This is a genomic window from Azospirillum sp. UENF 312511 (assembly GCF_058780635.1).
In genome coordinates this window covers 57,672-115,342 of sequence record NZ_JBSNCG010000006.1, presented here as the reverse complement: position 1 = coordinate 115,342, position 57,671 = coordinate 57,672, and the positions used below count along the sequence as shown (strand labels likewise).

The 57,671-nt window shown below is 64.6% G+C and carries 41 protein-coding genes and 6 pseudogenes (2 of these 47 cut by a window edge); 21 read left to right on the top strand and 26 right to left on the bottom strand.

Annotated elements, in window-relative coordinates:
- Together ACWPN7_RS34255 and ACWPN7_RS34250 are read right to left on the bottom strand one after the other, a co-directional pair.
- Positions 1-1,988, bottom strand: the beginning of a protein-coding gene (locus ACWPN7_RS34255) for a glycosyltransferase (RefSeq protein WP_459197922.1). The gene continues 2,155 nt to the left of window position 1, outside the view; only the first 1,988 of its 4,143 coding nucleotides appear in the window; its start codon is at positions 1,986-1,988; its stop codon lies beyond the left edge, outside the window.
- Between the two features lie 204 nt (positions 1,989-2,192).
- On the bottom strand, positions 2,193-3,161 hold the full coding sequence (locus ACWPN7_RS34250; protein WP_103040882.1) for a calcium-binding protein: 969 nt from the start codon (positions 3,159-3,161) through the stop codon (positions 2,193-2,195).
- 660 nt (positions 3,162-3,821) lie between these two features.
- On the opposite strand from ACWPN7_RS34250, the gene galE (ACWPN7_RS34245) reads away from it, so the two are divergent.
- Positions 3,822-4,820, top strand: a complete 999-nt coding sequence (gene galE, locus ACWPN7_RS34245) for a UDP-glucose 4-epimerase GalE (RefSeq protein ID WP_103040883.1) — start codon at positions 3,822-3,824, stop codon at positions 4,818-4,820.
- Between the two features lie 203 nt (positions 4,821-5,023).
- Here galE (ACWPN7_RS34245) and ACWPN7_RS34240 read toward each other — a convergent pair whose 3' ends face one another.
- Positions 5,024-5,959, bottom strand: coding sequence for a replication protein RepA (locus ACWPN7_RS34240; protein WP_040138461.1), 936 nt, complete (start codon positions 5,957-5,959; stop codon positions 5,024-5,026).
- A gap of 578 nt (positions 5,960-6,537) precedes the next feature.
- Between ACWPN7_RS34240 and cysD the strand changes: the two genes are divergently transcribed.
- A complete protein-coding gene (cysD, locus tag ACWPN7_RS34235; protein ID WP_459197931.1) occupies positions 6,538-7,431 on the top strand; it encodes a sulfate adenylyltransferase subunit CysD in 894 nt (297 codons plus the stop codon).
- Complete coding sequence (gene cysN, locus ACWPN7_RS34230; RefSeq protein WP_459197923.1) at positions 7,431-9,329, top strand: sulfate adenylyltransferase subunit CysN; 1,899 nt, start codon at positions 7,431-7,433, stop codon at positions 9,327-9,329. The genes cysD and cysN overlap by 1 nt, the downstream gene beginning before the upstream one ends.
- 83 nt (positions 9,330-9,412) lie before the next feature.
- On the opposite strand, the gene ACWPN7_RS34225 is transcribed toward cysN, so the two are convergent.
- From ACWPN7_RS34225 to ACWPN7_RS34200, 6 genes are all read right to left on the bottom strand, one after another.
- A complete protein-coding gene (locus ACWPN7_RS34225) occupies positions 9,413-11,269 on the bottom strand; it encodes a glycosyltransferase (RefSeq protein WP_459197924.1) in 1,857 nt (618 codons plus the stop codon).
- Positions 11,270-11,279: 10 nt separating this feature from the next.
- Complete coding sequence (locus ACWPN7_RS34220; protein WP_103040887.1) at positions 11,280-12,722, bottom strand: mannose-1-phosphate guanylyltransferase/mannose-6-phosphate isomerase; 1,443 nt, start codon at positions 12,720-12,722, stop codon at positions 11,280-11,282.
- Between the two features lie 140 nt (positions 12,723-12,862).
- Positions 12,863-13,948, bottom strand: coding sequence for a GDP-mannose 4,6-dehydratase (gene gmd, locus ACWPN7_RS34215; protein ID WP_103040888.1), 1,086 nt, complete (start codon positions 13,946-13,948; stop codon positions 12,863-12,865).
- 44 nt (positions 13,949-13,992) lie between these two features.
- On the bottom strand, positions 13,993-14,952 hold the full coding sequence (locus ACWPN7_RS34210; RefSeq protein WP_103040889.1) for a UDP-glucuronic acid decarboxylase family protein: 960 nt from the start codon (positions 14,950-14,952) through the stop codon (positions 13,993-13,995).
- Positions 14,953-15,235: 283 nt separating this feature from the next.
- Positions 15,236-15,535: a hypothetical protein gene (locus ACWPN7_RS34205; protein ID WP_459197925.1), complete on the bottom strand. Its 300-nt coding sequence runs from the start codon at positions 15,533-15,535 to the stop codon at positions 15,236-15,238.
- The gene (locus ACWPN7_RS34200; protein WP_459197926.1) at positions 15,525-17,015 is read right to left on the bottom strand and encodes a glycosyltransferase; all 1,491 of its coding nucleotides are present in this window, start codon (positions 17,013-17,015) and stop codon (positions 15,525-15,527) included. Before ACWPN7_RS34200 ends, ACWPN7_RS34205 begins: the two co-directional genes overlap by 11 nt.
- Positions 17,016-17,329: 314 nt before the next feature.
- Here ACWPN7_RS34200 and ACWPN7_RS34195 point away from each other — a divergent pair, with 314 nt between their 5' ends.
- From ACWPN7_RS34195 to ACWPN7_RS34185, 3 genes are all read left to right on the top strand, one after another.
- On the top strand, positions 17,330-19,126 hold the full coding sequence (locus ACWPN7_RS34195) for a class I SAM-dependent methyltransferase (protein ID WP_459197927.1): 1,797 nt from the start codon (positions 17,330-17,332) through the stop codon (positions 19,124-19,126).
- Complete coding sequence (locus tag ACWPN7_RS34190; protein ID WP_459197928.1) at positions 19,126-20,169, top strand: rhamnan synthesis F family protein; 1,044 nt, start codon at positions 19,126-19,128, stop codon at positions 20,167-20,169. Before ACWPN7_RS34195 ends, ACWPN7_RS34190 begins: the two co-directional genes overlap by 1 nt.
- A gap of 118 nt (positions 20,170-20,287) precedes the next feature.
- On the top strand, positions 20,288-20,851 hold the full coding sequence (locus ACWPN7_RS34185) for a D-sedoheptulose-7-phosphate isomerase (RefSeq protein ID WP_103040893.1): 564 nt from the start codon (positions 20,288-20,290) through the stop codon (positions 20,849-20,851).
- A gap of 100 nt (positions 20,852-20,951) precedes the next feature.
- On the opposite strand, the gene ACWPN7_RS34180 is transcribed toward ACWPN7_RS34185, so the two are convergent.
- A complete protein-coding gene (locus tag ACWPN7_RS34180; RefSeq protein ID WP_459197929.1) occupies positions 20,952-22,634 on the bottom strand; it encodes a glycosyltransferase family 4 protein in 1,683 nt (560 codons plus the stop codon).
- Between the two features lie 408 nt (positions 22,635-23,042).
- Between ACWPN7_RS34180 and ACWPN7_RS34175 the strand changes: the two genes are divergently transcribed.
- A protein-coding gene (locus ACWPN7_RS34175) for an IS3 family transposase (RefSeq protein ID WP_492273762.1) occupies positions 23,043-24,214 on the top strand; the annotation gives its coding sequence in 2 pieces (ribosomal slippage) (positions 23,043-23,328 and positions 23,328-24,214; 1,173 coding nt in all).
- A 136-nt stretch (positions 24,215-24,350) separates the two neighbouring features.
- On the opposite strand, the gene ACWPN7_RS34170 is transcribed toward ACWPN7_RS34175, so the two are convergent.
- Positions 24,351-24,767, bottom strand: coding sequence for a hypothetical protein (locus ACWPN7_RS34170; RefSeq protein WP_492273761.1), 417 nt, complete (start codon positions 24,765-24,767; stop codon positions 24,351-24,353).
- On the opposite strand from ACWPN7_RS34170, the gene ACWPN7_RS34165 reads away from it, so the two are divergent.
- The 3 genes from ACWPN7_RS34165 to ACWPN7_RS34155 are packed head-to-tail and all read left to right on the top strand — an operon-like array spanning position 24,748 to position 27,442.
- On the top strand, positions 24,748-25,479 hold the full coding sequence (locus ACWPN7_RS34165) for a cytidylyltransferase domain-containing protein (protein ID WP_459198226.1): 732 nt from the start codon (positions 24,748-24,750) through the stop codon (positions 25,477-25,479). The two genes, ACWPN7_RS34170 and ACWPN7_RS34165, sit on opposite strands and share 20 nt — an antisense overlap.
- A complete protein-coding gene (locus tag ACWPN7_RS34160; RefSeq protein WP_459198225.1) occupies positions 25,476-26,465 on the top strand; it encodes a Gfo/Idh/MocA family oxidoreductase in 990 nt (329 codons plus the stop codon). Before ACWPN7_RS34165 ends, ACWPN7_RS34160 begins: the two co-directional genes overlap by 4 nt.
- A gap of 8 nt (positions 26,466-26,473) precedes the next feature.
- Entirely contained in the window at positions 26,474-27,442 is a 969-nt protein-coding gene (locus tag ACWPN7_RS34155; protein ID WP_459198224.1) for a hypothetical protein, read from the top strand.
- Here the strand turns inward: ACWPN7_RS34155 and ACWPN7_RS34150 are convergent.
- The 9 genes from ACWPN7_RS34150 to asnB all read right to left on the bottom strand — a co-directional run bounded on the left by ACWPN7_RS34150 (position 27,432) and on the right by asnB (position 38,836).
- The gene (locus ACWPN7_RS34150) at positions 27,432-28,553 is read right to left on the bottom strand and encodes a hypothetical protein (RefSeq protein ID WP_492273760.1); all 1,122 of its coding nucleotides are present in this window, start codon (positions 28,551-28,553) and stop codon (positions 27,432-27,434) included. The two genes, ACWPN7_RS34155 and ACWPN7_RS34150, sit on opposite strands and share 11 nt — an antisense overlap.
- A gap of 273 nt (positions 28,554-28,826) precedes the next feature.
- Positions 28,827-29,855, bottom strand: a complete 1,029-nt coding sequence (galE, locus tag ACWPN7_RS34145; RefSeq protein WP_459198222.1) for a UDP-glucose 4-epimerase GalE — start codon at positions 29,853-29,855, stop codon at positions 28,827-28,829.
- A complete protein-coding gene (locus ACWPN7_RS34140) occupies positions 29,852-30,556 on the bottom strand; it encodes a cytidylyltransferase domain-containing protein (protein WP_459198221.1) in 705 nt (234 codons plus the stop codon). The genes galE (ACWPN7_RS34145) and ACWPN7_RS34140 overlap by 4 nt, the downstream gene beginning before the upstream one ends.
- Positions 30,553-31,953, bottom strand: a complete 1,401-nt coding sequence (locus ACWPN7_RS34135; protein ID WP_492273759.1) for a glycosyltransferase — start codon at positions 31,951-31,953, stop codon at positions 30,553-30,555. The genes ACWPN7_RS34140 and ACWPN7_RS34135 overlap by 4 nt, the downstream gene beginning before the upstream one ends.
- Positions 31,954-32,057: 104 nt before the next feature.
- On the bottom strand, positions 32,058-34,400 hold the full coding sequence (locus ACWPN7_RS34130; RefSeq protein WP_459198219.1) for a DegT/DnrJ/EryC1/StrS family aminotransferase: 2,343 nt from the start codon (positions 34,398-34,400) through the stop codon (positions 32,058-32,060).
- 55 nt (positions 34,401-34,455) lie between these two features.
- Positions 34,456-35,481 carry a GNAT family N-acetyltransferase gene (locus ACWPN7_RS34125; protein ID WP_459198218.1) on the bottom strand — a complete coding sequence of 342 codons (1,026 nt, stop codon included), beginning with the start codon at positions 35,479-35,481 and terminating at the stop codon, positions 34,456-34,458.
- 11 nt (positions 35,482-35,492) lie between these two features.
- Positions 35,493-36,230 carry a class I SAM-dependent methyltransferase gene (locus ACWPN7_RS34120; RefSeq protein ID WP_492273758.1) on the bottom strand — a complete coding sequence of 246 codons (738 nt, stop codon included), beginning with the start codon at positions 36,228-36,230 and terminating at the stop codon, positions 35,493-35,495.
- Between the two features lie 52 nt (positions 36,231-36,282).
- Entirely contained in the window at positions 36,283-36,981 is a 699-nt protein-coding gene (locus ACWPN7_RS34115; protein ID WP_459198216.1) for an N-acetylneuraminate synthase family protein, read from the bottom strand.
- Positions 36,965-38,836, bottom strand: coding sequence for an asparagine synthase (glutamine-hydrolyzing) (asnB, locus tag ACWPN7_RS34110; RefSeq protein ID WP_459198215.1), 1,872 nt, complete (start codon positions 38,834-38,836; stop codon positions 36,965-36,967). Before asnB ends, ACWPN7_RS34115 begins: the two co-directional genes overlap by 17 nt.
- A gap of 342 nt (positions 38,837-39,178) precedes the next feature.
- Between asnB and ACWPN7_RS34105 the strand changes: the two genes are divergently transcribed.
- From ACWPN7_RS34105 to ACWPN7_RS34080, 6 genes and pseudogenes are all read left to right on the top strand, one after another.
- Positions 39,179-40,468: a glycosyltransferase gene (locus ACWPN7_RS34105; RefSeq protein WP_459198214.1), complete on the top strand. Its 1,290-nt coding sequence runs from the start codon at positions 39,179-39,181 to the stop codon at positions 40,466-40,468.
- A gap of 164 nt (positions 40,469-40,632) precedes the next feature.
- Positions 40,633-41,856: a tetratricopeptide repeat protein gene (locus tag ACWPN7_RS34100; protein ID WP_459198213.1), complete on the top strand. Its 1,224-nt coding sequence runs from the start codon at positions 40,633-40,635 to the stop codon at positions 41,854-41,856.
- Positions 41,857-41,905: 49 nt separating this feature from the next.
- The gene (locus ACWPN7_RS34095) at positions 41,906-42,592 is read left to right on the top strand and encodes a hypothetical protein (protein WP_492273757.1); all 687 of its coding nucleotides are present in this window, start codon (positions 41,906-41,908) and stop codon (positions 42,590-42,592) included.
- Between the two features lie 251 nt (positions 42,593-42,843).
- On the top strand, positions 42,844-43,596 hold the full coding sequence (locus ACWPN7_RS34090; protein WP_459198211.1) for a hypothetical protein: 753 nt from the start codon (positions 42,844-42,846) through the stop codon (positions 43,594-43,596).
- Between the two features lie 61 nt (positions 43,597-43,657).
- Positions 43,658-44,815: pseudogene (locus ACWPN7_RS34085) on the top strand (IS3 family transposase).
- A gap of 631 nt (positions 44,816-45,446) precedes the next feature.
- Positions 45,447-46,721, top strand: coding sequence for a bifunctional glycosyltransferase/class I SAM-dependent methyltransferase (locus tag ACWPN7_RS34080; protein ID WP_492273756.1), 1,275 nt, complete (start codon positions 45,447-45,449; stop codon positions 46,719-46,721).
- 315 nt (positions 46,722-47,036) lie between these two features.
- On the opposite strand, the gene ACWPN7_RS34075 is transcribed toward ACWPN7_RS34080, so the two are convergent.
- A protein-coding gene (locus tag ACWPN7_RS34075) for an IS630 family transposase (RefSeq protein WP_492273753.1) occupies positions 47,037-48,103 on the bottom strand; the annotation gives its coding sequence in 2 pieces (ribosomal slippage) (positions 47,037-47,615 and positions 47,618-48,103; 1,065 coding nt in all).
- 162 nt (positions 48,104-48,265) lie between these two features.
- Between ACWPN7_RS34075 and ACWPN7_RS34070 the strand changes: the two are divergent.
- Both ACWPN7_RS34070 and ACWPN7_RS34065 read left to right on the top strand, forming a co-directional pair.
- Positions 48,266-48,589 (top strand): annotated as a pseudogene (locus ACWPN7_RS34070) (integrase core domain-containing protein); the annotation flags it as partial.
- A gap of 37 nt (positions 48,590-48,626) precedes the next feature.
- Positions 48,627-49,124 (top strand): annotated as a pseudogene (locus tag ACWPN7_RS34065) (integrase core domain-containing protein); the annotation flags it as partial.
- 247 nt (positions 49,125-49,371) lie between these two features.
- Here the strand turns inward: ACWPN7_RS34065 and ACWPN7_RS34060 are convergent.
- A complete protein-coding gene (locus ACWPN7_RS34060; protein ID WP_459198167.1) occupies positions 49,372-50,964 on the bottom strand; it encodes a hypothetical protein in 1,593 nt (530 codons plus the stop codon).
- 723 nt (positions 50,965-51,687) lie between these two features.
- Between ACWPN7_RS34060 and ACWPN7_RS34055 the strand changes: the two genes are divergently transcribed.
- Positions 51,688-52,182: a lysozyme family protein gene (locus ACWPN7_RS34055; RefSeq protein ID WP_459198168.1), complete on the top strand. Its 495-nt coding sequence runs from the start codon at positions 51,688-51,690 to the stop codon at positions 52,180-52,182.
- A gap of 246 nt (positions 52,183-52,428) precedes the next feature.
- Here ACWPN7_RS34055 and ACWPN7_RS34050 read toward each other — a convergent pair.
- From ACWPN7_RS34050 to ACWPN7_RS34040, 3 pseudogenes are all read right to left on the bottom strand, one after another.
- Positions 52,429-52,569 (bottom strand): annotated as a pseudogene (locus ACWPN7_RS34050) (IS5/IS1182 family transposase); the annotation flags it as partial.
- A 496-nt stretch (positions 52,570-53,065) separates the two neighbouring features.
- Positions 53,066-54,214: pseudogene (locus ACWPN7_RS34045) on the bottom strand (recombinase family protein); the annotation flags it as partial.
- A gap of 349 nt (positions 54,215-54,563) precedes the next feature.
- Positions 54,564-55,231: pseudogene (locus ACWPN7_RS34040) on the bottom strand (IS5 family transposase); the annotation flags it as partial.
- Between the two features lie 251 nt (positions 55,232-55,482).
- Here ACWPN7_RS34040 and ACWPN7_RS34035 point away from each other — a divergent pair.
- Positions 55,483-56,343, top strand: coding sequence for an ABC transporter permease (locus ACWPN7_RS34035; protein ID WP_200475616.1), 861 nt, complete (start codon positions 55,483-55,485; stop codon positions 56,341-56,343).
- Positions 56,344-56,357: 14 nt separating this feature from the next.
- A complete protein-coding gene (locus tag ACWPN7_RS34030; protein ID WP_459198169.1) occupies positions 56,358-57,185 on the top strand; it encodes an ABC transporter ATP-binding protein in 828 nt (275 codons plus the stop codon).
- A 22-nt stretch (positions 57,186-57,207) separates the two neighbouring features.
- On the opposite strand, the gene ACWPN7_RS34025 is transcribed toward ACWPN7_RS34030, so the two are convergent.
- Positions 57,208-57,671: the 3' portion of a nucleotide sugar dehydrogenase gene (locus ACWPN7_RS34025; protein WP_459198170.1), read on the bottom strand. It continues 829 nt past the right edge of the window; only the last 464 of its 1,293 coding nucleotides appear in the window; its start codon lies beyond the right edge, outside the window; it ends in the stop codon at positions 57,208-57,210.

Sequence of the window (57,671 nt, the reverse complement as noted above, 5' to 3'; positions counted from 1 at the left end):
AGGTCGAGCCCGCGACGCGCTCCGGCCAGCGGGTCCCGCTTCAGGAAATCGCCGACCAGCGCGTCGTAGCCGGGGTGCAGGCGGTTGAGGACCCGGATGTTGCGCCAGGTCAGAACCCGCTTGTGGCGGCCGAAGGACCGCCCGCCGACATGGGCGACGAAGGCGTCCGCCGCCGCCACGTGGCGCCAGCCGAGACGGTGCGCGCGCAGGCAGAAGTCGTTCTCTTCGCCATAACCGCGCCCGAACAGCACTTCCTCGAAGGGACCGGTCTCGGTCAGACAATCTCGCCGGATGTAGGTGCAGAAGGCGACCGCCGTCGGCAGATCGATCACCCGCCCGTTGTTCGCACGGGCTGCCGCGTCGTGAAGGGCGGCGGTCTCCTCGGGACCGGGCGGCGCATCGTCCTCTTCGTCGCCGCCGGGATAGCTGAGAATGGTGGCGTCGTTGGAGAAGGGCGTAACCGTGCCGATGTCGGGCGCGGAATAGGCGGCCGCCCGCAGCCGTGTCAGCCAGTCCCCGGCGACCAGCGTGTCGGCGTTCAGCAAAACGACGTCGCGGTCCGGATGCAGCTGGAATCCCCGGTTCACCGTGGCCGGAAAGCCGAGGTTGCGCGCGTTGGACAGCAGCGTGATCCGCCCCTGCTCGGCGAGCGCCCGGAGATCCTCGACCAGCGCCGGTTCGGGGCTGGCGTCCTCGATCACCACGACGTCGCAGGGCAGGCAGGCCACGCTTTCCAGGACCGCCTGCAAGCAGGCCATCGTTTCGGCCCGCCCGGCATAGACCGGGATAAGGATGTCGATCGCCCCGGCTGGAACGATAGGGGTTGGAACGATGGAAACCGTGCCGTCACGGCGGGGGCGCGGCCCGATGGGCATCGGCACGGTCTGGAGACGACCCTCCGTCCAGCGCAGGGGGCTGCCGGTCAGCGGCGTGTCCTCGGGCCCGGCGGTGACGGTCAGCAAACCGGGGGCCAGGCCGCTGTCCATGAGGTCGATGGAAAAAGCCTGCCGCCCCTCGTCCAGCCCCAGGCTCCGGGCCTCCGCAAGACGCTGGTCGGGAGCCCGCTGGATCGAGCGCCCCTGCGCGTCGGTGATGCGCAGCGTGGCCGAAGCCTGCGGGTTGCCGGGCAACCACGCCCAGCCGTAAAGCCGGCCCCCGTCCACGTCCACGGCCCCTTCCGCCTCCAGGCGGCGCGGTAGGCGCAGCGGCGTGCCGAACAGCGGCACCCCGTCGAGAGTCATGCCCAGATCCGGGGCGCCGGCCAGCCGTCCGGCCTCCGCGTCCAGGGTGACGGAGAAGCGGACGAGAGAGTCGTCGTCCCGGCCGTCCGTTTCCGCAGCATCGGCGAAACGCGCCAGAAACGCGCCGAGCGGTGCCGTCAGAAGGGTCCGTCGCTCGGCATCGGTTCCCGAGGCTCCCGGAACGCCGATCCACACGACGCCGTCCCTCGTCCCGGCAGGCCGGCGGATGGCCCCGGCAAGGCGTGTTCCCAGGTCCACCGCCACCCAGCCGGGCCGCTCCGTCGCTTCGACGACCGCCCCGGCCAGATTGGCCAGATGGGGCGTTGCCGACACCGGATAGTCGGCAAGCAGCCGCGCCAGCAGGTCGACCGTCCGTGCATCGCCGTCGAGCAGCAGGAGTTGGGCGAGCGCCACGCCGGGCATGGCGAGCGGCGTGATGGCAAGCAGCCTTTCCAGGATGGGGCGGGCCGCGTCGCGCCGGCCGGCGGCGACCAGCAGGGTGCCGTGGAAGGCGGCCAGGGAATGGTCGTTGGGATCCAGCCGGGCCGCCCGTTCGCTCCAGCGCAGGGCGGTGGGAATGTCCCCACGCGCGGCGGCGCAACGGGCCAGTGCGATGACGGCACGGAGGTGCTCGTCCTTGATGCCCAGAAGTTGATGAGCCAGGGCTTCCGCATCGTCCAGGCGGGCCTCGGCCAGCATCGCGTCCAGACGATCGCCCGCGGTGGTCAGCCAAGCTGTGCGTGTCATGGGGCAACAAACCGCGATGTGATCAACCCGATGGCGTCGGCAGCGAAAAGCCAGGCGGCGCCCCAGCCTTCCGGCATGGCGCATCGACGCCGGCTGGAAACGGACTATAGATCGGACAGGAATGGTGCGTGTAAATTTTCGCACCAATAAAATTGGGCCTGCCGAACGTTCGACAGGCCCAACTAAGGCTCCCAGCAGAGGCTGTTAGCCGATCACGATCGAGCCGTTCAGCGTGTTCTTGTCGGTCACACCGGAGATCAGGATGGTGGTGTTGTCCTGGCCCAGGGTGATCACGACGCCGTTCGCGGTGTTGACGGCGCTGTTCAGCAGGCTGCCGACCGTCAGGCCGGAGTAGCCGGAGATGGCCAGAGTGTCCGTGCCGGCCTTGAAATCGCCGATGACGGACTTGCCGCCGCCGTAGACGCTGCTGAACACGAACATGTCCCGGCCTTCGCCGCCGAGCAGAGCGTTGGTGCCCTTGCCCGCGAAGATGACGTCGTTGCCGGCGCCGCCGTCCGCCATGAAGGTCGCGTCCGACGCGCTGCTGCCGATGATGAAGTCGTCACCGGAGCTGCCGACGATCGTGGTGTTGCCGCCGAGACCGGCGAGCATGCCGCCCGGATTGATGGCCAGGATCAGGTTGTTGCCACCGGCGGCGATAACGGTGTCGTTGGTCCCCGAGGCGACGATGGCGTTGTTGCCGCCGAAGGCCGCGACGATGTTGTTGCCGTGGCCCGAGGTGATCGTGTTGTTGCCGGACGCGGCGATGACGGTGTCGTCGCCCGAGCCTGCATAGATCTGGTAGGAACCGCCCACCTCGGCCGCGGTGCCGAGGAGCTGCCCGCCGGCGCCGCCGATCACGGTGCCCGAACCGGTGCCGGTGGTGATCGTCGTGAGATAGGCGTCGTTCGACGCGATGAGCTGGTTGACGCCACTGCCGCCCACGACGGTCGCGGCCGTCACGGCCGTCACAACGACGCCGCCGTTGTCGGGCGCGCCGTCCAGCGTGATGATGCCGTCCGTGCCATCATTCGTCACGATCTTCCCCATCTCGAGCGTGCTGGTGTTGACCAGCGTCGCGTTGGAGAGAACCGCGCCAACGACCGTCGAGGTGACGCCGACACTCGTCGGATTGGAGAAGTTGCCGCCGTCGATCGAGCCCGTAATCGCCATTGTCATGCCCCCGCAATGATTTAGTCCCTAAGGTCTATGCGGGTAGATACCTCACTCTATTAGGTATCGCAAGCGCAAAGTGGTTAAGCCGGGGGACCTAATCCATTGTGTTACATTCACGTAACGCAATGCACAAAAGGCGGGAAAAACCTTGCAACCCATTGAGTTGAAACGTTTTATTTTTCCGGGCCATAGGGAGGCGGTGGGGAGGGAGCGACTCTCGTCGTTTTGTGCGTAGATGCGGAATACTTGGGGAGTCAAAGTAAATATTCGGAATGAATCGTCAGATCATCAATTATTACGGGAGTATCCCAAAACGTTTTTGGAACAATATGTCGTTTTAATTGTGAAAAATTTCGCTATACCGAAAATTATTATAGCATTTATTTCTTTATGGAAGAACAACCCGGCGCGCAGAGGAGGGGGGAACTTAAACCGGGGATCAATAGGGGGTTGCAGCATGGTGGCAGGGGCTGCTACTGGCTGGAAAGGGGAAAACGCCCGCGTTTCATTTGTCACAAGTGGTACCCCCCTTGATCTTCGCGGAAGGTCCTAACCGGTTATTTCCAGCTCACGCCACCCAATGACCGGATCAGGAGGGCCGACGCCCCGTTCTAAAATCCGCCTAGGCATCGTGGACTGACTGGAGAGGTTAAGGGCATGAGCGGACAAACGACCGTCCTGGTCACCGGGGGAGCCGGATACATCGGCGCGCACGCCGTTCTGGCGCTGGGCGAAGCGGGTTACCAAGCCGTTGTCATCGATGATCTGTCCACCGGCCGGCGCGAGGCGGTGCCGGCGGATGTGCCCTTCGTCCATGGCAACGTGGGTGACCCGGCTTGCTTGGCCGATGTAATCAGTCAGCATGGCATCCGTACGGTGATGCATTTTGCCGGTTCCATCGTCGTGCCTGAATCCGTGCAGGCACCGCTCGATTACTACCGTAACAATACATTGAACAGCCACACCCTGATCGAAGCCTGCGTCCGGGCGGGCGTGGAGCGCTTCATCTTCTCGTCGACGGCTGCCGTTTACGGCATTCCGGATGTTCTGCCGATCGACGAGCAGTCGCCGACCGCTCCGATCAACCCTTATGGCCGTTCCAAGCTGATGACGGAATGGATGTTGCGCGATGGCGCCGCGGCCTATGGCCTGCGCTTCATCGCCCTGCGCTATTTCAATGTCGCCGGAGCCGATCCAAAGGGCCGGGCGGGGCAATGCTCCAAGGCCGCCACGCATCTCATCAAGATCGCCTGCGAGGCTGCGGTCGGCCGTCGTGAGGAAATCATGCTGTTCGGCGACGATTATCCAACGCGGGACGGCACCTGCATCCGTGATTACGTCCATGTGTCCGATCTCGCCGATGCCCACATCGCGGCGCTCCGCCATCTCGAACGCGGCGGCGAGAGCGGCATCTTCAACTGCGGTTATGGCTACGGCTATTCGGTGCGTGAAGTGTTGGACACGGTGGAGCGGTTCGCCGGCAAGCCGTTGTCGGTGAAGGTGGTCGGTCGCCGTGCCGGCGACCCGCCGGAACTGATCGCCGTTCAGAAGCGGATCGTCAGCGAGCTCGGTTGGTCGCCGCGTCACGACAACCTCGACACCATCGTGTCCTCGGCCCTCGCTTGGGAGCGCAAGCTGGTGGGCGTGACCGTCTGATCTGGTCCGCCTTCTCCGCTTTTGGAATGTTGTCGGGAGAGAGGGGGGTTGGAGTCTTGTCGCCCAGGCCCGGCCCCGTCAACTTTCGGGGAGCGCAAGTCCCATGAATCGGGTTTTGCGCTCGTTCCCGAAACGGTGGGGATGAGCGCATCGGTGCTGCCCGCTTGCCGTTGCACGCGCCTGGAGGGCCGCGATGGCGGCTCTTACCGGCTCAGCTGTTGGGCCTTGCGTTCCGGAATGGGGGGAGGCGAGGGATGGAGAAGCAACCCATGCTCCTCCACATCCACGCGGGCGTCCGGGTAGACGGCAAGAGCCAGTTGCAGCGCTTCCACGAACCGCTTGCGGAAATCGCGCAGACGGGAATAGCCGGCGCCGAACTGCTCGAACACGGCGGGCCAGGTGATGGTCGTCGGCCTGCTCAGGACATGCAGCCGGTAGGCCAGCCAGATATAGATGTCGATGCTGGAGCTGTTGTTCTGGATGTGCCGCAGTGCCGGTTCCCAGATCGGGACGGGATGGGCTTTCAATTCGCGGAAGAACGCTTCGGAGAGCAGGACCCGATCTTCCCACAGGGTGCCCTGCTGGGAATCCGCGGTCGAGAAATGGATACCGCCCTTGACGATGGAATCCTTTTCGAAACCCAGGCTGTTGGCGTCTTCCCAGGCAAAGGTCAGGTTGCAGGCGGCAATGCGGGATGCCTGTTCGCGGATGTCGCGGTAGGTCTGGCCCCCGACCGACAAGCCCATGCGGTCGAGCCATTCGTGCATGCTGCGGCCGAGTTCGACCTCGCGGCTGTCGGTTTGCAGGGCGCGGGTCTGCAGATAGAGAAGAATCATCCGGGCCCGGCTGCCGTAAGGAACCCCGTAGAGTTTGAAGCCACCACCACGCACCGGCAATCGACCGGGTTCGATCAGAAGACGTATCTTGTGACCTCGCCGTTCCCAAGGCTGTTCATCGGGAAGCCGCCGGTGAGGAAGCGCCGTCAACGCGAACCCGGAATAGGTGATTCCAAGTTCTTGTCGTTCTTCTTCCAGCACAGCCGTAGCTATGTCGATTAGCTGAAGTCGCTTGGGCTCGCTCTGGAGAGCTTTGGCCTGTTCACGTCCCACTTGGGTGATCAGGTGGTGCAACTGGCCCATCGCTGGCTTCGCTCATGGCTCGTTTCGGGTTCATTTGACCCTGTCCGATGTATCACGGTTTTTTCGGGGCTGCAATTTGGAGTCTTGTCGCGCGAACTATTTGTAAGGCTAATAGAGTTTATCTAATTGTTTGTGCGACAAGACTCCAGGTGCGAATCACGATTCGCGCGACTAGACTCCAAAATTCGCGCGACAACACTCCAGGGGATGGCTTGCGCCTTCTGTGGACGCTTATCGGACCGCGACAAGACTCCAACTCTATATTTTCGAGTCGGCCCCGAGTCGTTGACGAATCGGGAATGCAGTGTTTTTCCGGAGTCGGCGCTGGTCATCCGGGTGTGATTCGGCTCCAGCCCCGAAGGGGACGGGGCGGGTATAGCGGGGCACGGTCGAGGGGCGCGACAAAACTCCAAGCCTGGACATGGCGGTGAAACGGGGAGCGGTGCAGGCTGGACGGCAAAGGCGGCTGTCCGGTTATGTCTTTCTTCCCTGACCATTCGTTGTACGATTGTCGCTTGGTCTCAACGTCGCAACAGGGTGTCGCCCCGATGGGTTTTTCTTCGTCGCTTGCCGGCCGGTTGACCAACCTGCAGAGGCTGGAAGCCGAGAGTATTCACATCATGCGCGAGGTCGTGGCCCAGTGCGACAGGCCGGTCATGCTCTATTCGATCGGCAAGGACAGCTCGGTGATGCTGCATCTGGCGATGAAGGCGTTCTATCCGTCGAAGCCGCCATTTCCGTTGCTTCATGTCGACACGGCATGGAAGTTCCGCGAAATGATCGCGTTCCGCGACCAGAGGGTCATGGAGTTGGGGCTGGACCTGATCGTCCACATCAACCAGGACGGTGTGCGTGAGGGGATCGGGCCGTTCACCCACGGCTCCACCGTGCACACCGACGTGATGAAGACACAGGCCCTGAAGCAGGCGCTCGACCGGCATGGCTTCAACGCGGCCTTCGGCGGGGCCCGCCGCGACGAGGAGACGTCCCGCGCCAAGGAACGCATTTTCTCCTTTCGCACCGCCAATCATCACTGGGATCCCAGGAACCAGCGCCCGGAATTGTGGTGCCTCTACAACGGCCGTGTCTGCAAAGGGGAGAGCATGCGGGTCTTTCCCCTGTCCAACTGGACGGAACTCGACATCTGGCTGTACATCCACAAGGAAAAGATACCCGTGGTGCCGTTGTATCTCGCGCGCTCCCGCCCCGTGGTCGAGCGTGACGGCATGCTCGTCATGGTGGACGACGACCGCATGCCGCTGCGTCCGGGAGAGACACCGGAGATGCGCTGGATACGTTTCCGCACACTGGGCTGCTACCCGCTCACCGGCGCCGTCGAGAGCCGTGCCGAAACCCTGCCGGAAATCATCGATGAAATGCTGCGCACGACCACCTCGGAGCGCCAGGGCCGGCTGATCGATCAGGATGCCGGGGCGTCCATGGAGATCAAGAAGCAGGAAGGCTATTTCTGATGCCGGATCGTCATGACGCCGCCGCCACGGTCGATGCCTGCCTGCGGGAGCAGGAGGGCAAGGAACTTCTGCGCTTTCTGACTTGCGGTTCGGTCGATGACGGCAAGTCCACCCTGATCGGCCGCCTGCTCTACGACAGCAAGCGGCTGTGCGAGGATCATCTGGCCAGCCTCGAGCGGGATTCCCGGCGCTATGGGACGACCGGAACCGGCCAGCTGGACTTGGCGCTTCTGGTGGACGGTCTGGCCGCGGAGCGCGAGCAGGGCATCACCATCGACGTCGCCCACCGCTTCTTCACCACCAGCCGGCGCGCGTTCATCGTCGCCGACACGCCCGGTCACGAGCAGTACACGCGGAACATGGCGACCGGCGCTTCCACGGCGGATGCGGCGGTTCTTCTGGTGGACGCGCGCAAGGGCCTCCTGACCCAGACGCGCCGGCACAGCCATATCGTCGCGATGCTCGGCATCCGGCACGTCGTCCTTGCGGTCAACAAGATGGATGCGGTGGGCTGGGACGAGGCGGTCTTCGCCCGCATCGCCGCGCAATACCGGGAGTTCGCCGCCCGGTTGGGCATTTCCGGCGTCGACTGCATTCCGCTTTCCGCCCTGACCGGAGACAACGTGGTCACGGCGTCGGTGGCCATGGGCTGGTACCGGGGGCCGACCCTGCTCGGCCGGCTGGAGACGATGGAGATCGCGTGCGACGCCCTTCGCCGCCCCTTCCGCATGCCGGTCCAGTGGGTCAACCGCCCCGACCAGGACTTCCGCGGCTTCTCCGGCACCATCGCCGGCGGCACCATCCGGGTCGGCGATCCGGTGGCGATCCTGCCCGCTGCGCGGACCACCAGCGTGTCGCGCATCGTCACCATGGATGGCGATCTCGACAGTGCGGTCGCCCATCAGGCCGTGACCCTGGTGCTGGCCGACGAGGTGGACGTGTCGCGTGGCGACGTCATCGCGGCGATGGAGGACCGGCCCGAGGTTTCCGACCAGTTCGCGGCCCATATCCTGTGGATGGGCGAGCAGCCCCTGCTGCCCGGGCGCCTGTATGTCCTGCGTCTCGGCACGGCCACCGCGGGTGCGCAGGTCACCGAGCTGAAGCACGCCGTCAACGTCAACAGCCTGGAGCACTCCGCCGCCCGGCAGCTCGGCCTGAACGAGATCGGCCTGTGCAATCTGGCGCTCGACCGGCCCGTCGCCTTCGATCCCTACAGGGAGAACCCGCAAACCGGCGGCTTCATCCTGATCGACCGCATGACCAACGCCACGGTCGGCTGCGGGATGATCGGCTTTCCGCTGCGCCGGGCGTCGAACATCCACTGGCAGAGGATGAGGGTCGACAAGGCCGCGCGGGCCGCCGTCAACGGCCAGAAGCCGTGCGTGCTGTGGTTCACCGGCCTTTCGGGAGCCGGCAAGTCCACCGTCGCCGACCTCGTGGAGCAGGAGCTCCACCACCGGGGCCGCCGGACCATGAGCCTGGACGGGGACAACGTCCGCCATGGGCTGAACAAGGACCTGGGCTTCACCGACGCGGATCGGGTGGAGAACATCCGCCGCGTGGCGGAGGTGGCCAAGTTGATGACCGAAGCCGGGCTGATCGTCCTGGCCAGCTTTATATCGCCCTTCCGCAACGAGCGGCGCATGGCCCGTGACCTGATGGAGGACGGCGAGTTCCTGGAGATCTTCGTCGATGCGCCGCTCGCAACCTGCGAGGCGCGCGATCCCAAGGGCCTCTACCGAAAGGCCCGCTCCGGACAGCTGCCGAACTTCACGGGCATCGACAGCCCCTACGAGCCGCCGGAAGTCCCGGAACTGCACCTGCACGCCGGGGATCATACGCCGCAGGAACTGGCGGCCCGTGTCATGGCAATGCTGGAGACCCGCGGCGTGATCTGACGCCGGCGGTCCTCCGTTCCCGTTTCCCTGCCCCCGTTTCCCTGTCCGCGTCCGTCCGTTTCGCACCCCCCGGAAGCCTCCCCTTATCCGGGGACGGCGGACGCTCCCGGACGGTCCTTGCGGGCGCGACGCAGGGTCTGGAGACGCATGCGGTAACGCTGTCCGATGTGGGCGGGATCGGCCCAGCGTTCCATGAAGGCGCGTCCGTTCGCAGCGATCCGGTTGCGGAAGGCGGGATCACCGGCGACGCGGCGCAGGGCCTCGACCGCCACGGCGTGATCCGGATCGCCCCACACCATGCCTTCGGCGTGCGGATACTCCCCTTGCCCCACCGGGACCACGCGCACCGGCACCAGCGCCGCGGTCTCGGCGGTGCAGAAGTCGGCGTTCCCCGACCAGCCGGTGGCGATCACTGGCTTGCCCAGCAGCATCGCCTCGGCCAGGGTGCGGCCGTAGCCCTCGCAGCGGTGCAGCGACACCACCGCGTCGCAGACCGAGCACAGGCCCAGCACCGCGTCATGGTCGAGCACGGTGTTGATCACGCCGATGCGCGGGTCGGAGGCGATGGCCTGGGCGAGGGCCCGCCATTGCGGGTCCTTCTCCATGGCGCCCTCCACGGCCCCCATCGTCTTCAGGACCAGAGCCACCGGGGTGGCCGGATCGGGGAAGGCGGCCTTGAAGGCGGCGATCGCGGCCGCCGGGTTCTTGCGCGCCGGGTAGGAGTTCCAGTCGAAGGTGTAGAGGAAGAGGAAGCAGTTCTCCGGCAGCTTGAAATCGGCCCGGCGATACGGACGGGAGAGCCGGGCCTCCACCGCCATGGGCATGTGGACGACCGGCACCGGCGCCTTCAGCGCCATGGACTCCTGGGTGTAGTGGCTGGCGGACCAGACCTCGTCCACCAGATCGAAGGCGGGTGTCCAGGCGTCCGGCCAGTCCGGCAGCTCCCACGGCCAGTAGCCGATGTTGATCCGGTCCTGGAACAGACCCGGCCCATGCTCCAGCAGCAGGGCGGCGGTGTCGAAGGCGGTCTGGCAGAAGACGTTGACCGGATAGGGGCGGTCGCGGCTGGTCAGCCCGTCCAACCGGCGGTCGGCCGAGCGGTGGTTCGACAGCCGGATCGGCACGTCGAAGACGCTGAAGGGGATGCCGGCGGCGGTGCAGGCCCGCGCCATCATGCGCACGTCCTCGCCGATGCCGAGTTCGCCGTGGGCGAAACCGATCAGGTTCACGCCGAAGGGCTCGTCCGGCTTCGTCGGGCGGGGGGCGGCGGCCGGCAGCGGGGAGGGACCCGGTGCGCGCGGGGTGCGGGCCCGGCGGGCCAAGTCGTGGGCGAGGCGGCCCTCGGCGTGCAGCCGCGCCCCGTTCTCCTGGTACCAGCGGAGCAGGCGCTCGCGGCCGGCGGGGCTGGTCAGGGTGAGGGACTGGCGGAGTTCCGGCTCGCTCTCCCACAGGGCGAGCAGCAGCCCGTCGAGCGGCGCCAGCCCGGCGGCCACCCCGGCACCGGGGGTGGCGATCGCCGCCCATTGCTCCTCCGACAGGAAGCTGCCGAGATCGTGATCGACCATCCCTTCCAGGATGAACCAGCGGGCGAAGGCGATCCGTCCTTCCCGGCGATCCAGCGGGAAGCGCTCCCGGAGTTCGGCGCTCCAGTTCCAGGCCTCGATCATCAGGCGGCTGATCGGGAAGCCGGTGTCCTGCGGCAGGCTGGGCGCCGGGGCGGACAGCCAGGCCCGATGCGCAGCGGGCAGGGGATCGCCGAGATGCGCGTATTCCGCCCGGCCGAACAGCGCCCACCAGGCCAGGAAGCGGTGGCGCGCCTCCGGGGCGGTGGTGGGCAGCCCCTGGCGCACGTCGCCACGCGCCAGCCACACGAAAACGAGCGGCGCCTGGGTGATTTCCGGAGCGGGCTGGTCGATGGGGGAATGGGTTGCCTGGGTCATGGTGGTGCGTCTACACCCGTCCATAGGTGTCGTCGAAGCGGACGATGTCATCCTCGCCCAGATAGGAGCCGGACTGCACCTCAATCAGGTTCAGCGGCACCTTGCCGGGGTTCTCCAGCCGGTGCAGAGTGCCCAGCGGGATGTAGACGGACTCGTTCTCGCGCAGCAGGATCTGCTCCTCGCCGCGGGTGACCAGGGCGGTGCCGTTCACCACGACCCAATGTTCGGCGCGGTGATAGTGCATCTGCGAGGACAGGCGCGCCCCCGGCTTGACAGTCAGCCGCTTGACCTGGAAGCGGTCGCCGGAGTGGAGCGACTGGTAGAAGCCCCAGGGCCGGTAGACGCGACGGTGCAGCAGCGGTTCGCTGCGGCCGTCCTTCTTCAGCCGCTCCACCATCGGCTTGATGTCCTGGGCCCGGTCCTTGGCGGCGACCAGGATCGCGTCCTCGGTGGCGACCACGACGGTGTCGGTCATGCCGAGCAGGGCGACGAGCGCTGTTCCCTCGCTGCGCGCGTAGCAGCCCTGGCTCTCCCAGGCGATGGTGTCGCCCTGGCAGACGTTGCCGGCCTCGTCCTTGGCGCCGATCTCCCACAGCGCCGACCAGGCGCCGACGTCGGTCCAACCGATCGAGCAGGGCACCACCGCCGCGCGCCCGGTCCGCTCCATCACCGCGTAGTCGATGGAGATGGAGGGCGCCGCGCCGAAGGCGTCGGCATCGGGACGGACGAAGTCCATGTCGGTCCTGCTGGCGGCGAGCGCCGCCCGGCAGGCGGCCAGGACCGCCGGCTCGTAGCGCTCCAGCTCGCTCAGGAAGAGCGCGGCCGGCAGCATGAACATGCCGCTGTTCCAGAAATAGGAGCCTTCGGCGAGATACGTCTCGGCCACGGCGCGCGGCGGCTTCTCGACGAAGGCGGCGACGGCGTGCGCGCCGTCGTGGCCGGAGATCGGGGCGCCGTGGCGGATGTAGCCGTAGCCGGTTTCCGGCGCGGTCGGGACGATGCCGAAGGTGGTCAGGTAACCGGCGGCGGCGACGCGCGCCGCGCAGGCGATGGCGTCCCGGAAGGCCGGCTCGTCGCGGATCACATGGTCGGCCGGCAGGAGCAGCAGCAGCCCGCCGGGATCGCTCTCCGCGACGATCAGCGCGGCCAGGGCGGCGGCGGCGGCGGTGTTGCGGCCGAACGGCTCCAGGACGATCTTGGCGTCGGCGATGCCGATCTGGCGGAGCTGTTCCGCGATGATGAAGCGGTGCTCCTGGTTGCAGATGACCAGGGGTGCCGCGAACTCCTCGCCCCCGGCGGTCCGCAGCGCCGTGTCCTGCAGCATCGACCGGTCCGAACACAGCGGCAGGAGCTGCTTGGGATACTGCTCGCGCGACATCGGCCAGAGCCGGACACCGGCTCCCCCGGACAGCAGGACGGGATGGATGCGCAGGGTTGCAACGGAATCGGTCATGAACGCTCTCTGCGGTTCGGCGGTCGACGGGGAGACCTGACTGCGTGAAGGAACCCGGATGCTGTCTTACAAAGGAAATCTGAACGGAAGGTGACCGCAACCTATGACAAGGCGAGGAGAAAGCGGGTCGGCCGGCCCGATCATTCCCGGCCCCTGCCTGGCATGCCGGTTTCCGGGGAGTGTGGCCCCCTCTGGATGCGCTGGAGATCGCTTTCCATCATCTCCCGCACGAGATCCAGGAAGCTGGTGCGGTGATGCCAGCCCAGGCGCGCCCGCGCCTTGGACGGATCGCCGAGCAGCAGATCCACCTCCGTCGGGCGGAAATAGCGGGGATCGACCTCGACCAGAACGGCCCCGGTTCTGCTGTCGAAACCTTTCTCATCCACGCCCTGACCCTCCCAAACGATGGTCCGGCCGGTGTGGGCGAAGGCCAACTCGACGAATTCGCGCACCGGGTGGGTTTCGCCGGTGGCCAGAACGTAATCGTCCGGCTTCTCCTGCTGGAGCATGAGCCACATGCCCTCGACATAGTCGCGGGCGTGGCCCCAGTCCCGCCGGGCGTCCAGGTTGCCGAGATACAGCTTCGACTGCAGGCCGTGGTCGATGGCGGCGACGGCGCGGGTGATCTTGCGCGTTATGAAGGTCTCGCCGCGGGTCGGTCCCTCATGGTTGAACAGGATGCCGTTGGATGCGTGCATGCCGTAGGCTTCGCGGTAGTTCACCGTGATCCAGTAGGCGTAGAGCTTGGCCACGCCGTAGGGGCTGCGCGGGTAGAAGGGAGTGGTTTCCTTCTGCGGCGTTTCCCGCGCTTGGCCGTACAGTTCGGACGTGGAGGCCTGATAGAAGCGCGTGTGCTTCTCCATCCCGAGGATGCGGATGGCTTCCAGCAGGCGCAGCGTGCCGAGCCCGTCGGAATTGGCGGTGTATTCCGGCGTTTCGAAGCTGACCTGGACGTGGCTCTGGGCGGCGAGGTTGTAGATCTCGTCCGGCTGAACTTCCTGCACGATGCGGATCAGGTTGGTGGCGTCGGTCAGATCGCCATAGTGCATCTTGAACCGCACGTCGGATTCGTGGGTATCCTGGTAGAGATGCTCGATCCTTTCAGTGTTGAAGGAGGAGGAGCGCCGCTTGATGCCGTGGACTGTGTAGCCTTTGGACAACAGAAGCTCTGCCAGATAGGCGCCGTCCTGTCCGGTTATACCGGTGATCAAGGCAACTTTGTTCAAGGCATCTTCCATATCTGTGGCCCTGGGCTGGCCGATGGGGAGGGTCAATCGAAGAAATTCTTCCGGAAATAGGCGATGGTCCGCTCCAGGCCGTCCCGAAGCGGCACCCGGGGCTCCCAATCGAGCAGCGCCCTGGCCTTGGTGATGTCGGGCCGGCGCTGCCTGGGATCGTCCTGGGGCAGGGGATGGCGCTGGATGGTCGATGTCGACCCGGTCAGCTCAATGATCAGTTCGGCCAGTTCCAGGATGGTGAACTCAGTGGGATTCCCGAGGTTGAGCGGGCCGCTGTGTTCCGGCCCGGTGTCCATGAAACGCAGGAATCCGTCGATCAGATCGTCGACGTAGCAGAAGGACCGTGTCTGCTGGCCTTCGCCATACACGGTGATCGGTTCGCCCTTCAACGCCTGCATGATGAAGTTGGACACCACGCGCCCGTCGCTGGGGTGCATGCGCGGGCCGTAGGTGTTGAAGATGCGGGCGACCTTGATCGGCAGCTTGTACTGCCGGTGATAATCGAAGAACAGGGTTTCGGCGCAGCGCTTGCCCTCGTCGTAGCAGGCGCGGGGGCCGATCGGGTTCACGTTGCCCCAATAGTCCTCCGGCTGCGGATGGACCGATGGATCGCCGTAAACCTCGGAGGTCGATGCCTGGAAGATCGTGGCGCCGGTGCGCTTTGCCAGCCCCAGCATGTTGATCGCCCCATGCACGCTGGTCTTCGTGGTCTGGACCGGGTCGTACTGGTAATGCACGGGGGAGGCCGGGCAGGCCAGGTTGAAGATCCGGTTGGTTTCCACATACAGCGGGAACGTGACGTCGTGGCGCATCAGCTCGAAGTTCGGGGAAGCCATCAGATGCGCCACGTTGCGCCGCGCGCCCGTGAAGTAGTTGTCGACGCAGAGGACCTCGTCGCCGCGCTCGATCAGCCGCTCGCACAGATGCGACCCAAGGAAACCCGCCCCTCCCGTGACCAGCACACGTTGGCTGTAGCCGCGATGCTTGACCATGGAGGTTCCTTCTGAAGCAGACGTTCTGGTTGCCGGGCGACGCAGGAAACCGGCTTATCAGGACAACGCCCGGCGCGCAACGATCCAGAGCGTTTCCGGGAGGGTGCCAAAATTCGGCCCGGAAGGCCCGCTTCCGGCGTGGGACGGCCCCCGGGGGCGGATGCCCGGACGATCTGGGACGCTCATGAGGGGCGCAGCCGGCGGCGGTTGCAGGGCACCGTCGTCCGTCCCTGGACGCTCCTTCCAGACGGCGGCGGCGGCTCGTCCATGGCGGTGACGGTGGTCACGCCCGGCATGCATCCGAACAGCCGCACCGCGCCGAGAGTGAGCGTGTGGACGGCGGAGGGACGTTCGGCGACGGCCCGCTCCAGGAGAGTGCAGGCGCGATCCAGCTCCCGGCGCTGAAGGCGATCAGGCTGGGCAGGTGCAGCGCGTCGGGGTCCGGCGCGCCGTCCCTGGCCAGCAGGAATTCGCAGATCCGTCCGGCCTCGTCCCGGCCGCCGGCATGGAACGCCGACAGGGCTTCCGCCATGGTTGCGGGGATGGACAGGGATGGAGGCGGGGATGGAGGGTCATCCGGCATGCCCCCGCTCCCCGGTGACCGTGCGTCCCGCGGCGGGCGGCGGGCGCAGGCGGGCCAGGAGGCTCATCAGGCGGGCGATGACCCGGCCGGTGAACAGGCGTGCGGCGACCCCCCGGAAGGCTTTTCCCCGCCGGTCGGGCCGCAGCAGGGCGGCGAGCAGGCGGAGGCCGATGCGCGGTCCGGGCGCGAAGGTGGACACCGCCCGCCGGCCATCGTCGTCCAGCGTCGCCCGCCGCCGCAGCGTTTCGGCGAAGGCCGTGCGGCAGACCAGCTCCGTGTCCGGCAGGCTGACCAGCAGCTTCAGCGGTTGGGACAGCCGGCGCCGGACCATCGCCGACTGGCCGGCGAGGGCGATCGCCGGGGACAGCAGAAGGCACGCTGCGATCCTGGACGCCAGCCGCAGGCCGGGACGGCGGCGGTAGCCCAGGCTGTTGCCCCCATGCTGGACATAGCCGGCCAGGGCCCGCGATTCATAGGCGATGCCGCCGGCCACGGTCGCGCAGCAGGCGATCCAGTGATCGTGGTAGGCGAGCCGCCCGAGCGCCGGGAAGGGCAAGGCCAGTTGGAGGAGGGACGCCCGGAACAGACACGCGCAGCCGGTGACGACGTTGGCCATGAGCAGCGCGTCGAGGTTGTCGTGACGGCTGTCGAGGCCGGGCCAGAAGGTTTCGGAAAGCAGCCGGCCATTCCGGTCCACCACCGTCATGTTGGAGAAGGCCAGCATGGCGTCCGGCCGTCCGGCCAGGACACCGACCAGGACCGACAGCTTCTCCGGCGCCCAGCGGTCGTCCTGGTCGGCCAGGGCGACGAAGGCGGCCTCCGCCGGAACGCGGGTCAAAGCCCGTTCGAAATTGTGGTAGAAGCCGAGGTTGGTGGTGTTGCGCCGCGCCAGGAAGCGTGCGTCTCCGGCGATCGCGGCGGTGATGACGGCCCAATGGGCGTCGTCCGACCCGTCATCCTCGATGAGGCAGACCCAGCGCCCGTGCGTCTGGTTCCGGATCGATGCGATCTGGGCTTGGAACAGGGGGGGATCGGGCTGGTAGGTGGCCATGGCGATGGCGACCAGCGGGATATCTTCGGCAGGCTTCCGATCGGCGGACGTGTCGACAATCGCCCCGGATGACGGACCGGGGCCGGCGAAGGCGCGTGCGGGCCACTCCTCCCGCGTGCCGTCCGACCATTCCAGGAGCATGACCGGCTGGAGGCTGTGCCAGGACCCGCCCGCCGGCAGCACGGCGACGCCCCAGAAGCCGCAGTCCAGGACCGCCGGCGCCAGACCATGACGGAGTTGCGCCGCTTCGGCGTCGAGGCGGACGGCGCCTGTGTCGGCGGGGAAGCGGGCATCGCCCACCCGCAGGTCCGCCGCGCGCAGACGGCAACCTTCCCGGCAGGCCCACCCCGAGAAAGCCCAGACCAGATCGTGATGGGTGGCGGCGTGGGGCGGCGGGCCGGGGTCGAGATGGATGAGGGAGGGCGGCATGGCTCGGCGTTTCGGTGCGGCCCTGTGGGGCGCGGCGCGGATGGGCGGCCCGGCCGGCGGGGAAGGGACGGGAAACCGCGTGACGATACGGCCATCCTGGATTGTGGCCGTCCCTTGCCAAACCGGCACCCGCAGCCACGGTCGTGTCCGCAAGGCCATGGTCAGGCGGTAACACACTCGCCCGGCCGCTGCCAAGCGGGTTCCTCCCGCGGCGCCGGTCAAAACCTCAGCACGGTTGCCTGTCCAACGGCTATTCTGCTATTGCGGACTCGTTCTCCGCTTATCCGTCCGCATTACCAAAGGCTGTTTCCGGGATGCACATCGACTGGGATATCGACAACACCGTCGAGGCACCCTGCCCTGCTTGCGCGGATACCGCTCCGAAACCCGTCCGTCTGCAGGTCCGTTCGGCTATTCCTCCGTGTCCCGAGCTGCCGCTGGCGCTTTGCAATCATTGCGGCACGTCCTTCTTCCCAACGTTGAAGGAACCGGAATACGAGACCGCCCACGCCACCAGGGAGGCGCTCGCCTTCTATCTGGAGCAGGGGGCCGGCATCGACGTGATGGCGGAGCCGCTGGCGGCCATCGATCCCTCGAAGGTCCAGCGCTATCTGGAGATCGGCTGCGGCTTCGGCTTTTCGCTCGACTTCGCGCGCTCCGTCTTCGGCTGGTCGGTCCAGGGCATCGATCCGGGATTCGCGGCGAACTTCGGGCGCGAGATGCTGGATCTTCCCATCGCCTCGACCTATCTGCGCACGCCGGCCGACGCCGGGCCGGAACCGTTCGATCTGGTGCTCTGCTCCGAGGTGGTCGAGCATGTGTTCGAACCGCTGGGCTTCCTGGAGATCCTGCGCGGCGTGCTCGCTCCCGGCGGCACGCTGCTGCTGACCACGCCCAACGCCGGCGCGATCGCGCCCGACACCCCGGCCGGCATCCTGGTGCCGCTGCTCAGCCCCGGCTACCACGTCACTCTGTACAGCCGCACCGGTTTCGAGGCCCTGCTGCGTCGCGCCGGCTTCACGGCCGTCCAGGTGACCGAGCATGGACCGACGCTCCGCGCCGCCGTCTCGATGACCGAGGGAACCGCCGACCTGTCGCGGCGGCTCGACCGCAACCGCTACATCGACTATCTGCGGGAGCGGGCGCGGACCATTGCGCCGGACACGCCGCTCGGTCTCGGCTTGCGCTACCGCCGCCTGAAGGAGCTGACCCACGCCGGCCGCTTCGCCGAAGCGGAGGAGGCCGCCCGTCAGGTGGTCGAGGCGTGCCGGGCGCGTTTCGGCTTCGATCTGGACAAGCCCGACGAACTGCTGGCCTGGACCGATTGGCCGGCGGATCTGGCCGCGTTCCATGCCCGCGCCCCCTTCAGCCTGTGCGGCATTCTCTACTGCCTCGGCATGCTGGCTTGGTTGCATCACGGGAACCGCGATCTGGCGCGGACCCGCTTCCAGGCGGCGGCCATGGCCGGCGAGCACGCCCGTGCCGTGCTTCAGAAGATCGGCGCCGACGACGGCGAAACCGACGATCTGGCTTGGCGGGCCCGTGTGTATGTCGTCCAGATCCTGGCCTCAATTGATGCAGTCGCCGCGGTAGATGCGCTTGAGGCATTGGAGCTGAAGCCCAGCCCTGTAATGAAGGAAAGCATCCCTTCTCATTTTTTGAAAAACATTGCGATCCATGTACGATATAATATTTTCACAAATCTTGTGAACTCCGGAAATTATCCTATAGCAGATAAGCTGTCTTGGAAAATGGAGCAAGAAATTCCGTTGCTGAGCCCAGCTCAGACGGCCACGGTGTCGTTTTTGCTCGGAATATTGTCTCTGAATTATCGGAAATCGGCCAAGTCAGCTGTAGGCTGGTTTTCCAAAGCTTATGAGGCCAGCAAGGAACTTCTTTGTACTGATCCGCAGCAAGCAAAAATGCTGATGTGGCCTGCAATTTACAGTCAGGCTTTGGCTTTGGTGCAATTGGGGTGCAATAGGGAAGCGGAATCTGTTCTGCGCATTCTTTTTATTCCTTCAACAAGACCTCAGGTCCCCGAAGAGCTTCTTGAGCAAGCAGAGGCATTGGCTCGAAGCCATCGGCTCGTGGTGAAGGAAGAAAAATAATGGATTTCTTTTCTCTTTTTTTTCATCGTGGCCGCAGTCTTGTAATGTGGCTGATTAAGCAGCTTCATCTTGTTAACGCATATATTTCCTATTCTTTTAGTTCGTTGAGAAAGGAAAGCTATGTGCGTGAGCGGTGGGAAGGGGTAATCCCGCTTGCCGGGGCAAAACGTCTGGTGGTGTTTGTCCATTACGACCGCAAGGGTGTCGTGCATGACTTCGCGCGGCATTATCTGCGCCAGTTGGCCGACAGCGGCTTTGCCATCGTCTTTGTCAGCAACGCGCCCACGCTGGGCGCTTCGGAAGTCGCCTGGTTGCAGCGCCATTGCGCGCTCATCCTGCGGCGCGCCAACGTCGGTTACGATTTCGGCGCCTACAAGGAGGGCATCGCGGCCATCCCCGACCTCGCCGCGCTCGATACGCTGCTGCTGGCCAACGACAGCGTCTACGGCCCGCTCCATCATATTGCGGGTGTGCTGGAGCGGATGGAGCCGGAAACGGCGGACGTCTGGGGGGCCTCGGACTGCTGGGAATTCTCCTTCCATCTGCAAAGCTACTTTCTGGTCTTCCACAAGCCGGCGCTGCAATCGCCCGCTTTCGCCGAGTTCTGGAGCAAGCTGCGCTATGTCCAGTCAAAGACCTGGATCATCATGAAGTACGAGGTCGGGCTGACGCGCGCGATGCGGCAGGCCGGTCTGCGGTGCCGCGCGGCGTTTCCGTACCGGGACGCGGCGGCGGCTCTGATCGAGGCGGTGGTGGAGCGGGACATCCTGTCCGAAGGCATCGATCCGGTCCGCAAGAACTTCATTCAGCAGGTGTTTCGTATCATCAACGCCGGCCGGCCGCTGAACTCGACCCACTTCTTCTGGGACTACATGATCGCCCAGATGGATTTCCCGTTCCTGAAGCGGGAGCTGCTGCAGAAAAATCCCGCGCACATTCCCTTGCTGACCTATTGGGAGCGGGTGGTGAAGCAGTCGACCGATTACGACACCGATCTGATCCTGCGGCATCTCGAACTGTCCCTGAAGAACCGCAGCGTCTGATGCCGGCCGCCGCGCGGTTTGGTGCCAAAGCCCACCGGAGCCGCTTGATGCTGCGCTCCATTGCCTCCTATAGTCGCGCCGTCTCCTGAACCTTGTCCTTTGAACGAACGGGACGTTTATGGCCCTCTCTTCGCATCTGGCCGCCGCGGCCGCCTTGATCCAGCGCTCGGCCACTCCCGAATTCGACGCGGTGACCGAACGGGCCGTCGGGGCCATCGCCGAAGCCCTGCGCAACGACCGTCCTCTGCTGGTGTGCGGCAACGGCGGTTCGGCGGCGGACGCGATGCACATCACCGGCGAGCTGGTCGGCCGCTTCCTCAAGGAGCGTCGCGCCCTGAAGGCCATCTGCCTGTCGTCGAACGCGGCGGTGCTGACCGCCTGGAGCAACGACTATGACTACGCCACCGTCTTCTCCCGCCAGGTGGAGGCTTACGCCGCCCCCGGCGGGGTGCTGTTCGGGATCAGCACCAGCGGCAACTCGAAGAATGTCGTGAACGCCCTGCAGGCGGCGCGGGCGGCGGGCATGACGACCGTCGGACTGACCGGAGAGGGCGGCGGCAAGATGGCGGATCTGTGCGACCACCTGATCGCCGTGCCGTCCCGCCACACCCCGGACATCCAGCAGGTGCATCTCTGCATCTACCATTACATTTGCGAGATGGTCGAGGCGCGCTGCCTCTGACGCCGTTGCGCGGGCCCCGGCCCGCCGGGGCTCCGCAGGATGGGCGATGGTTGCCGGACCGCTCCCGGGAAGGGGAGGGAAGCGGTCCGACACGCTCCGCTCATGCCGCCGGCGGCGGTGCCATGCGCAGCAGGCCGAACTTCAGAAGATGGACGAGGCTTCGCGCGAACATCAGCCGATGGTCCGCGGGCAGCTGGGCGGCCACCTCGGCGACGCTGCGGCCGAGCGGCGGCGCGAAGGCGTCCAGCGCCAGGGCGAGTTCGGCAGGCGGCGACAGCAGTCCCCCGGCTGTGGAGTTCAGCGGATCGGCCAGCAGTTCCGTCAGCATGGCCATGCTGGCGCCGTCTGTGCGGACCAGCCGCGTCGCGCCGGAAAGCGTTTCCGTCGGGTAGGAGGCGAACATGCTCATGGGGTCCGGCCGCACCGGATTGGGCCCGATGCGGGCGTCGCCATCGGGCAGGTTGCCGCCACGCCAGGGCGCGCTTTCCACCCCTTGCCCCCGGATCGCGGCAAGCTCCCGCCACAGCTCCTGGTAACGCGGAATGATGACCCGCCAGTCGAACTCCCCGGCACGGACGCGGGCCGCTTCGCCCATTCGCCGGCGCAGCGCGCCATCGAGCGTCAGCCGGGTGAAGGCGTCCTCGGCCGCGTCGATGTCGACCGAGGTCATCTGGGACGCCCGGCCGATGTAGTAATCGTAGGTGTCCACGCCGATGGCGTAGCGTTCCGCCAGATCGAGTCCGGAGCCCAGCGGCGGCAGCATCGTCGGAATGCGGAAGCCGTCGACACCGTGGCGCACCGTCTCGCGGTAGCCGTTCCAGTCGGCGACGACGACGGGCAGGCCGGCGGCCATTGCCTCCAGCGGCGTGATGCCGAAGGTTTCCTGGATGTTGTCCGACAGCGAGGTGAACAGGTCGGCCGCCGCCCAGATGCGCGTCCGCACGTCCGGGACCCGCCCGTCGAGGAAGATCGCGTTGACCGAGGGGCAATAGCGGCGGGCGCCCTTCTGGAAGGCCGCGGCTACGGCGTCGTTGCTGAACCAGCCCGCCTGGATCAGGTGGATGCGCCGTCCGGTGCGCTCCGCCGTCCGCTGCAGCGCCATGTACATGGGTATTGGGTGGGCTTTGGCGTGGAAGCTGAGGCGGCCGACGAAGAGCACCGCCACGTCGTCAGCTGCGATGCCCAGCCGCTTGCGCTCCTCGTGGCGCACCGCCTCGTCGAAGCGGAAGGCGCCGGTGTCGATGCCCAGCGGGATCACAGGCAACTGCGGCATCGGCATCTTCGCGGCACCGAAGCGTTCGCTCAGGAAGGCCGCATAGGGATGCAGGATTGCCTCCACCGAGGCGCGGGCGGCCAGGGAGGTGCAGATGACGGCGTCCCACGGCTGCACCGGCGCCGTCAGAAGCTGGCCGAACATCTCCGGGGATTCCGACGTGGTGTGGGTGATGCCGCACAGGCTGTAGGTCCGCTGCCCCACGCGCCGCCGCTGCCAGACGAACCGGTCGATCCCCGGTCCTGGCACGAACAGGCAGCCGACCCTTGCCAACCCTTCGGGCGCCGTCGTCGGGACCAGTTGCGTGGAGCTTCCGGGCGCGAGGCGCCCGGCCAGTTCAGCAAAGCTCCGGGCCTGTTCCGGGCTGGCCGCGTGGCAGATGAATTCCGACTGGCCGGAATGGCGAAAAAAGCCGTTCAGGAAGGACTCGCCCGCAACATGGCGACCCTTCAGGTCCTTGCGTGCGGTCAGATAGCCGTCGGGATGAAAGAAAATGGCGGCGTTCGACACCAGAAGGCGCTTTCAAAAGAGAGGCGGGGGCGCGGATGATACACCGCGTGGCGCTGTCGGCGCAGCCTGAACCGCGCCGGCCCTGACGGCTTTGGCAGGACACGGGTGTGAATCGGCATGGAATAGGTGTGTGATCCCGGAGTGTCGTGGCGCGTTATCTCGTTCTGAGGAGGACGCACTATGGCAGCAGGTCTTCATGGAGTTGTCCCGGCTCGGTGGACGGGTTGGGTCTTGTTTCACTCCGTGGTGCGGGGTCTCCTTTCATAGACGATCGGTGACAGATAGCCGAGGGCGGAGTGCCGTCGGCGGGGATTGTACCATCCTTCGATGAAGGTGAAGACGGCGATGAGCCTCCTCCGAATCGGTGGACACCTTTGTTAAGCTCCCGCGGGGAGCGGAGAGGTGGACATGACGACGAAACGGCGCTTCTTCACGGACGAGTTCAAGCGGGAAGCCGTGGCCCTGTTGGAAAGCAGTGGCCGGCCCCTGGAGCATGTTGCCAAGGACTTGGGCATCCAGCCGTCGATGCTGCGCACGTGGCGGCGGCGCGTTTCCGGGCCAGGGGGCCGGCGCAGCTCCCCACCAAGCAAGCGCCGGCCCCCCCTGGTCGCCGGCGATCAATCGGCGGAAATCGCGCGCCTGAAACGCGAACTGGATCGCGTCCGCATGGAACGAGACATATTAAAAAAAACTGTGAGCATTTTCTCGGAGCCTCTGAAATGAGGTTCCGGATCGTTGAGGATTGCCGCGACGAATACCCGGTTCGGGTGCTCTGCGATGCGCTCGGCGTGTCGCCGTCCGGCTACTATGCTTGGCGCACGCGACCGGAGAGCCCGCGTCAGGCGGCGAACCGGCAATTGCTCGATGACATCCGGCGGCTTCACGCCGATCACCGCGAGCGCTATGGAGCGCCGCGAATCCATGCCGCCCTGCGGGCGCAGGGCCGAACCGTCAGCCGGGGGCGTGTCGAACGCCTCATGCACCGTCATGGTCTTCGCGCCCAGCGTCCCCGGGCCTTCCGGGTCCGCACCACCGACAGCAATCACGCTCTGCCGATCGCCCCCAACCTCCTGGACCGCAACTTCACTCCCACCGCTCCGAACCAGGTCTGGCTCACCGACATCACCTACGTGCCAACCGACGAGGGCTGGCTGTACCTGGCAGTGGTGCTGGATCTGTTCAGCCGCAAGGCGATTGGGTGGGCGATGCGCGATCATCTGCGCACCGAATTGCCGCTGGCGGCGCTCACCATGGCCCTCCAGCGCCAGCGGCCGGCCCCCGGCCTTCTGCACCCTTCCGACCGCGGATGCCAATACGCCTCGGCGGCCTACCGCAAGGCCTTGAAAAGCCACGGCATTACCCCGTCGATGAGCCGCAAGGGGAACTGCTGGGACAACGCGCCGATGGAAAGCTTCTTCGGGAGCCTGAAATCGGAACTCGTCCACCATCACCGGTACGCGACCCGTGAGGACGCCAAGCGGGACCTGTTCGGCTACATCGAAGGCTACTACAATCGCCAACGCCTGCACTCGGCGATTGGCTACATCACCCCTGAGCAGGCCGAGCGACAGGCCGCATAACCCGCTGTCCACTGCTTCAGGGGAAGCTCAGTCGGCTGGATCGCGTCCAGAGCGGACCAGCTCGACCATATGCTGCCGGAATTCCGGCGGATAAGGGGGGCGGGTTTTCGGCATCGGTCAACACCTCCTGCGCAAGTCAGATGGTGTCCACCGAGCCGGGGCAACTCCAGTCCAGGTCGTAAAGGCGGTCGATGAAAATCTGGCGACTCTGCCAATAGACGCTGTGCAGGTCGATATAGCGCAGCTCTCGCCCGCCGACGTCGAGGCTGCCGCCGGTGCGGCGGGGATGGCCTGCGATGTCGGGTGCCAACCGATCAACAATCGTCTGGAATGAGCGACGCAGCGGTTCCAGGTCGGAAGAGGAGGACGGTTGGAACGGCACACGATTCTCCTGAAACTGCAGCGGCGTTCCCCTTGCGGCAACCGCTAGCATCTGATTATCACGCTGTCTGAACACACGGCAATCGCTCGCCCGCTTTTTGCGCCATTTCTGGAAGATGTCGATGACCCGGAAGAGATTTCGTCGAGTTGCCGTGACCATCGAGGCACGCATGGCATCAGAGCGTCTGCCAGGCAAGGTAATGCTCCCGCTCGCCGGTAAGCCGATGCTGCAAAGGTTGGTTGAACGAGCGCGCCGCGCGTCGAGTGTCGATCTCGTGATCGTCGCAACCACGGACCGGCCGGCCGACCGCATCATCCTCGATCTGTGCGACCGGATCGGCTGTCCTGTCCATGCGGGGCCAGTCGATGACATCACGGAGAGGCTTCTTGGCGCGGCGCGGCGATACGATGCCGATGTGCTGGTGCAGTTGACCGGAGACAACCCCCTGGTGGATCCCGGACATATTGATGCGACGGTGGCGCTCCTGCACAAGCGGGAGTGTGACTACGCCGCCAATAATCTTGTGCCGGGCCTTCCCATCGGCTTCGACGTGCGGGCCTTTCATGTAGCTGCCTTGGAGCGGTCGTCCATCCTTTCATCGGATCCGGTCGACCGCGTGCATGGAAGCTATTTCCTGGCCCGCCATCCCGACCTGTTTTCCCAAGCTGGCTGGACCGCCGATGACGGGGCCTTGCGTTGGCCCGATCTTCGCCTGACCGTGGACGAGCCGGCCGATTACGAGCTGGTGCGCCGAACATTCGAGACGCTTCATGCCGAGAACCGGGATTTTCGGGCGGAGGCAGTGGTCGCGCTGTTGCGTCAGCGCCCCGACTGGGTGGCGCTTAACGCGACTGTCCGGCAGAAAGCCGCGGCCGAGAGATGAGCTGGCTTGCTCCATCACTGCGCGCAGCCGTTATTGGTTGTGGAGCGATCGGATGCCGAATGGATCGCCCGAACACGCCGCTCCCTTCAACGCACGCCGGCGGGTACAGCATTTCGCCTGGATTCTCTCTGGTCGCCCTTGCCGACACGGACGATGCGGCGCGCGATGCAGCGGCTGCATGGGGCTGCCCGGTTTATGCAGACCCGCTGGCGATGCTGGCCGAAACCCGTCCGGATGTGGTGAGTCTCTGCCTGCCCGTGTCGGCGCAGGTTGCGTTTCTGGAGTGTCTGCCACGCTTCGGAATCCGGGCGGTCGTGGCGGAGAAGCCCCTGGCAGGCGATGCCGCGGAAGGGGAACGCATCCGGGACCTGTATCGGGCGGCTGGAATCCCGCTTCTCGTCAACTTCACGCGCCGCTTCGTTGGCGTCTACCATGATCTGGCCCGCCAGCTGGCAGGACGGGACACGGTTCTGGCCGCGACCATCCGTTATGCGAAAGGGGCGCGGCACAACGGCTCACACGCCATCGACCTGACGCGGTTGTTGTTCGGCGAGGTGCTGGCGGCGGAACCTCTGGGCTGGCAGTTCGACTGGTGGGACGATGATCCAACCGTCACCGCCGTTTTGAGGACCGAACGGTGTTCGGAAGTGATCTTGCAGGGACTGGACGAGCGCTGTTTCACGCTTTTCGAGGTGGACGTGTTCTCGCGGACCGGACGCTGGATCATCGACCAGGATCATCGCCGCCTACGGCGCTGGGAGGTTCGTGACGGTGAGGGGCTGCCCCCCGGGCGGCGCTTGGTTCCGGTGGAACAGCGCGCGGTCCCCCACGGGTCCGCCATGCTCACCTTGATGGCGCATCTTCATGACGTCGTCCACCGGGGGGTGGAACCGCTGTGCGGCGCAAGGGAGGCCCTGGCTGCCCAGCGTTGGGTCGATGTGCTCCACAGCAAGGCTCTGGCGAGACGCGCCATGGGGGACGCATGAGGGAGGAGATGCTTCGCCAGCTGCGGCCGATCTTCGGACAGTGGTCATGCGTGCATCGGTATGCCGTGGATCCAGGTGCGGTCGCCGTCCTCTCGGCGATGGAGGCGGCCGTCGAGCGTCCTGGCGTCTGGTTCGCGGAGGGGTGGGCGGCGGCAAACCTGAACCGTCCTTACGTGCCGGCCGCCCTGCTTGCCGAACGGCTCGCTGCGGCCCCCCAGGATATGGCGCTCCTGCTCGGCTCTCAGACCAGCTTCGCGCGCACGCACGAAATCCTCAGGATGTGTGCTTCGGCTTCGGTCGCGACGGTGTTCGTATTTGACCATTGGAAGAACTATGCGGCGCACTTCGTGCCTCCGGATGATGGCGCTCCGGTCCTGCCCGACCGGATCGTCGTTCCCGACGCCGTCGCCGGGGCGGGCCTGAGAGCCGATCTCCATAGGCAGGGCGTCGATGCGGGCACCCTTGCTGGACGCATCGTGGTCGCTGGACATCCGGCCGTCGAGGCGGCGTGCGAACGCATCGGGGCGATGGGAAGCGGTTCGGCTCGCCTGAAGGCCATCCTCGGCGCCGCAGGACGGCCGCTTGTCGCAGTGTTCCTGGATCCGATGGAGCGGTCAGACGATCCGGAACGGGATCCGGGATACGACTGGGCAAGCACCCTGGACCGCATGGCCGAGGCCGCGGCCAGCCGCCGGGACGGAGCCCGCTTCCTCGTGCGTCCCCACCCCCGGCAGGATGGCGACCGGGTCCGGGAACGCTTGCGCGGATGGCTCGACCGCGGACTCGACGGGTGCGTCACCGGGGAGCCCGCCGAAACCTTGATCGCGGTTGCGGACGAGGTCTGGGGCATGACCTCGATCACGCTCGTGACCGCGTTGCGTTGCGGGCGGCGGATCGTAAGCTTTCAGGTTGGCCGAACCGCAGCCGGCGCGCGAGAATCGAACCCGCACATCGAGCCTTTTGCCGTCACGACATGATCGGCGGCGTAGGGCTGGCCAAGGGCAGGACGTCCGGGTAGCGCGCAACGAAGCGCACGAACTCCACCATGTCGGGGCTGGCGCCGAAGACGGATTCCAGGTTGGGCGCGTGGAGGATGGCGGGGTTCTCCAAGACGCATCGCAGCTTGCACGCTCCCCAACGGTTGGTCTCGACATAGCGCGCGAAGATGACCTGGCGCAGCATCGCCTTGTCGAGCGGGGCGTCGCAGCCGTGCATGATCGATGCGAGTTCCAGGAGACGCGGACTGGGTGCGACGTTCGAAGGTTCCATTCCCGGCGTCCAGCGCGGAACGAGCTTGTAGAACTCCTTGGTGACCGGGTCGGTGCATGTCACGTCGACCCAGTGCTCCTCTCCCCGGTAACTGCCGTCGAGGTTCGGATCGCTGCCCACATATTCGTATTGCGCGGCCGGTCCCAAGGCGAAGAACGGCAGCCCCATCTCAAGCGCGAGGACGGAGTGTGTTCCAACGATCATGTTTGCCGTTGCATAGCGGAATTTTCGCAAAATATCGTAGAATCGGGTGCAAAAAAACGGATCGAACATATGGCCAGCCGTGTGCACATTGATACCACGCGACCTATAATGCTCAAGATTTCCGTCGAGAATATCCTTCCAATACAGGCAAACTTCTATTGGGTGGAATGGCTCTGGCAAGCTCAGCAGTAGATCGATGTATCTATCAACATCGAATTGAGCGTGATTGTGATGAGTAGAATGGGCCGGAAAAACCAGCGTTCCCCGAGCGCTCGGTGCTGGCTGGATTCCCTGCTGCCGTCGATGGTGGACATAAGGCGTGCCCATGACATAAGCCACCTTGCCGTGACCGTCGACGTACAGGGCTCGGCTCTCTTCACGACCGACAAGAAGCGGGGCGGGACTGGCCAAGTAGACTGGCAGTGCGGCGACGTATGTATCCGGTCCGTGGTGCATATCCATCAGCACCGGAATGCTCTGCGGCATATCGAGCCAGTCGCGGAGCGCACGATCGAGCCCGTACCATACCGGCTCTGCCGGCAGGGGAATGGAATGGTAATATTTGATACCGATGGTCATGGAATCAATATCCATAGGAATTCCTTCGGCCAGCACGGGGTATCTCCACAGAATTCCATAATCGTTTTTCCTTCGTTCGATTGAACTGTGATCGTTCAGGCAAGACGAAGGTGATCGTTGTCTCTGTAGACCTTACCCGTTAGCGGGTGCTTAAAACGACAGATCGTGTTCCGAGGCGTGGTGTAGGAGCGCCGAGGCTCGCTTGGCCCCTGCTCGGATGCCGCGTTGGCCGAGCACATCCGCCAGCAGACCTTCATCTCGCGCTTCTATGGTGTACCGCGGCCCGGAAATGAGACACCCAGTCAAATTTCACACCGATAGCTTCGCCTCCAGAGGCGCAACGGCATCGGTTTCAGTCGCCTCCGGCAGCCTGCACCGCTGATGCCAAGCCCATGCATTTCTCACTTGGTCTTGCAGCGTGGAGCGTGCGTGCCAACCCAATTCCACATTGGCGCGCGTCGGGTCAGCGATGAGAACGGCCGGGTCACCGGGGCGGCGTGGATGCACCACCCTTGCCACGGATCGTCCGGAAACCGCTTCGGTGGCCGCGATGACGGTCTCCACCGAATGGCCCTGCCCGGTGCCCAGGTTGAAGCAGCGTGAAGGATTGCCGGACAGCAGCCATTCCAGGGCAAGAACATGGGCTTCGGCCAAGTCGCCGACATGAATGAAATCGCGGATGCACGTACCGTCGGGCGTGCCGTAGTCGTTTCCGAAGACGGTCATGTGCGGCAGCAGCCCCGCCGCTGTCTGCAGGGCTAATGGAATGATGTGTGTTTCAGGCGAATGATCCTCGCCGATGTCGCCATCCGGATCGGCACCTGCGGCGTTGAAATAGCGCAGCCGTACGGAGCGCAGCCCATACGCCGCCTCGAAATCGACGAGAAGGCGCTCGGCCGCTAATTTCGTGGACCCGTAGGCATTGATGGGTTCCAACGCCGCGTCCTCGCTGATTGGCAGGCGCGTCGGAATCCCGTACACGGCACACGAACTGGAGAACACGATCCGAGCGCACCCGGATCGCCGCATGGCTTCCAGAAGCGACAGAGTGCCGAGGACATTGTTCCGATAGTAGAGGGCTGGGGCTGTGACGGATTCCCCGACATACGCGTAAGCAGCGAAATGCAGCACACAGTCCGGCCGGTAGACGGCGAAGACACGGTCGAGCGTCGCGGCATCGCCGATGTCCCCGACCTCCAGCGGACCCCATTTCACAGCCCAGCGGTGTCCCCGCTCCAGAGTGTCGAGCGTGATGGGGACGTGCCCGGCCATTGCCAGGGCCTTGCAGGCATGGCTGCCGATGTATCCGGCTCCCCCGGTCACGAGAACGGTGCTCATGCCGTTGTTCCGCCCGCGTCCAGAATGGCAAGGAGGTCTGGCACCGGCGTGTCCGGCCGACCGGCCCTGTTGATCAAACGCGAGAGCGCATCGTAATCCGCAGGCGTGTCGAGGGTCAGCGCACGCTCCGGACTGATCCATTCCGGTGGACATTGCAGTCGCCGGATCCGAAAGGAACCGGGACGGTAGAAATGCAGGGTCACATGCTCGCACTCCTCGGGTGAAAGCCGGCCCTGGCGGTGCAGCGCGGCAAGCCGGTCCGCCAGGTAGATTTCGCAATCGATGCCGACCGGATAGCTTCCCTTCGTCGTGGCAAGGTCGCAATCCTCCAGACCGCCGGCCCGGTCGAGGCATTCATCGATCGTGGCACCGTCCAGGAGAGGGCAATCCCCCGTCACGCGCACGACGCGGTCGAAGCCGAAGGCGGCCGCGGCATCGACGTAACGGCCAGCGACGTCGTTGCATGCGCCCCGGAAAACCGGAACTCCCTCCATCGAGACCATATCGGCAAGACGGTTGTCGACGGCGCGATCCGTGGTGGCGAGAATCACCGCTGCCGCATGTTTCATGCCTTGCAGGCGGCGCAACAAGAACAGGATCGAGGGCACCCCGGCAAGCGGCAGCAACGCTTTGCCTGGAAGGCGGCTGGAATCTGTCCGGGCTGCCACAATGACTCCGGTTCGGCCGGCGCGGTCCGTCATGGGAGCACCGGTACCTGCGTTCCAGCAAGGCTCCCCTGCCGCAGTTTCCTGGCCATGAGTTCGGCGATATCAAGCTTCAACGGTGAGTTGATGAAGAACGACTCCTCGGGCGTGTTGACGAAATTGATGGTCCGCGGCCCGAGCAATGCGCCCAGGGCGATGTTCCGGTTGCGCAAGCATACGACTGTATGTGAATCCCGATAGATGACGGAGCCGTCGAACCCGATTCCACCCGGCTGGCTGATGGCTTGGAAGCTGTGAGCGGTTCTGCGGTAGACTTGGCCTGGTACTTCCTCAACTCCGAAGCTGCAGTCGGCCTCATTCAGGAGAAGCGTGGAGATCGCTTCGGACATCGTATCCGCGGTGACGAAAGGCGCCTGGGCATACCGGATCACCGTCAGCCCCTCCCGCTTCTGCCCGTCATCGCCCAGGATGGCCGCGATGGTTGGAACCAGACTGTGCGTCCGTAAGGTTTCCGCAGGATCACGCAGGAAGAACGTGCAACGGGGGTCATTCACCGCGTTGACTATGTCGGCGGCATCCTGGTTGTCGCAGGCGACAACGATGCGGTCGATCAGTTCGCAGTCCAGGCAGGTCCGAAGCGCGCTTTGAAGCAGCGGCGTGCCGTTCACTGACTGCGCCCAGACATCGGGCACGAAGTCGTAGCGTCGCCGGCAGGGTATGACCGCCGTGATGGAGCGGGGCCGGTCGGGCATCGCTTCGACAGCGTCGCGTTTGATCCGGCGCCGCGCGTTGGCGATGCGGTGGACGTTGCCGGTCAAGTTCGAGGAATGCCGCCGATAGTAAAACAAAGGCATATTGATGTTGGCGGAGCGGTACAGCTGCCGCAGCTTGACCCAGAGATCGAGCCCGTCCTGCGCACCGAGATCCTCGCGGTAACCGCCAAGCTTTTTCAGAACGGAACGGCGCACCATCGTGCAGGCGCCGTTAGGCGGCGTGTCCAAAACATGGTCGTCCTGGTAGAGACGGCGGCGCCATGTGCGCAGCTCGACGTTCCCGAACTCATCCGTTAGGTAATAGTCAGGGAATACAAGAGCAACGTCCGGGTATCTGTCGAGGTGATTCGACAGAACAAGCAGGAAGTTTTCATCGAAATAGTCGTCACCATCCAGACGCACAATGTATTCGCCGCGGGACTCTTTGAGAGCTAGATTGCAAACCGCCGGCAAGCCGATGCCGCCCGCCGTGAACAGGCGAATTCGTGGGTCCGATTGATAAGCCGCAACAAGCTCCTGTGTACCGTCCTGCGAGCCATCATCGATGATGAGCAACTCCCACCCATCGATCGACTGCCGGAGAACGCTCTCGATCGCCTGTTCGACAAAACGCCGATGGTTGCGGCAGACCAAATACACCGTCAGTTTTGGGCCAGTCATCTATGCTCTCATGTTATGCCGCAGGGCATATTTTTCTACGGAAATGCCCCGAAAGCCGCGCCCTGTTACAAGCAGGACACAAGAAATCCGTTGTGTGCCGTTGCTCACCTCTTCACCGCAATGACATGGCGTGCATCGGCCAAATGGGCTCGATCAATGGCGCTTTGCAAAGGGTCGAGGGCGGCATTGAGAGCCGGTGCCAATGCCGTACGGAAGGAAGCGGAGGCCCGTTCCATGAGCGGAACCGACAGCATCCGGCGCAGATCCAAGGCGTCCTGCCCGAACACCCAGTGCGCGACTGGGTCGAAGCCAGCGACTTGCAAAGCGTGGCTGATCGACTCCTCCGTATAGAGCTGGCAGTGCAGCATGCTGTCCAGGTTGCGGGCGTAATGGTGATCGACTGTGGTCTCGAGCAGGGTGGAAAGCCCCAGGGTTGGTACCGCGAAGCAGAAGATTGTGCCCGGTGGGCATCCGCCCAGTGCGCGCCAGAACGCCTGCGCTTCCTCCACATGCTCCAGAACGAACCAGGCGACGATCACGTCGGCTTCGTGCGCGGCCAGTGCGGATGGCAGGCTGCCGGACCAGTGTCGGGAAACCGGGCGTGAAAGCGTCTGGTTGGCGTAATTCACCAGTCGGGCGCTTGCATCGAGCCCGGTTAGTTGCCCCACGCCGGCCCTGATAAGCGCATCAAGGAAGTAGCCGGCTCCGCAGCCGAGCTCGAGCCAACGCTTCCCAAGAAGCGTCTCCCGATTGATGCCGAGATCATCGGTGGCGGTCAGGACGAAATCAAGCTTTGCCTGGTAGATCCGATCGCGCCGACTGTCGAAGGCATGGCGATCGGCCGAAGGATACCAATCGCCGAACGCAAGGCCGGGTGCCTGTGCTTCCGGATATCCCGATGGTAGCTGATTGCGGGTTTGGACGTGAGAGCAATGCCCGCATCGCACATAGACGACGGCCCGATGGTTGAACCAGGGAGCCCCTGCGATGTCGGCGCCGCACAGAAGGCAGGACGATCGCGAAGCCCCGGTCGAGAGGTGTGCCGATACACGGCGCTGTTCCTCCAGCAGGCGGCAATTGTCCGAAAGAAGCGTTTCGCTCTCACTCAGCACATCGCCGGCAGGCTTGGAATAGAGCACCCGCGGAGCTGGACGGCGGAACACCGGCCGCTCCGGCGCCGGATCCCGATCCAGCGCCGGAGCGGCCCTATGCACTTTGTGGAAGGCTTCGACGATCATGTCGATCTGTTTGTCGTCGACATCCCACGACACCGGTTGAAACTGGATGACCTGATCGTCGTGCATCGCTTCGACCACCGGGCACAGACCGGACGGGTAGGTGCGGTGGCGCAGCGTGAAAGGAAAACCGTCAGGGCCGATCGCCTTGCGCTGCTGGAACAAAGGCAACAGATACAGCGGGCGCACATAGCCTTCCGACACCGGAACGCCTTCCGCTTGCAGAGCACGGCAGAACGCGGAGCGCGGAGCGCCGACGGCCGCGGCGTCGTAACGCAACGTCCACATGAAGTAATTGTGACGACAGCCTGCACGGACCGCAGGTGGCGTCAGGCCCGCCAGTCCGCGAACGCCCTCGCTCAGCAGCGCCGCCAAGCGCTCGCACCGGCGAACCAGCCCATCCATCTTCGCAAGCTGGGCGCAGCCGATGGCGGCGGCGAGTTCCGGCATGCGGAAGTTGAACCCGACCAGATTGGTGAGGTCCGAGGCGCCGACCCATTCGGTGACGTTCTCACCATGGTTTCGGATCAACTGGAGGCGCTGGGCCAAACCGGGGTCGGAGGTCACGCAGACCCCGCCCTCGCCAGTCTGGATATGCTTGTGGACGTTGAGGCTGTACACCCCAATGTGCCCGACTGTTCCGGCGAGGCGGCCCGCCTCCTCCGCCAGGATCGCCTGGGCGTTGTCCTCGATGAGGAACAGCCCATGCGCGTCGGCCAAGGCGCGCAGTCGGGCCAGCTCGGCCGGATGGCCGAACAGATTCACCGCCACGATGGCGCGCGTGAACGGCGTGATGGCGCGGGCGACCGCGGCCGGATCGATGCAGAACCAGTTCGGCTCGATATCCGCAAAGACCGGAACGGCGCCGTAGAACAGCGGTGCCACGGCGGTCGCCGACATCGTGTAGGGGGGAACGATCACCTCGTCCCCCGGGCCCAGTCCGATTGCTCCCATGGCGGCGATGAGGCCCGACGTGGCGGAGTTGACCGCGACCGCGTGGGCAACGCCGAAACGCCGGCACCAGGCGTCTTCGAGCGCCAGCACCTCCGGCCCGCCGAAAAAGCGGGGCTGCGGGCTGCCATAAAAGCCGGACAGCGTTCCCTCGTCCAGGACGCGCAGGACGGCGGAGCGCTCCTCATCCCCGATGCCCTTGAACCCTGCAAGGGGACGCCGGACGGCGGGCAGGCCGCCCGCAAGCGCTAGCTGCGACATTCACCCCTCCGAGAATCACTGGAAATCCCGCGCGCCGGTGTCGGCGATGCTCCGATCATGACGCGTTTCCCGAACCGCCGTCGTGCGACGGAGGCGTGCTTCCGGACGGCGCCCGCCAGTGCCCGGTGAAGTACGGAACAATCTCCGCGTTGAAACTCGTCTTGAAGTCGCCCCGCTGTGGCGAGTTGGCGCCGACCATGTCGAACCCGGTCAGCCCACGCACCATGCTGCGGCGGATGCCTTCCAGCATCGTCAGGGTTCCGACACCATCCTTGCGGTGCACGGGATCCGTCGCCCCGAACAGGTAGTAGGCGTCCTGCCGATCGAACAGAAACAGACTTGCCGAGACCGGCTCGCCGGAGGGCGAGCGCGTCACCAGAAGCTCTCCGAAACCCTGGCGCAACGCAGCCTCCGTGATTGGCCGAATCAGATTCCCGATGGCTTGGGGCCGGTCGATGCCTTGGCGGGCAAACGTCAGGTCGTGCAGCCGGTCAAGGATACCCACGTCCGTCGAAGCCTCGACAACGTACCCGCAGTTCAGAGCCTTCAGGTGGTCCTGCTGCCGGTTTTGACGGATAGCGCGCAGATAGTCCGGGAAAGCACCGGCCGACTTTACATCGATGCGCGCGGTGTATTTGAGATCGAGAGCAATCCTTCCCTGTTCCGGGCGATGATGGTTGAACCATTGGACGCCGCGCAGATCGGGGAAGCGGGGATGAAAAGACAGGTCAAGCAACGGATACGACTGGCTCAGAGCCTCCAACAGGGCTTCCATCAACTCCGGGATCAACCTGTGGCGCCTGTGTGCCGGAAGCGTATCGACGCCCGCGGCCATCATCGGGCCGATGTACATGGCGGGTAGGGTCGATACGGGCACGGGAATGCCCCGGTTATGCAGAATGGCGACCGCCACCGACGGGCCTTGCGGCTTGCCGAAAATCCAGCGATCCACGGTATAGCCAAGAGCGTCGAGGAAAGCATTGGAACAGAACACCGTCCCTTGGGGCGAACCGGCGACGAACTTGTCCCAATCCTCTCCGTCTGGCCACGGGTTCAACCGGAAGGCACTGGTCGCTGTCACGGTCTGCTCTCTCAGTCTGGCCGGACGACCAGCAGATCCTCACGGCTGCCATAGTGCGGCAGGCCGGGCGGCTGAGGGAGTACATAAGTGTTGAAGCCTTGCGCACGCAGGCGGGCTGTCAGGTCCAGCAGGTCCGCGTCGGTCATATGCAGCAGGTTGGCGTTGTCGCGGAACACGGCTTCTCGTGCCTGGAACTCCAACGTATCGGCGCGCTCCCTCTCCCGGCTCAGCTCATGCTTGTGTACGGCGGCTTGGCCCGAGGTCGATTGCACGAATTGTTCCCAAGTGCTTGTGTTCGGGATGTCGCCTATCAGGAGGCGCCCGCCGGGCAGGAGGCGTCCCAGACAGGACGCGACGAAACGGTCTATGGCGGCTTTGTCCTGGAGGCACTGGACGACGGAATAGGCGAGAATGCAATTGAAGTCGCCTTCCATCTCCACGTCCGGCCATTGGCCGGCGACGAGTTCGATCGAGGAAGCGGTTCCCTCATGGTCGAACTGCTTCAGCACCTCGGCATGGTCGACCCCGACGGAGCGGGCCACCCGGGATGCCAGGGGGCGGAGAAGCAACCCCACGTTGCAGCCGATGTCCAAAAGCCGGTCGGTCTGTCGGAGCGCAAGCTTCGCGGCGATGTCCTCGATGATGGCGGCGATCTGGGGAGCATGGAACAGGTTGCGGCCGCTGAGCAGAAGCGGCGACGAGATGCAGTTCGCGAGCAGGCCGTAGCCTTCGTAATAGGATGCGTTCACCGTTCCCCCTCCACCCCGGCCCTGCCGATAGCACGATCCATTATCTTGCTTTTTAAAGGCATACGCGAGCCATATCACGGAAGCGCGCCAGCTCGGCAAGCTCGTCCGGTGTCATGCTGCCCATATGGTCGGGACCGTACAGCGAGCGGTCGGCCGTGAAGTGCTTCTCCAGGATACGTGCGCCACGCGCGCAGGCCACTTTTGCGGCCACCGTGCCGATCGAGTGATCGCTGAATCCGGCATAGCGGGAGAAGTCGATCCGTTCGAGCCGCAGGCTCTCCAATGGCGCGGGGTATTGCGCGATGCAGTACAGGAAGTCCACGCCTCCCGGCACATGGAAAGCAGGGAAATCGGCCGCTCCCCACATCCCGAGCGATACGATCAGGCGCTTGCCCGTCGCGGCGACCGCCTCGACCAGAGCCGTGTCGCGCACCGAGCGGGACGCGATCTTGTAGCGCCGGACACCGACCTCCTCCAGCCAAGCAACCCGTTCGATGTCGAAGACCGAGGCCATGAACTCGATGCTGACCTCTTCGCAGCGCCGCGCCAGGGTCTCGACGTCGCGGCGGCTCAACTCCGTTCGGCAATTGTAGTCGAACCAGGGGTTCCCTTCCTTCGGGAAGAGGGCGCGCGCGTCGTAGACCTGGAACTTGGCGACGTCCGCTCCCGCAGACTTCGCCTCGTCGATCAATCGAAGCGCGAGATCCATGTCGCCGTTATGGTTCTGGCCGATTTCAGCGATGATTTCCATGATTGACCTGTTCGAGCCAGAGGTTGAGCATGACGTAGCAGAAAATTGAATGGCCGTTCAGGCGCATCATGTCGGCAAGCATCAGCCGCGCTGTGTCGATCGCGCCGCGCCGCAGCAGGCCGGTGCGGTCAAGCGCCGACCCCGGGGCAAAGGTCCGCTCGACGAGGTGCGACCACGGCCCGTTGAGCCACAGGTCGATGGGCACGTTGAAGCCGTGTTTCGGCCGTTCCAGCACGTCGGCCGGAATCAGATCCGCGAACGCTTGCCGCAGCGCCCATTTGAGCGTGTCCCCGCGCATCATGTGCCGGCTGCCCAATGTCCGTGCGTGCGTCAGCACCGCGGGGGCAACGAACGGAGCGCGGCCTTCCACCGAAAAGGCCATGCACATGCGGTCCAGTTTCCGCAGCATCTCGTTCGGAAGATAGAAGCCCCGGTCGTGGCCGATGAAGTCTTCCGCCGAGCAGCCGGACCCCATCTCGCCGGACCTTGCGTCGAGTCCGGCGAAATGGCGCAAGGACGTCTGCACGCCGGGAAACGCGTCGGGATGGAACAGCCGGGCCTTTTCGTCCTCCGCGGCATAATAATGCCAGGCCCAGGCCTGCCGGGAGGGCGGATAGCCGGCGATGGCGGCCAGTCTTTCCTCCAGCGGCAGGCCGACGTTCTGGAAGGACACCGTCCGGTCCGGCACCGCCGCGGGGACACGGGCATCCAGATACCGGTACCAGGAATAGCCGCCGAACAGCTCGTCCGCCCCGTCTCCCGACAGCAGAACCTTGATGCCCTGCTCGCGCGCCGCCCGCGCCACGGCGAGGATGCCGAGACCGGAGGAAACCGCGAAGGGCTCTCCGCCGTGCCGGCAGAAGGTCTCCAGATCCGCTAGGAAATCGTCGGACGAAACACGGATCACCCGATGTTCGAGGCCCAGCCTGCGAGCGTAGTCGCTGGCCGCGGCGGATTCGTCGGCCCGGCCGTGGTAGGGATCCGCGACGTCCTCGAACCCGACGCTGAAGGTCGTCAGACGGCCGGCCGCGGAGGCGGCGATCGTCGTAACAATCGAACTGTCGAGCCCGCTGCTCAGGAACGCGCCGACCGGAACGTCGGAGAGAAGGCGGGAGGTCACGGCGTCGGTCACCACCCGGCGGGTTTCTGCTACCAACTCGGCATCCGTACCCGCAGGCCGATGGGAGCCGAACCGGTTGGCGTACGGCCGCCGCCTGAGTCCGTTGGCATCAATGCTGAGCAAATGTCCGGGTTCGAGCGCCCGGACCTTACGGAACACACTGGCCGGTTCCGGTATCCATAGGAACGTCGGGAAATCCCACAGGGCTTGGAGGTCGAGGTCGAGCGCAAGCCCGGGAAAGCGCTGCAAGGCGCCGAGTTCCGAAGCGAACACCAGTTCGCCGGGCGCCGGTTCCGCGTAGTAAAGCGGCTTTTCCCCCGGCAGGTCGCGAGCAAGGATGAGCCGCTGCTCGCGCTCGATCCACAGCGCGACGGCAAACATGCCGTCCAGCCACTCGAACAGATCTTCGCCGACCTCGTCGTAGAGATGGGCTATGACCTCACCATCGGACCCCGTGCGGAAGCGATGGCCTTTCCTTTCCAGGTCCCGGCGGAGGTCGGGTGAATTGTAGATTTCGCCGTTGTAGAAAAGCGCAACGGAGCCATCCCCGTTGGTCAGGGGCTGCTGGCCGTGCTCAGGATCGTTGATGCCGAGCCGGCGCATGCCGGCGACGAACGGCGGCCGGTGCAGGAATCCGTCACCGTCGGGTCCCCGGTGGGTCAGGGCGGCGACCATGTCCTCCACCACGCGCAGACCGACCGGGCGCTGTCCGAAATAACCGGCTATGCCGCACATCGACGGCTTCCTTTCACAGACAAGCTTGCGGACAGGGGGAGGGCGGCCGGATCGGGCGAAACCATGAGCCGTTCTGCCATGGACATGTCGTTGAAGCCATCAATGGGGTGGCGTGCGGCCCGCCCCGACGGTCATGAAGGCGATCATCATCCTGGCCGAAGTTCAATGAAAGGTTAATGAATCTTTGACCATCCACGATGGTGCCCGCATCGGGCGAAAACAGCCTTGTTTCCCCTGTTGCACTTGCCGCCGGGGGTGCCGGAGGGGTATCCCGAAGCACCACTGCCGTTCGTTCCGGACGGGCTGTAGGACGTGCATGGTTCATTTCCAGAAGACGTACGCATGAACATTGTTCTGGTCAGCACCTACGAGGCGAACGGTGGGGCCGCGCGCGCGGCGAACCGGCTGTTCCAGGGACTGCGAGGGCTCGGCGCCGACGGCCATCCACTAGACTGCCGTTTGCTGGTGACCCGCAAGGAGACGGACGACCCGGGGGTGGAGGTGCTCGGCCCACCCTCGCCCGGCGAGCAAGAGCGTGGGCAGGCGCTGTCGGCCGAGCTGCTCGACGCGACGGCCCCCTATCCGGTTCTGCGCATGAATCATGGCTTTGTTCCCTTCCACAGCGACCGGTCGACAGCAGGGGAGGTCCTTCTCCGGCGGCTCGCGGGCGCCGATGTGGTGAACCTGCATTGGGTGCGCGGCCAGATCGACTACCCCGCGTTCTTCCGCGACCGCCCTCTCGGCATTCCAGTCGTCTGGACGCTGCACGACATGCATCCGTTCACCGGGGGGTGCCACTACGCGGGGTCCTGCACCGGCTTCGAGCGGGCTTGCGGCGCATGCCCCGTGCTCGGTTCCGAGAATGAGGAGGATCTGTCGCGAACGGTGCTGACCCGCAAGGCGGCGTGCGTGGCGCGCTATCCTGGCCCCATTCATATCGTCGCGCCGAGCCGCTGGCTGGCCGAGGCCGCCCGTCGCAGCCTGGTGTTCGCCGGGTTGCCGGTCAGTATCATCCCCTACGGCCTCGACACCTCCCGATTCCGCCCATGGGAGCGGAGCGCGGCCCGCCAGGCATTGGGGGTGCCGGAGGGCAAGCCAACCGTCCTCTTCACGGCTCACGGACTGAACGATCCCCGGAAAGGACTTTCCCTTCTGGACGACGCACTGGTTCGGATTGGGCCGCATCGGGAGGTCTGCCTCCTGCTTGCCGGGGAGGGCGAGGTTCATCTGCGGTCGGGCGTGGAGTGCGTCCGCCTGGGGGTGCAGGACGATGCGGGGATGGTTCGTGCCTATAGCGCAGCCGACGCGGTCGCCGTGACCAGCACCGAGGACAACCTGCCGAACGCGGTTCTCGAAGGCATGGCGTGCGGCACCGCCGTGATCGGCACCGCCGTGGGCGGCATCCCCGACGTGGTCCGGCACGGCATCAACGGCTTCCTCACTGCGTCCGGGGATGTCGCGTCGCTCGCCCATGTTCTGGACGACGCGCTGAGAGACCTGCCGGGGCTGCACGCGATGGGAAGGGATGCGCGCCGGATCGTGGAGCGGGAATACTCCCTGGAGGCGCAGGCCCGGCGGTATCTGGAGCTTTATCAGTCTCTGGCGGGGACGGGACGGGGCGCCCCGCGATAAGGGTGGGCCGAAGCCCTGTCATACCCCGTGCCCGTCAGGGGGCGTAGGACGGAGAGCGTGGTACGGCCTGACAGGCGCGTTTCTCCACCCCGAGAGGCCTTGCAATCGGCCCTCTGCCTGCGGCATGATTTTCACGCATCCATTTTGCTTTTTAGAACAATGGCGTGAGCAGGACCGTGAACAGCCAAGCATCACTGCTCTCAGACCACGACATCGAACGCTGGCGCCAAAATATACGCGCCGGCACGTTCAGTAACTATCATCACCAGATGGGTCTGGCGTTGATCCGGGAAGGTTCCCTCGACGCCGCGGAGGCTGCTTTCCAACGGGCTTTGCAAATCGATCCACGCCGCTTCGAAACATGGCACCAACTGGTCGCTCTCTACCGACGGAAAGGCCAAGAGGCGCAAGCGGAAGCCTCGCTTGCCGAAGCCCGCGTCCACGATCCGGACAGCGTCGCCATCGGGCTTGCCACCGCCTCGAGGGATGTCGTTGACTACGATTCCGATCAGGCCCTTGCCATGCTCATCGCGGCGGCAAGCCAGTCTCCGCGCGCGGTCGGCCATGCGCCGGATGCCGTCGTCCAGGTGGCTCAGGAGCTGATCAAGCACGACCGCTATACTGAAGCCCTGAAGTTGCTGGGCCGGCTTCCGGCCGAGCAACAGGATTGGGTCGATGTGCGGTTCGAGCGGGGGCTTTGCTACCGCTATCTTGGGATGTACAGAGCGGCGATGAACGAGTTTCGGGCTATTCTGGATCAGGAACCGCAATCCGCCAAGGCCCAGTTCAATTTCGCCCTGTTGCTGATGTTCTCGTTGCGCTTCGACGAAGCCGATGGCGCGTTCGGACGACTGCGCGCCGAGCAGCCGCCTCGAGAATCGCTGGCGTTGCAGGCGTGGCTTTACCAAGGGGTTGGACGGCTTGCCGGGGGGCGTTTCGACGACGCCGATGCAATTTTGAGCGCCCTCCTTGCAGCGCACCCGGATATGGCCACGGCACAGGCCTATCGTGGCCTGTGCCGGTTGCGCATGGGGCGATCGGAGGATGCGCGCGCGGATATGGCCGCCGCTTCTCAGGCCGAAGGCAAGCACTGGCTCGTCCACTCCCTGAATGGGATCGTGCTCATGGCGCTGGGCTTGACCACCGAGGCCATAGCCAGTTTCACAACCGCAACGACGCTCGTGTCGCCTGCGCCGCGGCTGTCACGACTTGGGCTGGCGGCAGCCCGGCTCGCCGACGGGCAGGAGGCGCCTTGCCCCGTCACCGATGCGGAGCGGCAATCGGAAGCCCTTCCGTTCTGGTTTGCCCTGCTTGGTCCACAGGGAATCGCCCTGTGCAGAAACCTGGGCCTCGTCGAGACCGTAGCGGGATCGGCGACGTCCTCATGAAAATGGCCCCCACACAGTTCCGGCCTTCATCCAAGAGCGTCGTTTCCTGATGCGTCTGGCCATCCATCTTCCCCTTCAGTCGCCTGAAACCGGCCACGAGGTAACGACGGCCCGCCGGTTGGAAAAAGAGGCGCGAGCGTGCGGGTGGACGTCCCGCCTGTGCCGGCTGACCCGCGACGTAGAGGACTTCGCTCCCGGTGCCGTGCTGGCCGTCGATCCTTTTTCGGCCAAGCCCTCCTCTCACCCATGGATCGGCTGGATGAACGCTCAGCCGGAACATCTCCGGTGCGACTGGCCGCGGCTTTCCTGCGTCTTGTCCTTTGGCGGGTGGATCACCGCATTGCCGGCTTGCGCGGACTTTCTGGACGACATCTTCGCGCCGACCGCCAAGCGCGCATCGGTGGCGGGCATCGGCGCCGCTGACGGAACGGCAGACGCTCTGAACCTTCTGCCGGGCTTTCTCGGTCGCTGCTTCGGTTCGTTGGTTGCGCAGGCGGCAGGCTTGATCGGACTGGTCGTTGTCCGACATGCTCTTGTCGATGGACTGGAGGAGGAACTCGATCGTGCGTGCGGAGATCGAAAAATTTGGCTATTTGCGCATTACCGGCTTCATCAATTCGTTCTGGACCAGCAACTTTGGCGCTTATCCGGTAATCACGCCGAACGATTTACGTGCAGCCGACTGCACCCTTGCCGTCATGGTCATCGCCACTCAGCATGCTTAAGAAATTGCTGAGCGGCTCGCTTCCTTAGGCTTTTCCGATATCCGGGATGCAGGTTCGTATATTTTGAGGTGCGTGGTTCTCATTCGGGCGGCACAAAAGTAGAAGATCTGCCAATTGCCGAGGTGGAACGCGGAAAGGAGGGTGGCCGTGCGCATCAGACAAGCCATCGCATATGCAGCTTGGCTCAGTTAATTGGAGACTATGATACCTCAACCTTAACCCGTCGGCCCAAACCCGGCATCAAACCAGAAAGTAGAAGAGAGTGAATGCAAATAACTCGACAAACAAACAGTTCTGGGTCGTCTCCACGCTTCCGCGCTCTGGAACACATTTTTTGCAGGCTGTATTGAGTTCTCTGCCCGGCAGTGTCGTCGTTCAAGAATTCTTCAACGGCTCCCTGGCTGTCATGGGAAATGAATGGATCAACAAGGGACTTTATGAGGAACTTGATCACCCCGTCAACGCGGTCGGCGAGACGCAGGCACGTTTTATCTTCCTCTTCCGACATCCGCATCACCCGCCGGTAGAGGACAGCCGCTTTTCCGGCGCGAGGACGATTGACCTGATCGGCTACCCCTTCGACCGATACATTTCCGGTGGAATTGTTGAGAATTCAGACGAGTATGCGGCCATACCAAGCGCAAAAAGGGGTTATGGGAAAGACTATTTTTTAAAATCGGGCAGCAATGACTGCACTAAGGCGATGTCTGCCATGGAAATAGAATCTTCTTGGATGAACAGTCTTATTGGAAATAAGAGCACACTCGTTCTCCGGTACGAAGATTTTTTCAATGCACCGAGCATGATTCTAGGGTGCCTGAGCAAAGAGCTTGGCGAAGACGTGATATTGCCTCATCAAGCAAGAAAAAATAGTTCTCGAGTCTACTGGCAGGACGCGCCAACGGCTCGCATGGATGATGGAGCTTTTTTCAAAATTTTCGACAGATTTTCACGTTCTCTCGAATATTTCTATCCTGAGAAGTGGCCCATTCTTTGTCAATTGCGCAAAGGATGACATGACTGGAGTTGCCCCGGCTCGGTGGACACCATCTGACTTGCGCAGGAGGTGTTGACCGATGCCGAAAACCCGCCCCCCTTATCCGCCGGAATTCCGGCAGCATATGGTCGAGCTGGTCCGCTCTGGACGCGATCCAGCCGACCTCGCCCGCGAGTTCGAGCCATCCGCCCAGGCGATCCGCAACTGGGTGGCTCAAGCCGATCGCGATAACGGTCACCGCAGCGACGGCCTGAGCAGTTCCGAGAAGGAGGAACTGGCTCGCCTGCGTCGCGAGAACCGGCAACTGCGCCAGGAGCGCGACATCCTGGCAAAGGCGGCGGCCTGGTTCGCGCGGGAGACCGGCACGATCCCGTCCGGGTCTTCCAGTTCATGAGCGCGAACCAGGCCTCATTCCCGATCCGCACCATGGCCCGGGTGCTTGGCGTATCGCCGGCCGGCTTTACGCTTGGCGGCGGCGTCATCCGTCCCGGCGAGCTCAGGTCGATGCCGACCTGCTGCGTCGGATCCGCACGGCGCACGCCGCCTCCCATGGCACGTACGGCGCCCCACGGGTCCGGGCCTAACTGCAGGCCGAGGGGATCACGGTAGCCGCAAGCGGGTGGCCCGGCTGATGCGCGGCGCCGGCTTGGTCGGCGTGTGCCGCCGCAGGGGCACGGTGACGACCCGGCGCGATGCCAACTGCCGGCCGGCGTCCGACTTGGTAGAGCGGAACTTCACCGCGGTACAGCCCGATCAGCTCTGGGTCGCGGATATTACCTACCTGCCCACCTGGGCGGGCTTCTTGTATTTGGCCGTGGTGCTGGACGCCTACAGCCGGCGCATTGTCGGATGGGCGATGGCCGATCATCTGAAAAGCCAACTCGTGCTCGACGCTCTGAACATGGCGCTCGGCCAGCGGCGCCCGACCAGCGTTGTTCACCATTCCGACCAAGGCGGCCAGTACACCTCTCTAGCCTTCGGGGCCCGCTGCCGGGAGGCTGGCGTTCGCCCCTCCATGGGCTCGGTCGGGGATGCCTACGACAACGCCATGTGCGAGAGCTTCTTCGCGACGCTCGAATGCGAACTGCTCGACCGGCGGCGGTTCCGCTCCCATGCCGAGGTGCGCATCGCCGTCTTCACCTTCATCGAAGGATGGTACAATCCCCGCCGACGGCACTCCGCCCTCGGCTATCTGTCACCGATCGACTATGAAAGGAGACCCCGCACCACGGAGTGAAACAAGACCCAACCCGTCCACCGAGCCGCGGCAACTCCAGTTGTTTCCAAGCCAACCTTCAGTCCGAGCAGATAGTTCCCTGCCGCACCCTCCGCGGCGACGGCGTTTCCAGTGCATTGCCAAGCCTAGTCCCATGAGGCATAGTGCCGGTGCTAAAACCGGTGGGAGAGGAAGTATGGAGGATATAGACATCCGAGCGATCGACTTGCCTCGCCGAACCCGTTTCGATCACTAAAGGGTCATGGAATGGAGGAACGGCGAATAACGGTTCATTAAGAAAGCTTGGTGTTCGAGACTGGCGAACAGATCAGCTCACGAGCATAAATGAACGATATGTAAACTCACCACCCGAAGCCTAAGATAAAAATTACTTTGGTATAGGCTTATATCACTTTCTATGCCAGAGGCCTCAACTTTCGCGTTGACAGGAACAGCAAGATGTCCATGTCTTTGTCCACTTCTTCCATCCGCATGACCGCTGTCGCATTGGCGAGCGATGAAATTTATGAATGGTGGCTTAGCTTCATTGCAAGTTTTAGAGAGTCAAATCCAAATGTACCTCTTATTGTAATTCCTTACAATGACAACACAAGAAAGATAAAGAGTTCTTGAAGATGTCTTCGGTTATAAAATGCTGGAGGCTGACCTTTCTGCCATTGATACGATGGCCGAGCAACTTTTTGGGGATCTAGCGCACAAGCAACGGCTGCGCAAATTAGCAGCATTCGATCTTCCTGTCGACCAATTTATCTACATCGATGTAGACACGCTTGTTTATATAGACATTAGTAATTTTATGGCCAAATTTGCGGAAAACGGCGCGGATGTGTGCTATTGCACAATCAGTGGAGACACGGTCTTTAACAAATCTGGCTTGGAAAACAAAACATTCAGAAACAGTAAACTCTTTAGCTCTGGCCTACTGGCAGTGAATCGCAATAAAGTATCGCTTTCAGAAATAATGAAATGTCTCGACGAAAACATTGAATTCTATAAAGAGGTTCGTCACCCGAACGTAATTGATCAACCAATACTGAACTTCTGCTCAAGCTTGCTTGGCTGGTCGGTTGTGCGCATTGATGAAATTGACTCTAGCATTGCGCCACACAAATGGTACAAAGATTCGCAAATTGAGTTTGTTGGTGGAAAGCCAAGAACAACAGACGGCCGCAATGTCCCCGTTATCCATTGGGCCGGTAACGAGAAAAATACAAACAAGGATCCATCAGCTCATTTGCGCACGAAGTTCGTCGTGGCAGCGCAGGTGAAAGTCGGAAGGGAGAACCCGGATGCTCCTGATGTCGTGTCGCCACAATACTCTTTTAATTTTAAGGACAAAACGATTTCATCAGATTCCTATGGCCGCACATATTTGAGTTTATTCATTAGCTCGATAATCAAGCATATTCGCCCGAGAGGTGGCGCATTTCTCGAATGGGGCAGCGGTCTAACATCTATTTTGCTTGCGGATCTATGCCGGGCATATGGCGCCAGCCGATTTATTACCATGGATACTTATGGAGAATATCAGCGCGCTGTCGAGGAAGCACTTCCACCAGACATCAAGGTGGACGCTGTTATTATGGATGTTACTGGCCCTTGTCAGAATCAGCAAGACACGGGTCTGAACTATAGCACATATCCTCTGTCTACTGGCGAGTGCTGTGACTTGGTGTTTATTGATGGACGCCGCCGAATGGAGTGCCTGATGGCAAGCCTACTGCTCTGCCACGAAGACACTATTATTATTATTCACGACTACCGCAGAACCCGCTACCAACTCGCCTTGGCATTCTGCGACATAGTAGAGAACAATGAACAGTTCCGCATTATGCGGATAAAGCCTGGTATTTTCTCAGAACTATCTAAACAACGGGATGCCATACTATCCGCATTCAAAGAATGAGCTTGGGGCTGCCAATTTTGGCGGAACTCCTCACCTAGACCATATGTTTGCCGGCCGAAAGGCGAGTAGCGGCCCGTCCCACGGCATGTCCCCATCGGGGATTGCGCCGGGCGGTCCGGCGCCGAGCCTCAGACATGGGGGACGGGCCGATGAACTCTACCATTTTCGTGGGGTAACTGCTCACGGGGTTGGCCGATAACTGCGGCGGCCGAGCGGAAACAGGCTTGGCGGCGGCCTGGTTCGCGCGGGAGACCGGCACGATCCCGTCCGGGTCTTCCAGTTCATGAGCGCGAACCAGGCCTCATACTGCCGAGCTTAAGCACTGACACACGGGAGCCATGGGTAACTGGTGAGGGAGCGTCGGCGTTCGGGCGTAACGGTGAGAGCGTTCCATGCGTCGCAGCAGGCTTGGACGACGGCGTCGTAGTCGTCCAGAAGCTGGTGGGACAGAAAGCGCTCGCGCAGGTACAGCCAGACGCGCTCGACCGGGTTCAGTTCGGGGCTGTAGGGCGGCAGGGGCACCAGTGTGATGTTGTGTGGCACAACCAGCGCCCGTGCTCCATGCCAGCCGGCCTGATCAAGCACGAGCACCGCCTGGACGTCCGGTTCCAGGCTCCGGGAGAAGCCGTCCAGGAACAGGCTCATGGCGGTCGTGGAGACGGTCGGCATCACCAGCGCGAAGTCGGCGCCGCTGGCCGGACAGACGGCGGCGTAGAGGTAAGCCGAGGTGAAGCGCTTGTCGCACAGCCCGGCCGGACGCTGCCCGCGCTCCCACCAGCGATGCGCGGTGCGGCCCTTCTGGCCGATGCGGGCTTCGTCTTGGAACCAGAGTTGGAGGCGGCACCCAGGGTGTGCGGTCGCCGCAGCCTTCAGCGCTTCGCGCAGCCCCTTTTTTGGAAGGCGGCCTGGGCCTTGGCGTTGGACTGCGGGTGACGGGGCCGCGTCTTCTGCTTCGACAGGTTCAGCCGGCGCACGATGCGCGAGAGGCTGGCCGGATGCAGCGTCTTGGCGAAGCGTTCGGCGATCACCTCGCACAGGATCGGCAGGGTCCACTCCACGCAGCCGTGCCGCTTGGGATCAGGGCCGGCGAGGATGATGGCCTTGAGCGTCGCCTGCTCGCCCTCGCTCAGCCATGCCGGCCGGCCGGGCAGCGGACGATCATGGAGCCCGGCCACGCCTTCCGCGTTGTAGCGCACCACCGCATCGCGCAGGGCTTGGCGGTCCATGCCGGCCAGCCGCGCCGCTTCCGCCCGGCTCACCCCGTCGAGCGCATGGGCGATGGCGAACATGCGTGCCGCCACCCGCCCTTTGCTCTCGCGCCGCGCCAGGGCGCGCAACTCGCTGGCGCTCAGGTCTTCCCGGATTGGCAACGCCGCGGGCATTCGTTCCTTCCCGTCGTGGATGGGGAATTGAATCACCGATCGCCAGCTTTGGGAATCCCCCTCGGTGAGTCAGCGGTTCCGCTCTCCGGTATCATTCCCGATCCGCACCATGGCCCGGGTGCTTGGCGTATCGCCAGCCGGCTTTACACTTGGCGGCGGCGTCAGCGGCGCCCGACCAGCGTTGTTCACCATTCCGACCAAGGCGGCCAGTACACCTCTCTAGCCTTCGGGGCCCGCTGCCGGGAGGCTGGCGTTCGCCCCTCCATGGGCTCGGTCGGGGATGCCTACGACAACGCCATGTGCGAGAGCTTCTTCGCGACGCTCGAATGCGAACTGCTCGACCGGCGGCGGTTCCGCTCCCATGCCGAGGTGCGCATCGCCGTCTTCACCTTCATCGAAGGATGGTACAATCCCCGCCGACGGCACTCCGCCCTCGGCTATCTGTCACCGATCGACTATGAAAGGAGACCCCGCACCACGGAGTGAAACAAGACCCAACCCGTCCACCGAGCCGCGGCAACTCCAGATTTTAGCCGTGGTGGATGACTTCACACGCGAGTGCTTGGCGCTGGTGGCCGACACCTCGCTGTCCGGCACCCGTGTCGCCCGTGAGCTCGACGCCCTGACCGCCCGACGCGGCAAGCCGCTGCTGGTGGTCAGCGACAACGGGACCGAGTTGACCAGCATGGCAATCCTGCGCTGGAGCCAGGAGCACCGGGTCGAGTGGCACTACATCGCCCCCGGCAAACCAATGCAGAACGGCATCGTGGAAAGCTTCAACGGACGGCTCCGGGATGAATGCCTGAACGAGACGCTGTTCGCGTCGCTGTCTCACGCGCGAACCGTCCTGGCCGCCTGGAGGGAGGACTACAACCATGTACGGCCGCACTCCGGTCTCGGTGGCGCCACGCCCGCCGAGGTCGCCGAGGCCGCAACGCAAGCCGGGCTGGGGCATGCCCCAGCCCGGCTTGCCATCACAGCCCGCTTCGGGCATCACAACTCACAGAGACTCTCCCAATGACCGGAGGAAACTTCGGTCTCAGGTCACGATTCCAGCCGCTGTGTCATGACATGTCACGACATGGCATGACATGCACCTAATCTTGCCTGCACAAAACGTCTGTCGCATCGACCGCCTAATGGGGGTTGGGCACCCACGCCGCAATCCCGGATTTCGGTCACCGAACCCTAGAGTCCAACCTTCGTGGGCAAACGACAACCCTATGTACGGACGGCGGCGGGAAATGCATCCGATCGCCACCCACGGCTCAGAAATCGTTCGGAATCCAGACCTGTCCCTTGGTCAAAGGCACGTCTGGAGGCACGGCTTCCAGAGCCGGGTTCAGGTCGTAGATGCGCTCCAGCTGGACGCCGTGCCGCTGCGCCGCCCGCGCCAGGGTTTCGTCGTCCCGGATGTCGGCCACGCGCCGCCGGGCGTCCGCACGCGGCTTGACGGGGGCCGCCTTGGGGCCGCTGGAAGCCGCCTTGGGCGGGTCCTTCGGCTTGTCCGGCGCTGGGGCGGATGCGGCGGGCAGCCCGGCCAGACGCTTGGTCAGCTCCGTCTCCGCCGCGCTCAGCCTCTCCAGCGTCCGGCCGGCCTGGTCCAGCATGTCGGCGAAGCGGCGCATGGCTTCGGGGTCGACCGAAGGGGTCGGCGCCGTCGGAACGGCGATGAAGGGTGGCGACGCTGGAGCCGGTGCGGCGTCCGGCGGCGGCAACGCCGGCGGCGGTGACGGCGAGCGGTCGACCGGCTTGGCCTCGGCCGCGGCCTTTTCCGGCACCGCCGGCGCCGATTGCCCTCCGAAGGCCGGCGATGGTGACGCCGCCTCGGCGGGCGGCAACGAGGCCACCTCGATGGCTGCCGCAGGCGCTGTGGTCGGGGGAGCCGCGAGGCCGGGAAGCACGCTGCGACCGGCATCGCCCTCCCCTCCGGCGGACGACAGCCCAAGCAGCATCGGCGCCCCCCGGCTGTCGGCTTCGCTCGGTGGGGCCGTGACGCCGTTGCTCTGGGTCATGACGACGCCGAGGATGGCCATGGCCGCGGTGCTGGCGATAAGGACCATAGCGGCGTTCCTGGTGCCGCGCAGAACCGCTTTGCAGAAGCGGTCGACCCTGCCGCCCAGCGTCGACTGCGGCGAGGCCGGCGGCGCTACGTGCCGATCGGCGCGGACATCGGTGCCGGACCGGTCGGCGGCATCCGGAGTGGAAACCGTTCCCGGGATATTCCCGGCACCTCCAAGGCGGGCGCTCGGCGACGCATGAACCGGCGTCGCCGTCGTCCGCGCGGACGGATGTTCCGCCGCCATCCGCTCCGCCTGGAGCAGACTGTGCCGCGCCGCCTCCAGAACCCCCTCCAGCTCGGTGATCCGCGCGTGCGCCGCGCCGAGCGCCTGGTCGGCCACGGTCAGGCGGCGCTGCAGATCGCCGGCATGGGCGGCGTTCTCCTCGCCCCGGCGCCGGACGTCGGCGAGCGCCGCCGCCTTCTCCTCGCTCTGACGCCGGGCATCAGCGAGATCCGCCGCCATCTCGCCCAGGCGGCGCTCCAGCTCCTGCAGCGCGCCTGGCGGATGAAGTTCGACGTCGCCCGGCCCGTCCTTCAGCAGGGCCGTGACCAGCAATCGGACGCTCGTCGCTCCGTCGCGCACCAGATTGGCGGCGCGCACGCTCAGCGGGTCGCCGACGACGGCCAACCCCTGATCGGCGGCGAGCAAGTCCAGCAGACCGGCGGCGTCAGCCTCGCGGTTCTCCCGCGACAGGGTGGCGAGGCGCTGCGCCATCTCCTTCGCGGGAGCCGTTCCCTTGAAGTTCAGGCGGTGAATGCCGCTGTCGCCGCCGTCGGGCGGTGGACGCGGCGCGTCCATGGCCTCCGTTGAACGTGATGATCGCTTTGCCATGCCGGGGCTGTCTGAAGAACCGATGGCAGTACGGTAGCCGGGGTCGGCATGGGCCTTCGAGCACCGGCGGGAGGCTGGGCGCCCAATTTTTCGAGCTGGGCGCCCAAAAATCGGAGCCGGATCGGAAAAACTGTTCCCGATCAGTGGGTTGCTCTTGGGCGCCCAACTTTCCGAAGCGGGCGCCTGAATGAAGAGGTTGGGCGCCCAACATTCCGACGTGGGCGCCCAGCGTTTGGACGTGGGCGCCCACTGGGCGCCCAACGAAACGCGATGGGCGCCCAAGCATCCGGCCAAGATCGGAAAAGTCGTTTCCGATCATACGGTTACGTTTGGGCGCCCAGGTTTTCGAGCTGGGCGCCCAATGGGCGCCCAGAGATCGGGGCCGGATCGGAAAAACTGTTTCTGGTCAGTGGGTTGCTTTTGGGCGCCCAACATTCCGAAGCGGGCGCCCACTGGGCGCCCGTCGACTCAGTCCAGGCGCCCGCTGGGCGCCCAATTTTTCGATTTGGGCGCCCAGAGTTTGGACGTGGGCGCCCAACATTCCGAAGTGGGCCCCAGTGTTCGGAACCGGGCATTTTTGCCGAGCGCCGCCCGGCGAGGCATCCAAGCCAACCGCTGGGGCTCGATTGGCGGCTGCAATGACGGGTATGGTCGACGAAGCCACCTCACCATCCCGGACCCCGACGTGTCATGGTGCCCTTGACCGCCGCCTGCATTGCCGCCGTTGCATTCACCTACGCGCCGCTGCTCGGCGATCCCCCTTCCCTGGTGGAGCAGGACCTCTACACGCTCTTTGGCGCCGAGCGCGGCCGCGTTGGCGAGTGCGTTCCCAACAAGGACCGGAAGACCGGGAAGATCACGTCGTGGGACTGTGGACCGTTCCAGATCAATACCGGGAACGGCCCAGCCCTCGCCAAGCTCTTCGGCACGACACCGGAGGAGGCCATGCGCCGGGTGACGAACGACGGGTGCCTGAACGCGCATGTCGCCGGCTGGCTGCTCGTCGAGAAGCGGCGGGCGGCCAAAGGCGACCGGCACGACGCCCTCGGCCGCTACAACAGCGCCACTCCGGGTATCAAGGAAGCCTATCAGGATCTGCTGGAGCGGAGACGCCGGCAGCTGTTCGGGGACGCGGCCGTTCCCGCAGCACGAGCCGACGGGACCACGTCCGGTGCGGCCCGTTAAGCGGGGCTTTCGAGCCGATGATCCTCGTCGATGGCGCTCCGCCGGGCTCGGCCCGACGCCCACCATTCCTTCGTGATCAATCCACATAGTCGCGCGACACTGGGAAGATGCGCCGCGAGCATGCCGCACTTCGGGCAACGTTCCCCTGGCAGGGAACCAGCCGACCGTGACGCCGGTCCGCCGGTAACATGGCAGGTCGAATTGCTTTCTGAGCGCATCCGGTACCGCCTCCCTGGATAAGAGTGCCTAACAGAACCATCTCTGGACGAAGCGCCAGCAGATGAGACTGGCCGCGATGTGGTGGAAGGCGGTGAAGATGTCGGCGCGCCGTTCGTAGCGGACGGCGATGCGGCGGAAGCGGGCGAACCAAGCCAGCGTGCGCTCGACTCTCCGCCGGACAATGTTGCCAAGTTTGGTCGTGGCCCTGGGGCGTTGGGGGCGGCGGCACGCGGAAAACGACCTCGACGTGGTCGCCGTCGATCTCAATCCGGCGAACCAGGGTTCGGATGATGTCGCGCTTGTCCTCCCAATCGATGCCGTCCAGCCCCTGGCGGACCCTGGTCGCGAACTCGTCCAGCCGGCCGATGATCACGGTCAATTCGCGTGCGGCCTCGACCGCCTCGGCGGCAAGCCGTTGGCGTTCCTCGACTTGGCCGAGGCGGCTGCGCAATCCGGCGACGCGAGGCTCAAACTCGGCGCGGTCGAACAGCCCTTCGGCGTAGCCGTCGATCAAGCGGCCGATCCCGCGACGCAGGCCGGCGGCTTGCCGGTCGAGCAAGGCGATGTCGTCGGCTTCGGAGGATCCGGTGGAGGGGGCGCTGAGCCGCCGACGGTACTCGTCTGCGACGCGGCCGGGATCCTCCAGCACGGCGCGCACTCGTTCCCAGACCGCGCCTTCCAGGAAGTCGCCGCGGATCTGTGGATTGTCGCACACAGCGTGCCCATCAAATCGGCCGCCATCGGTGCCGATGCAGCGGTAATAGCAAAGCTCGTCCTTGGACTTCTTCCAGTCCGAACGCGGCGCCGCCTTGCCGTAGTAAGCGTAGCCGCAGCGTCGGCAGACGGTCAGGCCTTGCAGCAGCCACCGTGGTCCTTTGAGGCTCTCCCGCTTGCGCCGACGATTTTCGTCCAGTTGCTCCTGCACCGCATCGAACACAGCTGGATCGACCAGCGCCGGCACGGGCACCTCGATCCACTCGTCGCGCGGCACCACCACCCGCGCGCTGGGCCGTTTGCATGGCAGCGGATGACCGCGCAGTGGACGCAACAACTTGGGGGGCGCCGTAACGTAGCGGGCGTGGCCGTAGATCGCCCGCCCAATGTAGGTGGTGTTGCGCAGCATGCCGTGGATCGTTGAGGCGTACCACAGCGCACCCCCACGGCGTGTCCGGCACCCGGCCTGTTTCAGGCGGCGGCAAACCTCCCGCAGGCTGACGCGCTCCAACCCCACCCAGGCGAAGATCAAGCGCACGAACCGAGCCTCCTCCGGGTCTACCTCGAACCGCGCTACGCCTCCTCCCGCGCCCTTGGGGACGTAGCGGTATCCGAAGGGGGCGGTGGTGAAGGCGCTGAGCAGGCCACAGCGGGCCGCATGGCGACGCCCGCGGCGGCCACGTTCGAGAATCTTCGCCCGTTCGTATTCGGCGATGACCCCTTGAACCTGCAGCAGCAAATCGTCTTCGGCGGTGCCTCCGAGTGGGTGGTTGAGAAAGGTAAGCTCCGCCCCACCGCGGCGGAACTCTTCGATCAGGAGGACTTGGTGCGCGTAGCGGCGGGCCAACCGGTCCGGCGCCAGAACATAGACGCGCTCGACCGCCCCGGTGGCGACCGCATCGTGCAGGCGCTCCAGCCCGGGCCGGAGCAGGACCGAGCCGCTGTAGCCCTCGTCCACGTAGGCGTCGTCGGGGTCCAGCTGACCACCGTCCGCGACGACCCGCTCGCGCAAGGCCGCCACTTGGCTGGCGATGGTGTTATCGCGGGCCTGCTGTTCGGTCGATACCCGCGCGTAAAGCGCAACACGGTGATCAGGCATGCTCACCTCCGCTGGAACGGAGCCGGTTGACCGATGGGGAGGGAGGAGGCTCCGTCGCGACGGTCATCTTGGCCATCGTCCGGCGGGGCACCGGTACGACCCGGCTGTACGCGGCAACCAGGCACTGCGGGGACAGCCGGGTGGGCTCGAACGTCTCCCGCACCTCCAAGTGATGCGAACTCCTCGGTCGGGGCATGCTGGCCTCCCGCGGCGGCGCGCTCGCCCGCCGCTTCCCGATGAGCTTTCAACCCGGCAGGGACGTTCCCATTGCAGCGCTGCCGCCGAAGTCGCCGACGTTCGAACCGAACCGACCACTCCCAACGCGAAATGGAAACATTGTACGAGCGATCACCACCCATCGGTGTCGGCCCAAGCGTTCACTGCTCTCGATGCCACGCCGGGCGATGCGCGGGATGATGGCTCGCCGACGCAACGATCGTCGGCAATGGGCGAAATCATAGCCCTTGTCGGCATGCAACTTGGCCGGACGGCGCCGTGGTCGACCAGCGCATTGGCGGATGGCCGGCACGGCATCGACCAGCGCTTCCAGGAACTTGCTGTCGTGCCGGTTGGCCGGCGAGATTTTCAGGGCGAGGGGGATGCCGTTGGCATCGACGAGGATGTGCCGCTTGGAGCCCGGCTTGCCGCGATCGGTCGGGTTCGGGCCGGTCTCCTCGCCCCCCTTTTTGCCGGGACGCTGGCGCTGTCCACCGCCGCGCGCTCCCAGTTGATGGCATTGGCGTAGCCGAGCCGGTCGAGCAGCACGCGGTGCAGTCGTTCCCAGACGCCGGCCTGATGCCATTCGTGCAGTCGGCGCCAACACGTCATGCCGGAGCCGCAGCCCATCTCCACCGGCAGCAGTTCCCAGGGAATGCCACTGCGCAGCACGAATAGGATACCAGTCAGCGCCGCGCGGTCATCCAGCCGTGGTCGCCCGCCTTTCGGCTTGGGAGGCTCCGGCGGGATCAGCGGTTCGACGAGGGCCCAGAGGGCGTCGGAAACAAGAGGGGCGGCCATCCCCCTTCAACAGCCCAGAACCGGTTTCGTTAGGCGCTCTAAGACACCTCCTCACTATTCTCAACGCCATCACGAGATCCGCTTCGCCATGGGAAAGCGCTTGACCCGCAACACAGTCGCTCAAGAAACGAAACCTTCGGGACACCCGGAGGCGGTTCCGCCGCCTCGCTCGAAGGGCGCTTGCGTCGGCCCGCCGTTCGGACGTATGACTGCCGGGCCGCCGACCAGGGAACCTTCCTGTGCAGGATTTCGTGACTTCCAAAACTTCCGGCCCGGCCACAGGGACGCCGTCCCGCCCGTCTCCCCGCCTGGTTCTGACCGCGGTCCCCAACTGGGGGCTGACCCTCACCGACCTCCGGCAAGGTCTGTCGATGTGGCGACTGTGGGGCGGCATGGGGTGGAACGACGTGTTGCAGCGTTACCGGCGCTCGCTTCTCGGGCCGTTCTGGCTCACCCTCAGCATGGCGGTGATGATCGGGACGCTGGGCTTCCTCTATGCCCATCTGCTGCGCACCGACGTCGCCGATCTGATGCCCTATCTCTGCCTGGGGCTTCTGGTCTGGGGGTTCCTCAGCAGCCTGCTGAATGAATCGGGCATGGTATTCGTCGGATCGGAAGCCTACATCCGGCAGATGCGCCTGCCCTTCACGCTGCATGTCTGCCGTTACATCTGGCGCAACCTGATCATCTTCGGGCACAACGCGGTGGTCTATGTGGTGGTGGCCGTGATCTTCGGGATCGTGCCGGGCTGGGCCTCCCTGCTCGCCGTTCCGGGGCTGCTCCTGATCCTGGTCAACGCCCTCAGCGTCGGCATGTTGCTGGGCATGGTCTCGACCCGGTTCCGCGACATTCCGCAGATCATCACCAGCCTGACCCAGGTGATCTTCTTCCTCACCCCCATCATATGGAAGCCGGAGATGCTGGGCGACCGCGTCGCCCTGGCGCTGGTCAACCCGGTGCACCATTTCATCGAGCTTCTGCGCCAGCCCCTGCTGGGGCAGGTGCCTTCGGCCCTGACCTACGCGGTCACACTGGGTTTCACCGCGCTGTCGGTGGCGGCGAGCCTGCTGTTCCTGCACCGCTTCCGCAACCGCATCGCCTATTGGATCTGAAGAGCGCTTCCGCGATGTCAGCCTCCATCTCGCTCCGTGACGTATCGGTCCATTTCTCGCTGTACCATGGTGGGTCGCGGTCGCTGAAACGCGCCCTGTTGTCCCGTGGGACGGCCGGGCGGATCGCGTCCGACGCCACCAACCGCATCTATGTGGAGGCTCTGAAGGACCTGTCGCTGGACATCCAGCACGGCGACCGGGTGGGGCTGATCGGGACGAACGGGGCGGGGAAGACCACCCTGCTGCGCGTGCTGGCCGGCATCTACGAACCGACCATTGGCCAAGTCGAGATCAACGGCCGGGTGACGCCGATGTTCGACATCGGGCTCGGCATGGACATGGACCAGAGCGGCTATGAGAACATCATCCTGCGCGGTCTGCTGATCGGCCTGTCCCGCGAGGAGATCAAGAAGCATGTCGCCGACATCGCCGAGTTCACCGAGTTGGGCGATTATCTCCACATGCCGTTGCGGACCTATTCGGCGGGGATGACTCTGCGGCTGACCTTCGGCATCTCGACCTGCATCGCGCCGGACATCCTGCTGATGGATGAATGGGTGGTCGCCGGCGATTCGAAGTTCCTGCACAAGGCCCAACTGCGGCTGGCCAACTTCATCCACCGCTCTTCGATCATGTTCCTGGCCTCCCATTCCAACGACCTGATCCGGATGTGGTGCACCAAGGCCCTGTGGCTGGAGAATGGCTGCCTGCGCGCGTTCGGTCCGGTGGACAGCGTCATGGACGAGTATCAGGCCATCTGCGACGACGCCGCCAAGGAGGCCGACGCGGCCGCCGGCCTGCCCGAGGGGTCCTCTCTGGCCGCGTCGGTCTGCCGGTTCTGAGACACCACCGGTCGGCCTCGGATCAGAGGCGCCAGAGCTGAACGCCATCCGGCTTGCGGGTGCGGTCGAGCATTCCCTTGACATCCATGACCAGGCCGCGGCCATCCTTCAGCACCCCGGTCACCAGATCCCAGCCCTCCGACCGGTACGCGGCATGGGGCACCGCCAGGACCACGGCGTCGGCCGGCGGCAGCGCCGCGCGCGGGGTGAGCGTCAGGCCGTATTCGCGGGCGGCCTCGTCTGCCGGAGCCAACGGGTCGTGCACGGCGACCTCCACGCCGAACCCGCGCAGCTCCGACACGATGTCGACCACGCGGGTGTTGCGGATGTCCGGCACGTCCTCCTTGAAGGTCAGGCCCAGCACGGTGACCCGCAAAGGCCCGGCCTGTCCGCCGCGGCTGCGCAGAAGCCGCTTGACCGTTTCCTGCGCCACATACTGTCCCATGGTGTCGTTGATCCGGCGGCCGGCCAGGATGACTTCCGGAT

Coding starts and splice junctions, on each gene's coding strand:
- ACWPN7_RS34250 (WP_103040882.1), bottom strand. CDS start 3,161: ATGGCGATTACGGGCTCGATCGACGGCGGCAACTTCTCCAATCCGACG.
- galE (WP_103040883.1), top strand. CDS start 3,822: ATGAGCGGACAAACGACCGTCCTGGTCACCGGGGGAGCCGGATACATC.
- ACWPN7_RS34240 (WP_040138461.1), bottom strand. CDS start 5,959: ATGGGCCAGTTGCACCACCTGATCACCCAAGTGGGACGTGAACAGGCC.
- cysN (WP_459197923.1), top strand. CDS start 7,431: ATGCCGGATCGTCATGACGCCGCCGCCACGGTCGATGCCTGCCTGCGG.
- ACWPN7_RS34225 (WP_459197924.1), bottom strand. CDS start 11,269: ATGACCCAGGCAACCCATTCCCCCATCGACCAGCCCGCTCCGGAAATC.
- ACWPN7_RS34220 (WP_103040887.1), bottom strand. CDS start 12,722: ATGACCGATTCCGTTGCAACCCTGCGCATCCATCCCGTCCTGCTGTCC.
- ACWPN7_RS34210 (WP_103040889.1), bottom strand. CDS start 14,952: ATGGTCAAGCATCGCGGCTACAGCCAACGTGTGCTGGTCACGGGAGGG.
- ACWPN7_RS34205 (WP_459197925.1), bottom strand. CDS start 15,535: ATGCCGGATGACCCTCCATCCCCGCCTCCATCCCTGTCCATCCCCGCA.
- ACWPN7_RS34200 (WP_459197926.1), bottom strand. CDS start 17,015: ATGCCGCCCTCCCTCATCCATCTCGACCCCGGCCCGCCGCCCCACGCC.
- ACWPN7_RS34195 (WP_459197927.1), top strand. CDS start 17,330: ATGCACATCGACTGGGATATCGACAACACCGTCGAGGCACCCTGCCCT.
- ACWPN7_RS34190 (WP_459197928.1), top strand. CDS start 19,126: ATGGATTTCTTTTCTCTTTTTTTTCATCGTGGCCGCAGTCTTGTAATG.
- ACWPN7_RS34185 (WP_103040893.1), top strand. CDS start 20,288: ATGGCCCTCTCTTCGCATCTGGCCGCCGCGGCCGCCTTGATCCAGCGC.
- ACWPN7_RS34170 (WP_492273761.1), bottom strand. CDS start 24,767: ATGCGTGCCTCGATGGTCACGGCAACTCGACGAAATCTCTTCCGGGTC.
- ACWPN7_RS34160 (WP_459198225.1), top strand. CDS start 25,476: ATGAGCTGGCTTGCTCCATCACTGCGCGCAGCCGTTATTGGTTGTGGA.
- ACWPN7_RS34155 (WP_459198224.1), top strand. CDS start 26,474: ATGCTTCGCCAGCTGCGGCCGATCTTCGGACAGTGGTCATGCGTGCAT.
- galE (WP_459198222.1), bottom strand. CDS start 29,855: ATGAGCACCGTTCTCGTGACCGGGGGAGCCGGATACATCGGCAGCCAT.
- ACWPN7_RS34140 (WP_459198221.1), bottom strand. CDS start 30,556: ATGACGGACCGCGCCGGCCGAACCGGAGTCATTGTGGCAGCCCGGACA.
- ACWPN7_RS34135 (WP_492273759.1), bottom strand. CDS start 31,953: ATGACTGGCCCAAAACTGACGGTGTATTTGGTCTGCCGCAACCATCGG.
- ACWPN7_RS34130 (WP_459198219.1), bottom strand. CDS start 34,400: ATGTCGCAGCTAGCGCTTGCGGGCGGCCTGCCCGCCGTCCGGCGTCCC.
- ACWPN7_RS34115 (WP_459198216.1), bottom strand. CDS start 36,981: ATGGAAATCATCGCTGAAATCGGCCAGAACCATAACGGCGACATGGAT.
- asnB (WP_459198215.1), bottom strand. CDS start 38,836: ATGTGCGGCATAGCCGGTTATTTCGGACAGCGCCCGGTCGGTCTGCGC.
- ACWPN7_RS34105 (WP_459198214.1), top strand. CDS start 39,179: ATGAACATTGTTCTGGTCAGCACCTACGAGGCGAACGGTGGGGCCGCG.
- ACWPN7_RS34095 (WP_492273757.1), top strand. CDS start 41,906: ATGCGTCTGGCCATCCATCTTCCCCTTCAGTCGCCTGAAACCGGCCAC.
- ACWPN7_RS34080 (WP_492273756.1), top strand. CDS start 45,447: ATGCTGGAGGCTGACCTTTCTGCCATTGATACGATGGCCGAGCAACTT.
- ACWPN7_RS34060 (WP_459198167.1), bottom strand. CDS start 50,964: ATGGACGCGCCGCGTCCACCGCCCGACGGCGGCGACAGCGGCATTCAC.
- ACWPN7_RS34055 (WP_459198168.1), top strand. CDS start 51,688: ATGGTGCCCTTGACCGCCGCCTGCATTGCCGCCGTTGCATTCACCTAC.
- ACWPN7_RS34030 (WP_459198169.1), top strand. CDS start 56,358: ATGTCAGCCTCCATCTCGCTCCGTGACGTATCGGTCCATTTCTCGCTG.